This window comes from Edaphosphingomonas laterariae (genome assembly GCF_900188165.1).
In the GTDB taxonomy this organism is placed as follows: domain Bacteria; phylum Pseudomonadota; class Alphaproteobacteria; order Sphingomonadales; family Sphingomonadaceae; genus Sphingomonas_E; species Sphingomonas_E laterariae.
Map to the genome: position 1 here is coordinate 110,491 of NZ_FZOS01000007.1, position 55,191 is coordinate 165,681.

At 65.9% G+C, this 55,191-nt stretch carries 60 protein-coding genes (2 of these 60 cut by a window edge); 25 read left to right on the forward strand and 35 right to left on the reverse strand.

Annotation, left to right across the window (positions count from 1 at the left end; all coding sequences use genetic code 11):
* On the forward strand, nt 1-928 hold the 3' portion of the coding sequence (locus CHB74_RS08655; RefSeq protein ID WP_144033751.1) for a site-specific integrase. It extends 866 nt beyond the left edge of the window; only the last 928 of its 1,794 coding nucleotides appear in the window; the start codon falls outside the window, past its left edge; the stop codon is at nt 926-928.
* Nucleotides 929-1,069: 141 nt separating this feature from the next.
* Here CHB74_RS08655 and CHB74_RS08660 read toward each other — a convergent pair whose 3' ends face one another.
* The 9 genes from CHB74_RS08660 to kdpF all read right to left on the reverse strand — a co-directional run bounded on the left by CHB74_RS08660 (nt 1,070) and on the right by kdpF (nt 9,600).
* Nucleotides 1,070-1,810, reverse strand: a complete 741-nt coding sequence (locus CHB74_RS08660; RefSeq protein WP_179220770.1) for a ParB N-terminal domain-containing protein — start codon at nt 1,808-1,810, stop codon at nt 1,070-1,072.
* Nucleotides 1,811-2,109: 299 nt separating this feature from the next.
* Nucleotides 2,110-2,688 (reverse strand): recombinase family protein, encoded by a 579-nt coding sequence (locus tag CHB74_RS08665; RefSeq protein ID WP_089219228.1) that lies wholly within the window; start codon nt 2,686-2,688, stop codon nt 2,110-2,112.
* Between the two features lie 655 nt (nt 2,689-3,343).
* The gene (locus CHB74_RS08670; RefSeq protein ID WP_144033752.1) at nt 3,344-3,760 is read right to left on the reverse strand and encodes a hypothetical protein; all 417 of its coding nucleotides are present in this window, start codon (nt 3,758-3,760) and stop codon (nt 3,344-3,346) included.
* 295 nt (nt 3,761-4,055) lie between these two features.
* Nucleotides 4,056-4,223: a hypothetical protein gene (locus CHB74_RS21955; RefSeq protein ID WP_179220771.1), complete on the reverse strand. Its 168-nt coding sequence runs from the start codon at nt 4,221-4,223 to the stop codon at nt 4,056-4,058.
* 211 nt (nt 4,224-4,434) lie between these two features.
* Nucleotides 4,435-5,142: a response regulator gene (locus CHB74_RS08675; protein ID WP_089219230.1), complete on the reverse strand. Its 708-nt coding sequence runs from the start codon at nt 5,140-5,142 to the stop codon at nt 4,435-4,437.
* Between the two features lie 9 nt (nt 5,143-5,151).
* Nucleotides 5,152-5,739, reverse strand: a complete 588-nt coding sequence (gene kdpC / locus CHB74_RS08680) for a potassium-transporting ATPase subunit KdpC (RefSeq protein ID WP_089219231.1) — start codon at nt 5,737-5,739, stop codon at nt 5,152-5,154.
* Between the two features lie 10 nt (nt 5,740-5,749).
* Complete coding sequence (gene kdpB / locus CHB74_RS08685; RefSeq protein ID WP_089219232.1) at nt 5,750-7,780, reverse strand: potassium-transporting ATPase subunit KdpB; 2,031 nt, start codon at nt 7,778-7,780, stop codon at nt 5,750-5,752.
* A gap of 11 nt (nt 7,781-7,791) precedes the next feature.
* Nucleotides 7,792-9,495: a potassium-transporting ATPase subunit KdpA gene (gene kdpA, locus CHB74_RS08690; protein WP_089219233.1), complete on the reverse strand. Its 1,704-nt coding sequence runs from the start codon at nt 9,493-9,495 to the stop codon at nt 7,792-7,794.
* Between the two features lie 15 nt (nt 9,496-9,510).
* On the reverse strand, nt 9,511-9,600 hold the full coding sequence (gene kdpF / locus CHB74_RS08695) for a K(+)-transporting ATPase subunit F (protein WP_144033753.1): 90 nt from the start codon (nt 9,598-9,600) through the stop codon (nt 9,511-9,513).
* A 255-nt stretch (nt 9,601-9,855) separates the two neighbouring features.
* Here kdpF and CHB74_RS08700 point away from each other — a divergent pair, with 255 nt between their 5' ends.
* A complete protein-coding gene (locus tag CHB74_RS08700) occupies nt 9,856-12,531 on the forward strand; it encodes a sensor histidine kinase (RefSeq protein ID WP_089219235.1) in 2,676 nt (891 codons plus the stop codon).
* Nucleotides 12,532-12,596: 65 nt separating this feature from the next.
* Here CHB74_RS08700 and CHB74_RS08705 read toward each other — a convergent pair whose 3' ends face one another.
* The 6 genes from CHB74_RS08705 to CHB74_RS08730 form a co-directional block, all read right to left on the reverse strand.
* Complete coding sequence (locus CHB74_RS08705; protein ID WP_089219236.1) at nt 12,597-14,003, reverse strand: cytochrome P450; 1,407 nt, start codon at nt 14,001-14,003, stop codon at nt 12,597-12,599.
* Nucleotides 14,004-14,029: 26 nt separating this feature from the next.
* Nucleotides 14,030-15,439, reverse strand: a complete 1,410-nt coding sequence (locus CHB74_RS08710; RefSeq protein WP_089219237.1) for a cytochrome P450 — start codon at nt 15,437-15,439, stop codon at nt 14,030-14,032.
* Nucleotides 15,440-15,506: 67 nt separating this feature from the next.
* Complete coding sequence (locus tag CHB74_RS08715; protein WP_089219238.1) at nt 15,507-16,931, reverse strand: aldehyde dehydrogenase family protein; 1,425 nt, start codon at nt 16,929-16,931, stop codon at nt 15,507-15,509.
* Nucleotides 16,932-16,944: 13 nt separating this feature from the next.
* Nucleotides 16,945-17,823 (reverse strand): SDR family NAD(P)-dependent oxidoreductase, encoded by an 879-nt coding sequence (locus CHB74_RS08720; protein WP_089219239.1) that lies wholly within the window; start codon nt 17,821-17,823, stop codon nt 16,945-16,947.
* A gap of 58 nt (nt 17,824-17,881) precedes the next feature.
* On the reverse strand, nt 17,882-18,562 hold the full coding sequence (locus tag CHB74_RS08725; protein ID WP_245842761.1) for a TetR/AcrR family transcriptional regulator: 681 nt from the start codon (nt 18,560-18,562) through the stop codon (nt 17,882-17,884).
* A 141-nt stretch (nt 18,563-18,703) separates the two neighbouring features.
* On the reverse strand, nt 18,704-19,915 hold the full coding sequence (locus CHB74_RS08730) for an NADP-dependent isocitrate dehydrogenase (protein ID WP_089219241.1): 1,212 nt from the start codon (nt 19,913-19,915) through the stop codon (nt 18,704-18,706).
* A 418-nt stretch (nt 19,916-20,333) separates the two neighbouring features.
* Between CHB74_RS08730 and CHB74_RS08735 the strand changes: the two genes are divergently transcribed.
* Complete coding sequence (locus CHB74_RS08735; RefSeq protein WP_089219242.1) at nt 20,334-21,143, forward strand: TorF family putative porin; 810 nt, start codon at nt 20,334-20,336, stop codon at nt 21,141-21,143.
* A gap of 60 nt (nt 21,144-21,203) precedes the next feature.
* Here CHB74_RS08735 and CHB74_RS08740 read toward each other — a convergent pair whose 3' ends face one another.
* Nucleotides 21,204-21,611, reverse strand: coding sequence for a hypothetical protein (locus tag CHB74_RS08740; protein ID WP_144033754.1), 408 nt, complete (start codon nt 21,609-21,611; stop codon nt 21,204-21,206).
* 21 nt (nt 21,612-21,632) lie between these two features.
* Between CHB74_RS08740 and CHB74_RS08745 the strand changes: the two genes are divergently transcribed.
* Both CHB74_RS08745 and CHB74_RS08750 read left to right on the forward strand, forming a co-directional pair.
* Nucleotides 21,633-22,367, forward strand: a complete 735-nt coding sequence (locus tag CHB74_RS08745) for a phosphatidylserine decarboxylase (protein WP_089219244.1) — start codon at nt 21,633-21,635, stop codon at nt 22,365-22,367.
* Nucleotides 22,364-23,170: a CDP-alcohol phosphatidyltransferase family protein gene (locus CHB74_RS08750; protein ID WP_089219245.1), complete on the forward strand. Its 807-nt coding sequence runs from the start codon at nt 22,364-22,366 to the stop codon at nt 23,168-23,170. The genes CHB74_RS08745 and CHB74_RS08750 overlap by 4 nt, the downstream gene beginning before the upstream one ends.
* Here the strand turns inward: CHB74_RS08750 and CHB74_RS08755 are convergent.
* Entirely contained in the window at nt 23,112-23,327 is a 216-nt protein-coding gene (locus CHB74_RS08755) for a hypothetical protein (RefSeq protein ID WP_144033755.1), read from the reverse strand. The two genes, CHB74_RS08750 and CHB74_RS08755, sit on opposite strands and share 59 nt — an antisense overlap.
* Before the next feature lie 244 nt (nt 23,328-23,571).
* Here CHB74_RS08755 and rpsB point away from each other — a divergent pair, with 244 nt between their 5' ends.
* The 11 genes from rpsB (at nt 23,572) to fabZ (ending at nt 34,653) form a co-directional block, all read left to right on the forward strand.
* The gene (rpsB, locus tag CHB74_RS08760; RefSeq protein WP_089219247.1) at nt 23,572-24,327 is read left to right on the forward strand and encodes a 30S ribosomal protein S2; all 756 of its coding nucleotides are present in this window, start codon (nt 23,572-23,574) and stop codon (nt 24,325-24,327) included.
* A gap of 101 nt (nt 24,328-24,428) precedes the next feature.
* Nucleotides 24,429-25,352 (forward strand): translation elongation factor Ts, encoded by a 924-nt coding sequence (gene tsf, locus CHB74_RS08765; RefSeq protein WP_089219248.1) that lies wholly within the window; start codon nt 24,429-24,431, stop codon nt 25,350-25,352.
* 249 nt (nt 25,353-25,601) lie between these two features.
* Nucleotides 25,602-26,324 (forward strand): UMP kinase, encoded by a 723-nt coding sequence (gene pyrH, locus CHB74_RS08770; protein WP_089219249.1) that lies wholly within the window; start codon nt 25,602-25,604, stop codon nt 26,322-26,324.
* Between the two features lie 3 nt (nt 26,325-26,327).
* Complete coding sequence (gene frr / locus CHB74_RS08775) at nt 26,328-26,885, forward strand: ribosome recycling factor (protein ID WP_089219250.1); 558 nt, start codon at nt 26,328-26,330, stop codon at nt 26,883-26,885.
* The gene (locus tag CHB74_RS08780; protein WP_089219251.1) at nt 26,882-27,625 is read left to right on the forward strand and encodes an isoprenyl transferase; all 744 of its coding nucleotides are present in this window, start codon (nt 26,882-26,884) and stop codon (nt 27,623-27,625) included. Before frr ends, CHB74_RS08780 begins: the two co-directional genes overlap by 4 nt.
* Nucleotides 27,622-28,458, forward strand: a complete 837-nt coding sequence (locus tag CHB74_RS08785; protein WP_089219252.1) for a phosphatidate cytidylyltransferase — start codon at nt 27,622-27,624, stop codon at nt 28,456-28,458. The genes CHB74_RS08780 and CHB74_RS08785 overlap by 4 nt, the downstream gene beginning before the upstream one ends.
* Nucleotides 28,455-29,615, forward strand: coding sequence for a 1-deoxy-D-xylulose-5-phosphate reductoisomerase (locus tag CHB74_RS08790; protein WP_089219253.1), 1,161 nt, complete (start codon nt 28,455-28,457; stop codon nt 29,613-29,615). The genes CHB74_RS08785 and CHB74_RS08790 overlap by 4 nt, the downstream gene beginning before the upstream one ends.
* Entirely contained in the window at nt 29,612-30,751 is a 1,140-nt protein-coding gene (locus CHB74_RS08795; protein ID WP_089219254.1) for a M50 family metallopeptidase, read from the forward strand. The genes CHB74_RS08790 and CHB74_RS08795 overlap by 4 nt, the downstream gene beginning before the upstream one ends.
* A 158-nt stretch (nt 30,752-30,909) precedes the next feature.
* Nucleotides 30,910-33,582, forward strand: coding sequence for an outer membrane protein assembly factor BamA (bamA, locus tag CHB74_RS08800; protein WP_089219255.1), 2,673 nt, complete (start codon nt 30,910-30,912; stop codon nt 33,580-33,582).
* A complete protein-coding gene (locus tag CHB74_RS08805; protein ID WP_089219256.1) occupies nt 33,582-34,154 on the forward strand; it encodes an OmpH family outer membrane protein in 573 nt (190 codons plus the stop codon). The genes bamA and CHB74_RS08805 overlap by 1 nt, the downstream gene beginning before the upstream one ends.
* A 4-nt stretch (nt 34,155-34,158) precedes the next feature.
* Entirely contained in the window at nt 34,159-34,653 is a 495-nt protein-coding gene (gene fabZ, locus CHB74_RS08810) for a 3-hydroxyacyl-ACP dehydratase FabZ (RefSeq protein ID WP_089219257.1), read from the forward strand.
* Here the strand turns inward: fabZ and mobA are convergent.
* Entirely contained in the window at nt 34,619-35,176 is a 558-nt protein-coding gene (mobA, locus tag CHB74_RS08815) for a molybdenum cofactor guanylyltransferase (protein ID WP_179220772.1), read from the reverse strand. The genes fabZ and mobA overlap by 35 nt on opposite strands.
* A 114-nt stretch (nt 35,177-35,290) precedes the next feature.
* Here mobA and rpmE point away from each other — a divergent pair, with 114 nt between their 5' ends.
* The 3 genes from rpmE to CHB74_RS08830 all read left to right on the forward strand — a co-directional run bounded on the left by rpmE (nt 35,291) and on the right by CHB74_RS08830 (nt 36,371).
* Nucleotides 35,291-35,521, forward strand: coding sequence for a 50S ribosomal protein L31 (rpmE, locus tag CHB74_RS08820; protein ID WP_089219259.1), 231 nt, complete (start codon nt 35,291-35,293; stop codon nt 35,519-35,521).
* A 175-nt stretch (nt 35,522-35,696) separates the two neighbouring features.
* Nucleotides 35,697-36,056, forward strand: coding sequence for a VanZ family protein (locus CHB74_RS08825; RefSeq protein ID WP_245842763.1), 360 nt, complete (start codon nt 35,697-35,699; stop codon nt 36,054-36,056).
* Nucleotides 36,057-36,179: 123 nt separating this feature from the next.
* Entirely contained in the window at nt 36,180-36,371 is a 192-nt protein-coding gene (locus CHB74_RS08830; protein WP_144033756.1) for a hypothetical protein, read from the forward strand.
* A 122-nt stretch (nt 36,372-36,493) separates the two neighbouring features.
* On the opposite strand, the gene CHB74_RS08835 is transcribed toward CHB74_RS08830, so the two are convergent.
* The 10 genes from CHB74_RS08835 to CHB74_RS08880 all read right to left on the reverse strand — a co-directional run bounded on the left by CHB74_RS08835 (nt 36,494) and on the right by CHB74_RS08880 (nt 43,945).
* The gene (locus CHB74_RS08835) at nt 36,494-36,919 is read right to left on the reverse strand and encodes a hypothetical protein (protein ID WP_089219261.1); all 426 of its coding nucleotides are present in this window, start codon (nt 36,917-36,919) and stop codon (nt 36,494-36,496) included.
* A gap of 65 nt (nt 36,920-36,984) precedes the next feature.
* Nucleotides 36,985-37,368: a hypothetical protein gene (locus tag CHB74_RS08840; RefSeq protein ID WP_089219262.1), complete on the reverse strand. Its 384-nt coding sequence runs from the start codon at nt 37,366-37,368 to the stop codon at nt 36,985-36,987.
* Nucleotides 37,369-37,430: 62 nt separating this feature from the next.
* Nucleotides 37,431-37,973 carry a demethoxyubiquinone hydroxylase family protein gene (locus CHB74_RS08845; RefSeq protein ID WP_089219263.1) on the reverse strand — a complete coding sequence of 181 codons (543 nt, stop codon included), beginning with the start codon at nt 37,971-37,973 and terminating at the stop codon, nt 37,431-37,433.
* Entirely contained in the window at nt 37,952-38,413 is a 462-nt protein-coding gene (locus CHB74_RS08850; RefSeq protein WP_089219264.1) for a disulfide bond formation protein B, read from the reverse strand. The genes CHB74_RS08845 and CHB74_RS08850 overlap by 22 nt, the downstream gene beginning before the upstream one ends.
* Nucleotides 38,414-38,486: 73 nt before the next feature.
* Complete coding sequence (locus CHB74_RS08855) at nt 38,487-39,830, reverse strand: S41 family peptidase (protein WP_089219305.1); 1,344 nt, start codon at nt 39,828-39,830, stop codon at nt 38,487-38,489.
* Between the two features lie 142 nt (nt 39,831-39,972).
* Entirely contained in the window at nt 39,973-41,160 is a 1,188-nt protein-coding gene (locus tag CHB74_RS08860; protein ID WP_089219265.1) for a murein hydrolase activator EnvC family protein, read from the reverse strand.
* A gap of 3 nt (nt 41,161-41,163) precedes the next feature.
* Nucleotides 41,164-41,586, reverse strand: coding sequence for a 23S rRNA (pseudouridine(1915)-N(3))-methyltransferase RlmH (locus CHB74_RS08865; protein WP_089219266.1), 423 nt, complete (start codon nt 41,584-41,586; stop codon nt 41,164-41,166).
* A 3-nt stretch (nt 41,587-41,589) separates the two neighbouring features.
* The gene (gene rsfS / locus CHB74_RS08870) at nt 41,590-42,009 is read right to left on the reverse strand and encodes a ribosome silencing factor (protein WP_089219267.1); all 420 of its coding nucleotides are present in this window, start codon (nt 42,007-42,009) and stop codon (nt 41,590-41,592) included.
* A gap of 8 nt (nt 42,010-42,017) precedes the next feature.
* Nucleotides 42,018-42,695, reverse strand: coding sequence for a nicotinate-nucleotide adenylyltransferase (locus tag CHB74_RS08875; protein ID WP_089219268.1), 678 nt, complete (start codon nt 42,693-42,695; stop codon nt 42,018-42,020).
* Nucleotides 42,659-43,945, reverse strand: a complete 1,287-nt coding sequence (locus CHB74_RS08880; protein WP_089219269.1) for a glutamate-5-semialdehyde dehydrogenase — start codon at nt 43,943-43,945, stop codon at nt 42,659-42,661. The genes CHB74_RS08875 and CHB74_RS08880 overlap by 37 nt, the downstream gene beginning before the upstream one ends.
* A 62-nt stretch (nt 43,946-44,007) precedes the next feature.
* On the opposite strand from CHB74_RS08880, the gene CHB74_RS08885 reads away from it, so the two are divergent.
* On the forward strand, nt 44,008-45,123 hold the full coding sequence (locus CHB74_RS08885; RefSeq protein WP_089219270.1) for a DUF3667 domain-containing protein: 1,116 nt from the start codon (nt 44,008-44,010) through the stop codon (nt 45,121-45,123).
* A gap of 73 nt (nt 45,124-45,196) precedes the next feature.
* Nucleotides 45,197-45,499 (forward strand): DUF1330 domain-containing protein, encoded by a 303-nt coding sequence (locus CHB74_RS08890; protein WP_089219271.1) that lies wholly within the window; start codon nt 45,197-45,199, stop codon nt 45,497-45,499.
* Between the two features lie 48 nt (nt 45,500-45,547).
* Here CHB74_RS08890 and zapE read toward each other — a convergent pair whose 3' ends face one another.
* The 7 genes from zapE to sdhC all read right to left on the reverse strand — a co-directional run bounded on the left by zapE (nt 45,548) and on the right by sdhC (nt 51,007).
* On the reverse strand, nt 45,548-46,660 hold the full coding sequence (zapE, locus tag CHB74_RS08895; protein ID WP_089219272.1) for a cell division protein ZapE: 1,113 nt from the start codon (nt 46,658-46,660) through the stop codon (nt 45,548-45,550).
* Nucleotides 46,657-47,103 (reverse strand): PaaI family thioesterase, encoded by a 447-nt coding sequence (locus CHB74_RS08900; protein ID WP_089219273.1) that lies wholly within the window; start codon nt 47,101-47,103, stop codon nt 46,657-46,659. Before CHB74_RS08900 ends, zapE begins: the two co-directional genes overlap by 4 nt.
* A gap of 151 nt (nt 47,104-47,254) precedes the next feature.
* A complete protein-coding gene (locus CHB74_RS08905) occupies nt 47,255-48,040 on the reverse strand; it encodes a succinate dehydrogenase iron-sulfur subunit (RefSeq protein WP_089219274.1) in 786 nt (261 codons plus the stop codon).
* Between the two features lie 4 nt (nt 48,041-48,044).
* Nucleotides 48,045-48,368, reverse strand: a complete 324-nt coding sequence (locus CHB74_RS21595) for a hypothetical protein (protein ID WP_144033757.1) — start codon at nt 48,366-48,368, stop codon at nt 48,045-48,047.
* Nucleotides 48,369-48,384: 16 nt separating this feature from the next.
* A complete protein-coding gene (gene sdhA / locus CHB74_RS08915) occupies nt 48,385-50,187 on the reverse strand; it encodes a succinate dehydrogenase flavoprotein subunit (protein WP_089219276.1) in 1,803 nt (600 codons plus the stop codon).
* Entirely contained in the window at nt 50,187-50,576 is a 390-nt protein-coding gene (gene sdhD, locus CHB74_RS08920; RefSeq protein ID WP_089219277.1) for a succinate dehydrogenase, hydrophobic membrane anchor protein, read from the reverse strand. Before sdhD ends, sdhA begins: the two co-directional genes overlap by 1 nt.
* Complete coding sequence (gene sdhC / locus CHB74_RS08925) at nt 50,576-51,007, reverse strand: succinate dehydrogenase, cytochrome b556 subunit (RefSeq protein WP_089219278.1); 432 nt, start codon at nt 51,005-51,007, stop codon at nt 50,576-50,578. Before sdhC ends, sdhD begins: the two co-directional genes overlap by 1 nt.
* 151 nt (nt 51,008-51,158) lie before the next feature.
* On the opposite strand from sdhC, the gene CHB74_RS08930 reads away from it, so the two are divergent.
* The 4 genes from CHB74_RS08930 to CHB74_RS08945 form a co-directional block, all read left to right on the forward strand.
* Nucleotides 51,159-52,496, forward strand: coding sequence for a methyl-accepting chemotaxis protein (locus CHB74_RS08930; RefSeq protein WP_089219279.1), 1,338 nt, complete (start codon nt 51,159-51,161; stop codon nt 52,494-52,496).
* An 11-nt stretch (nt 52,497-52,507) separates the two neighbouring features.
* Nucleotides 52,508-53,878: a methyl-accepting chemotaxis protein gene (locus CHB74_RS22625; protein WP_089219280.1), complete on the forward strand. Its 1,371-nt coding sequence runs from the start codon at nt 52,508-52,510 to the stop codon at nt 53,876-53,878.
* 69 nt (nt 53,879-53,947) lie between these two features.
* Complete coding sequence (locus CHB74_RS08940; protein ID WP_089219281.1) at nt 53,948-54,661, forward strand: SDR family NAD(P)-dependent oxidoreductase; 714 nt, start codon at nt 53,948-53,950, stop codon at nt 54,659-54,661.
* A protein-coding gene (locus CHB74_RS08945; RefSeq protein WP_089219282.1) for a 50S ribosomal protein L11 methyltransferase crosses the window boundary here: on the forward strand, nt 54,651-55,191 show its 5' portion. 467 nt of this gene lie beyond the right edge of the window; the window shows 541 of its 1,008 coding nt (coding positions 1-541); the start codon lies at nt 54,651-54,653; its stop codon lies off the right edge, out of view. The genes CHB74_RS08940 and CHB74_RS08945 overlap by 11 nt, the downstream gene beginning before the upstream one ends.

Genomic DNA, 55,191 nt, shown 5'->3' on the forward strand with positions numbered 1-55,191 from the left:
CAAGCTCGACAAGTCCGAAATGGCCTTGCCGCTGTCCGAGGTGGTCGCCCGCTATGAGGGCCGGAAGGACATAAAGCGCCTGTCATCGACCACGCTGGAAAAATATCTCCGCGCCCTCAACGCCCGCTGGGCCCAAGCCCAGGATGAGGAAGGGTTGATAGCGGACGGTTTGCCCAACCCGTTCAGCCGCAAACGCGTAACGGCCGCTCCGCACCGCAAGCCCGTCGCCGGCCTTGGCAGGGAGACCCTAGACGCAATCTTTGCCTTGCCGATCTTTACGGCTGGCGAGCGGCCGACACAGGGCAAGGGCGAAGCGTGCTACTGGCTCCCGCTGTTGATGCTGTGGACCGGGTGCCGCCCGGAGGAAGCCGCCCAGCTCATTGTGGATGACATTTCCGTCGATCCCGTGACCGGGCACCCCACGCTGGCGATAACGGGCGATGGTGAGCATCCCGAGAAAGGCCCGCGCCGCTTAAAGACGGCCAAGCGCTCCTCGGGGGAACGGACAATTCACATTCCCCGGCCGTTGCTGGACCTCAATTTCCTGGCCTATGTGGCAGCCGTTCGGGCAGCGGGACACGCCGCGCTGTTCCCCAAGCTCCGCACGAAGGGCAAACGCGGCCTCCTGTTCTCGGGCTTCTCCGGTTGGTGGTCGGCCTATCTCCGCGACCATGGGGTGCTGCCGAAAGGCGACGGCCCTCGGCCTTCCCGCGAATTCCGCCACGTCTGGACCACAGCCGCACGGGAAGCTGGCATACCGAGGGAGGCGCGGGAGTACATTCAGGGGCATGTGCCGGACAAACGGGCCACCAATGACACCTACGGCGACAGGGAAGCCCTGGGACGGGCGGCGCGAGATATCGCCTTCCCCAAAATCAACCTCTCGAAGGTCCGCCCGTGGCGCAAGGAGGACATGGCGGCCGATTGACGCTGTTGTTCCCGCTGTGTCAAACTTGACAGGGTAAAGCCCCGAAAGCCGCTGAAAGAGCCGGTTTCACGCTCCTTGGTCGAGAACGCTTTCCCGGCCTCCTTAACGACGTTCTGCGGCGAAAAGCCCCGATCGCCGCGCCTAAATATCCAACAAGGCCGCAGCCTCAGTGTGGTGCATCGGTGTCGGCGGTTCCTCTTCGCGCTCCAGCCGGTCCGCAAGCTCCTGAACGGCCGCCAAGATGGACGCCCGGCCATCCTCCTCCAGCGTGAAATATGTCCGCCAAAGCGCATCCACGAGGTCCTCGGCTTCTTCGTGCCGCTCACGGGCCAACGCCGCCTCGTCCTCCTCCGCATTGCGCGGCTTATAGCCGTCCGGAAACTCGGTGTCCTGATCCAGTGCCTCGCCCCGCGCCTTGAGTTTCTGACGAAGAGCCTCGTGGCTAAGGACCCCGCCTAGCTCAGCAGATATTACGCGGCTCGGCTTGGTAAGGCCCCGCTCGTCGATATGCCCCCTGCGCTCAAGGTAGAGGTCAAGCATCCGGTCCTTGTCGGCCCTTGTCAGTCGCTTCCCGTGCTTGGTGTTCGCCGTGAGCGCTACCGCTTGCGCATCGGCCAGCGACATCTTCGCGACCTCCGCCTTGATCGCACCGAATCCCGCCTGCCTATGGGCCGCGAGGCGATGGAAGCCGTCCACGAGGTAAAGCGCCTCCCCAACCTTCGCGACCTTCACGGGCGGCATTTCCTGCCCTTGCGTCAGGACGCGCTCATACTGCCTCACGGTGCTGGGATCGGTGCCGTTCGCCCGGTTCTGGAGGTCCTTCCGCTCCCGCACGGCGCTAACGGCCAGCGTTTCCTCTTTCCAATTATGCTTCGCCTTCACGCACTCACGTCCTTCTCGATCGTCGCAATCATCATCATTGTAGCCGTCCCCTGCGGGTCTCGCGGCCAGTGTCCAGCCTTTTCGGGTCCCAGCCCGTCCATCGCCGCCGCTCGCCTGGAAGTACCTCGTATCGGACTCCCTAGGGCCGTGTGGTGAGCCCTAAGCCCCGCTGTGGCGCGGACAACAGCCCGACACCGCCACCCGAATATCATCCGGGTTAAATGCTCCCCGATCCAGCCCCGCGAGGCCCAACGCCCCCGTTCGGCAGCTCCGCGCCGCGCCAAGCCGCCCCAGGGTCCTCACGCCGCGCAATGACGCTTTACGGTGGTCGGGGAGATGTCGAAATGGTCCGCAGTCGCCTTGATGCTCGCCCCGTTCGCCTTGCGCCACGCGACCACCTCGGCCCTGTCCGCCTTGCTTGGCCGCCCCAGGCTCGCCTTGCCGCGATGGGTGAGCCCCGTGACCACTAAGTGTGCCCGAGCTACCGTGCGGCCCGCCTCGCACCGTTCCCTGATCCGGTTGCGCTCGATCTCCGCCATCTGGGCGAGGACGGCGACGATGATCTTGCCCGCGTCCCCGGCGATCGGCCCAAGGCCACTCACGTCCACGGTTACGCCCCGATCCAGAAGCGCCTTCACGGTCGCCTGAACGTCCAGCGCATCGCGGCCCAGCCGGTCGATCGCATAGACGTGGACGCTATCGCCCTTCCGGACGTGCTTGAGCAACGCGGCGAAGTCTGGCCGGTCCGCTGCCGGTGTCGTCCCGCTGATCCCCTCATCGGTGAATTCCTCATCGAAATTCCCGCCCAGGGCTTCCCGCTGCGCCTCCACGGATTGGTCCAGGGTCGAGACTCGGTAGTAGGCAACACGATGGGACACGGGGCAGCTCCGAATGGTCCGAAAGATACGTGGCCCATATCGGTCTAGTCCATAATCATGTCGACATATCTTGTGGGCCGATCTGCCATGCCCGCTATGGGCTGGACCAGAACCTAGAAGTTATGGACCAGAAAGGGGAATCCACGTCAGTCGCCCACCCCGCCCACTGTTGCCAGATAGACCATCCTCGGCGTGGGCAAATGTCCCCAACGGCCCCGGAGCGCGGCCCTAATGTCCCGCACCCCACGGCTGGCTGCACCCCGAGCCCCGGGCCGTCCTCATCGCCCCCAGCGTCTTCCCGCCATCCTCGCGCTCCTCTCAGCCCGGACGCCAGCGGGGCAGCGAATGCCCAGGGTGTCGCGGGTCCCTCCCGCCGCCCTCGGTGGTCCCAAGCGATTTCCGCCAATCAGGATTCGAGACTGGCGGCTTCGCTAGAGAAAAATTCCGGCCGGTCGGACCCTAGCTCCATCCTCGCGCCGCTGGAGAATTCCCGAGGGCACACAGCGCGGGTCCCCTTTCGGTGCTTCCGGTTCCATCGGCCGAGGTCGGTGGCGCGGCTGGGAAGCGTGGGGTTACATTTTGGCTGTGAGGTCGGCCTAGGGGCTGTTCGGGGCAGAAGAGCAAGGGCTGGATTGCGGACGGAAACGGTCCGATATTACCCCCACGGACCGCCCGATAGCGATTTGCTTGTCGCGAGGCGGGCCAAAGCCCGATCGACATTGCCCTTTATTGCTTCCTTATCACCAAAGAAAATCGAGGCTACTTCATCAAAGCCGAACTGAGCATCTATCTGAAAGTCAGACAAAGGTGCTGGCACGTCCCATTCATCATTGCTCTGCCGGATTGGCGACAGCGCACCGCAGATTTGCATTCGGAACTGCCCAAGAATCCGATCAGCCTCGAATGTTAGCCGGAGCCTTGAAACGGCATGCGTCCGCAAACCACCATATTCATAAGCCTCCAGCCCGTGGCACTCGCTCATCTCGCCAAGGTAGGGGCCTTCGAAGCTAAACACGGAAGTCTCACGCTCAAGACAATGCGTTAGAACGGCGCTCGGCACATAGATCGCCAAGTGGGCACCTCTCGTCGAAACGCGATCGGTGTCTGGGTCTAATCTATGCACGCTGATGCCCAAGGTCAGAAAACTGAGCGAGCAATGCGTGTAGCTCAGGTCGGGCCGACCAGCCACGACTACGCTGACATTTCCAATCTTTGCCATCGGATAGACGTGTAGCCTCAAAGCGACATGCCATGCCAGCTTCGAAACCGCTCCCGGTCATAGCGCTCCAGCGAAGTCCCAGCCGCCAACGAGGAACGCCCGAGGACCACATGATCCCCGAGCCTCATCCGCGCCTCGTCTAGCCGCCTTACGCCGCCAAAAGCCGCTCAAGGTCCACTCGGGTCATCACCACGTCACTCACAGCCCCGAGATGATCCCGCTGGATCACCACGAAAACGCCATCGTCCATCCGCTCGGCATGGCCGTCCGTAAGCTCGATCGTGTTCGCGGGGGCTGACGTGGCGATGATGGTCATAGCGTCCGGTTGTCCTTCAAGTTTCCGCTCGTCGCTGATCGGTGAGCTGTGGGCGGCGCTCCCTATTGAAGGCGATACAGAATGGCAATACGAATGGGCGCAAGGAATCGGCATGAAAAGTGGCTTATTTCCTTGGCTTCGTTGACTTGCAGCGCTCCTCCCGTAGGGGTCACCATTCCCGCCCACGCGGCGCAGCAAGCACCTCAGCCCTTCAAGTTCCCTCCGCGCCGGGCCGCGCCAGCAGGCGGTAGCCGACGGCCAGTTCGTTGACGATCAGCCTGGGGCGGCTGGTGTCCTGTTCCAGTTTTTGCCGCAGACCGCGGACGGCGATGCGGAGATAATCGACCCGGTCTTCATGCGCCGGGCCCCATACGGCCTTCAGCAATTGCGCGTGGCTGATCACGCGATCGGGCCGGCGGGCGAGTTCGGCCAGGATGCCATATTCCTTGGGGGTCAGGTGCACTTCGTCGCCATCGCGGGTGACGCGGCGGTGGGCGAGGTCGATGCGGATATTGCCCGCGTCGATACGATCCTGCTCGCCATTGCCGGACAATCGGTGGCGCAGCGCCGTGCGCACGCGGGCGAGCACCTCCTCGGTATCGAACGGCTTGGTGACATAATCGTCGGCGCTGAGATCGAGCGCGGCCACCTTTTCGGCCGTATCATCGCGCGCGGAGACAACCAGAACGGTCGCGCCCGAGCGCTGCTTGATCGGCTGGATCAGTTCCAGCCCGTCGCGATCGGGCAGCCCGAGATCGAGCAGGACGACCTCGGGCTTTTCGATGTCGGCCAGCGACAGGCCTTCGCGGGCGGAGCCGGCTTCCGTCACCTCATGCCCGGCGCGCTGGAGGGCGGCGCGGAGGAGGCGACGGATATGGGCGTCATCCTCTATCACCAATATCCGGGCGGTCTGCGGCATGGCGGCAGATTAGCGGCCGGCCGCCATGCGGTCGAGCGCGCGATTGAGCGCCAGCACGTTGACGCGCGGTTCGCCCAATATGCCGATCAGGGGCTTTTCCCGATGGGCCTCCACCAGTTCGCGCAGCGGTGCGACGGGCAGGCCGCGCGCACGCGCCACGCGATCGACCTGATAGAGCGCGGCGGCCGGGCTGATATGCGGATCGAGGCCCGAGCCCGATGTCGTCACGAGATCGATCGGCACGGCCTTGCCGGGGGCGGTGGCCGCAAGCGCCTTCACATCGGCACCGGCGCGATCGGCCAACGCCTGGCTGGCCGGGCCGAGATTGGAGCCGCTGGAGGCCGACGCATCATAGCCATCGGCGCCGGCAGCCGACGGCCGGCCATGGAAATAGGCGTCGCTCGCGAAACGCTGGCCGATCAGTTCGGACCCGACGACCTGGCCGCCATCGCGGATCAGGCTGCCATTGGCCTGTTTCGGGAACAGTGCCTGGCCGATGCCGGTCAGCGCGAGCGGATAGACAATGCCGAGCAGCAGCGCGAAGGCGATCAGCAGCATGAACGCGGGGCGCAGGGCGGTTTTAAGATCGGTGAGCATCTGAAGATCCTCAGGCAAAGTGAAGGCCGGTCACGGCCAGATCGATCAGCTTGATCCCCGCGAACGGGGCGACGAGCCCGCCGAGGCCGTAGATCGCGAGATTGCGGGCGAGCAGGGGGCCTGCCGCCATCGGGCGATACCGGACGCCTTTGAGCGCCAGCGGCACGAGCAGCGGGATGATGATCGCGTTGAAGATGATGGCGGAAAGCACCGCGCTTTCAGGCGTCTTGAGGCCCATGACGTTGAGCACGCCCAGCGCCGGGTAAAGCGCCACGAAGATCGCGGGAATGATCGCGAAATATTTGGCGACATCGTTGGCGACGGAGAAGGTGGTCAGCGCGCCGCGCGTCATCAGCAATTGCTTGCCGAGGCCGACGATCTCGATCAGCTTGGTCGGATCGCTGTCGAGATCGACCATGTTGCCGGCCTCGCGCGCGGCCTGCGTGCCGGTGTTCATCGCCACGCCAACGTCGGCCTGGGCGAGGGCGGGCGCGTCGTTGGTGCCGTCACCGCACATCGCGACCAGCCGGCCCTGCGCCTGTTCGTTGCGGATGAAGGCCAGCTTGTCCTCCGGCGTCGCCTGGGCGAGGAAATCATCGACCCCGGCCTCGGCAGCGATGGCAGCCGCCGTCAGCGGATTGTCGCCGGTGATCATCACCGTGCGGATGCCCATCTTGCGCAGTTCGCCGAAGCGTTCGCGGACACCGGCCTTCACCACATCCTTGAGGTGGATCGCGCCCAGCAGCCGCCCGTCGCGGATCACGGCGAGCGGGGTGCCGCCCGAACGCGCGATTTCATCGGTGATGCGGCGCAATTCCTCGATGGCCGGGCCGTCGGCGCCGCCGCCTTCCGCCTTCAGCACCGAATCCACCGCGCCCTTCTGGATCAGCACGCCGGCCACGCGGACGCCGGAAAGCCGGGTTTGCGCGGAAAAGGGAATGATGTCGGAACCGGCCGGCAAGGCCGCGACCCGCAGGGCATGGCGTTCGCGGGCCAGCGCGACGATCGAACGGCCTTCGGGCGTTTCGTCGGCAAGGCTGGACAGCAGGGCCGCTTCGGCAAGCGCGTTGCTGTCGATACCGGCCAGCGGGCGGAGTTCGGTGGCCTGGCGATCGCCCACGGTGATCGTGCCGGTCTTGTCGAGCAGCAGCACGTCGACATCGCCTGCCGCCTCGACCGCGCGGCCGGATTTGGCGAGGACGTTGAAGCGCACCAGCCGGTCCATGCCGGCAATGCCGATCGCGGACAGCAGCGCCGCGATCGTCGTCGGGATCAGCGTGATGAGGAGTGCTGCGAGCAGCACGACGGGCACCGCGCCGCCGGCATAAGCGGCAAAGCCGGGGATGGTGGCGACCGCGATCAGGAAGATGATGGTGAGCCCGACGAGCAGGATCGTCAGCGCCACCTCGTTCGGCGTCTTGCGGCGTTCCGCGCCTTCGACCAGCGCGATCATGCGATCGAGGAAGCCATGACCCGCCTCGGCGGTGACGCGCACCTTGATCCGATCGGAAATGACGCGCGTGCCGGCGGTGACGGCGGAACGGTCGCCGCCGGCCTCGCGGATCACGGGCGCGCTTTCGCCGTTGATGGCCGCTTCGTTGACCGATGCGACGCCTTCGATGACCTCGCCGTCGGCGGGGATCAGATCGCCGGTTTCGACAAGGACGATGGCATCCTTGTCCAGCCGGCTGGCCGGCACGATTTCATAAGTGTCGCCGACGCCGAGCATCAGCTTGGCCTTCAATTCGGCCTTGGTTGCGCGGAGCGAGGCGGCCTGCGCGCGCCCGCGCCCTTCCGCCAGCGCCTCGGCGAAGGTGCCGAACAGCACGGTCAGCCACAGCCAGATCACCAACTGGATCTGGAAGCCGACCGACAGGCCGGGGTCGCCGATAACAAGCAGCAGCGTCAGTAGGGCTGCCACACAGGCGGTTACGAACAGCACCGGATTACGGATCAGCTGGCGCGGGGAGAGCTTGCGGAGCGCATCGCGACAGGCGGGCATGATCAGCGCGGCGCTGAACATCGATGATGGAGCAGTCATGGTCTGGTCCCTCAGAAGAGCTGGCCGCCGGCCATCGCCAGGTGATCGGCGATCGGCCCGAGGGCGAGGCTGGGGAGGAAGGTGAGGCCACCGAGGATGAGGATGATGCCGACGAGCAGGCCGATCCACAGACCGCCGGTGGTGGGGAAGGAGCCGCTGGTGGCGGGCGTGTAGCGCTTGGCGGCAAGGTTGCCGGCGATGGCGAGCACGGGCACCATCACGAAGAAGCGGCCCATCCACATCGCGATGCCGATCAGCCCGTTATAGAAGGGCGTGCCCGCGGTCAGGCCGGCGAAGGCCGAACCGTTATTGCCGGCGCCGGAGGTGAAGGCATAGAGAATCTCGGAGAAGCCGTGCGGCCCCTTGTTGAGCGGCCCGGCAAGGCCGGCGGGCAGCACGCTGGCGATAGCCGTCAGCCCCAGGATGACGAGCGGCAGCACCGCGATCGCCAACACCGCGAGCTTCACGTCCCGCGCCTCGATCTTCTTGCCCACATATTCCGGCGTGCGGCCGACCATCAGGCCTGCGACGAACACGGCCAGGATCGCGAACAGCAGGAAGCCGTAGATGCCCGCGCCGACGCCGCCGACGATCACTTCGCCAAGCTGCATGTTGAACAGCGGCACCAGCCCGCCCAGCGGCATGAAGCTGTCGTGCATCGCGTTCACCGCGCCGCAGGACGCGGCGGTCGTGACGACGGTGAAAAGGGCGGAGGCGGCGGTGCCGAAGCGCACTTCCTTGCCTTCCATATTGCCGCCGGAAACACCGAGGCCATGGAAGACGGGGTTGCCCGCCGCCTCCTGCCAGTAAGTGACGGCCGTGCCCAGGAGGAACAAAAACAGCATGGCCGCCAGAATCGTCCAACCCTGCCGCGTGTCGCCCACCGCCTTGCCGAAGCACCAGGTGAGGCCGACGCCGATCGCGAAGATCGAGAGCATCTGGATAAGGTTGGTCAGCGCGGTCGGGTTCTCGAACGGATGCGCGCTGTTGGCGTTGAAGAAGCCGCCGCCATTGGTGCCCAGCATCTTGATCGCTTCCTGGCTGGCCACTGGCCCCAGCGCGATCGTCTGGCGGGCGCCTTCCAGCGTGGTGGCGTCGATGGAGGCCGCAAGGGTCTGCGGCACGCCGCTGGCGATCAGGAAGGTCGCATAAGCGATGCAGATCGGCAGCAGCAGATAGAGCGTCGCCCGCGTCATATCGGCCCAGAAATTGCCGACGCTCTTCGCTTCGCGGCGTGCGAAGCCCCGGAACAGCGCGAAGGCGACGGCGATGCCGCTCGCCGCGGAAAGGAAGTTCTGGATGCCAAGCCCCAGCATCTGGCTGAGGTTGGAAAGCGTTGCTTCGCCCGAATACCATTGCCAGTTGGTGTTGGTGGTGAAGCTGACGGCGGTGTTGAATGCGCCGTCCGCGCCCATGCCGGCATAGCCGCGCGGGTTGAGCGGCAGCACATCCTGCAGGCGAAGGACCAGATAGGTCAGCAACAGCACCGCCACGTTGAACAGCAGCATATGGACGGCATAGCGCCGCCATCCCTGTTCCTCGTCCGGGTCGATGCCCGCCAGGCGGTAAAAGCCGCGCTCCACCGGGCCCAACACATGGTGCAACGGGGTGCGGCGCCCTTCGTAAAGCGCGAACAGCCAGAGCCCCATGGGCTTGGCCAGCGCGACGATGAGGGCGATGAACAACAGGATCAGCGCCCAGCCTTCATAGGTCATCGGTGATGCCTCCGATCAGAAGCGCTCGGGCCGAAGCAGCACGACCACGAGATAGACGAGAAGGCCGGCCGCGACGGAGCCGGCGATGAGCAGCGACGAGGGCATGGTGTCACGCCTCCTCGCACAGGCGGACATAAGCGAATGTCAGCCCAACGAGGCCTGCGGTGAGGCCGAGCCAGAGGAGATCGGACATGGGATATATCCTTGGACAGGCGCGGTCCGAGGATGGGACCGTCCCGCCGCAGATAGGCGTGGCCTGCATTAAGTTTCGCGGGCGAAAGCAGCCGTCCGCATTAAATCGGCATTAAGTCGGGCCGGGGGGATTTGGCGTGGGATCGGATGCGGGGCTAAGCATCGGGGATGACCGATCGCGCGATCATCGAAAAACGACCGTCCCCCGACGCGCTGCTGCGCCAGGCCCGCCGCGAAGGGCGCGGCCAGCTCAAGATCTTCCTCGGCGCCGCACCGGGCGTTGGCAAGACCTTCGCGATGCTTGCCGAAGGCGCGGCGCTGCTCAGGGAAGGCGAGGATGTCGTCGTTGCGGTGGTCGAAACCCACGGCCGCGCGGAAACCGAGGCGCTGGTCGAACCTTTTGAGATCATCCCCCGCCGGCAGGTGGAATATCATGGCCGCACGCTCACCGAGATGGATCTCGATGAGGTGCTGGCCCGCAAGCCGGCGCTGGCACTGGTCGACGAATATGCCCACACCAATGTCGACGGCGGGCGCCATCCCAAACGCTGGCAGGATGTCGACGAACTGCTCGACGCCGGGATCGACGTCTTCACCACGCTCAACATCCAGCATGTCGAAAGCCTGACCGATGTGGTGGCGAGCTTCACGCGGGTGCGGGTGCGCGAAACCGTGCCCGACAGCGTGTTCGAAGATGCCGAGATCAAGGTCGTCGATCTGCCGCCCGATGAACTGATCGAGCGGTTGAAGGAGGGCAAGGTCTATGTGCCGCAGGAAGCATCGCGCGCGCTGGGCCATTTCTTCTCCAAGCCCAACCTGTCCGCCTTGCGCGAAATGGCGTTGCGCCGCGCGGCGCTCAGCATCGATCGGCAGATGCTGCAGGAACTTGACGCAACGGCGCTGCCCGGAACCTTCGGCGCGGGCGAACGCATCCTTGTCGCGGTTAGCGAACAGCCGGGCGCGGATGCACTGATCAGGGCGGCGAAGCGCCTGGCCGATGGCCTGCGCGCGCCATGGATGGCCGTCCATATCGAAACCCCGCGCAGCGCGGCGTTCGACGAGGAAGCGCGTCGCCGGATCGCGGCCGCGCTGGCGCTGGCCGCAACGCTGGGCGCCACCATCGCCACCGTTCCGGCCGAAAATGTCGTCACCGGGCTCCGCAACCAGATCGAAGGGATGCGCGCGACCCAGATCGTCATCGGCCGGTCGCAGCGCAGCTGGTGGTTCGAACTGCGCCACGGTTCGGTGGTCGAAGCGATCGTCAAGCATCTGCAGGGCGTGGCGGTCCACGTCATCCCGTCGCCTTCGGCCGCGCTTGATAGCCCGCAACGGCTGAAGCGGCTGGCCGGCGGCTGGGGGCATCCGCGTGCCTACGCCACCATCGCCCTGCTGCTGGCCGTCACCACCGCCGTCGCCGCGCTGGCCCAGCCGTGGATCGGCGCCGGCGCGGTCGACCTGCTCTATCTCGTTCCCGTCATCGTGGCGGCGAGCCTTTACGGCCTGCGGCCGGGGCTGATCGCCAGCATCGCGGCGGCGCTCGCCTTCAACTTCTTCTTCCTCGCGCCGACCCTCACCTTCACGATCGCCGATCCGCAAAGCGTGTTGACGATGCTGATCCTCACCGCGGTTGCGGCCTTCACCAGCAACCTTGCCGGGCGGCTGCGCAACCGGGCCAAGATCGGCGTGCGTGGCGCGCAGGAAAGCGCGGCGCTCGCGGCATTTTCGCAAACGCTGGCCCGCGCGTCCGATCGCGAGACGACGGCACGGTCGGTTTGCGACGAAGTGGCCCGCTTGCTCGAAGTGCGCACGATCCTCTTGGCCGACAGGGATGGCCATCTCGATATTGTCGCGTCGCAGCCCGAAGCGGCGGGGCTCGATCCGATCGACCGTGCCGCCGCCGACTGGGCATGGGCGCGGGGCGAGCTTGCCGGCTGCGGCAGCGCCACGCTGCCCGCCGCCAACTGGCAGTTCCATCCGCTCAAGACCGGCCTTGGCGTGCTGGCGGTGCTTGGTGTCGCGCGCGATGATGGGCGCGATCCGGTGCCGGCCGATCGCGCGGTGCTGCTGTCCACGCTCGTCGGGCAGGCGGCGCTCGCCCATGAACGCCTGCATCTCGAAGATGAGATGCGGTCGATGTCGATCCTCAAGGAACGCGATCGTCTGCGGGCCGCGCTGCTATCTTCCATCGGGCATGATCTGCGGACGCCGCTGACCGGCGTCACCAGCGCGATCGAGGCCATTCGCGCCGAACATCCCGATGCCGCCACCATTCCCCTCGCGCGGGCCGAACTGGCGCGGTTGCGTCGCTTTCTGGACAATCTGGTGGATATGGTCCGGCTCGATGCCGGCGCGCTGAAACTGGCGCTGGAGCCGATCGATCTGACCGATGCGGCGGCCGGCGCGGTGCATGATCTGAAGGAAACGCTGCGCGGCCATCATATCGATTTTCAGGTGCCGCCCAATCTGCCGCTGGTGCGGGCCGACGCGCGCCTGCTGCATCACATGCTGATCAACCTGTTGGCCAATGCCGTGCAGCATGGCGCGGGGCAGGGGCCGATCACGCTGGCTGCCGATCGCACGGCGGATGCCGTGCGGCTGATGGTACGCGATCGCGGGCCGGGGCTGGAGCCGGGGGCCGAAAGCCGAATCTTCGAAACCTTCGCGCAGGGCACGGGCGGCGATCGCCACGGCGGCAGCGGGCTCGGGCTTGCGATCGTCAAGGGCTTTGCCGAAGCGATGGGGATTGCGGTGATCGCCGCCAACCATCCCGATGGCGGTGCCGAATTCACGCTCGTCTTCGGGCCGGCGAACATCGTGTCGCCGGCGGAAGACGAGGGCGAGTGAACGAACGGAGCCGGCCGCCACCGCACCCGAAGGCGCGATGGCGTCCGGCCCGTTTCACCTTCCGGTCAGACCGCGCTTGGCCGGCGTTCGCCCAGCACCTTCACGGCGAAGTCCATGGCCGGGCCGGGCGTCGGCGCGGTCTTGGTCTTCAGCGTGTAATTGGGGTGGGGCAGGGCAAGGTCGAGCCGATGGAAGATGCGCGCGATGCTCATCGCCATCAGCACTTCGGCAAGGCCCTGGCCAAGGCAGCTATGCGGCCCGCGCCCGAAGGGGGAGTAAGCGCCCTTCTGCAGATGTTCGGCCCGCGGCCGCTGGTAACGGTCGACGTCGAACTTGGTCACGTCCGGGAAGAATTCTTCCATGAAGTGCGGCACGCTGGTGCCGATATACAGCATCTCGTCCTTGGGGATGGTGAAGCCCGCATATTCGAAGTCGAAATTGGCGATCCGCATCTGGGCCACCGCGATCGGCCATAGCCGCATCGCTTCCATGCAGGCGCCGTTGATCACCGGCAGGCGGCGGATGTCATCCTCGGTCAGCGTTTCCTTGGCGAACAGCTCGTCGGCCTCCGCCTGGACGCGGGCCAGGATTTCCGGGTCCTTGAGGATGCCGTAGATGCACGCGGCCATCGTGTTCGCCGCCGTGTCGAGGCCCGCGACATAGGGGCCCGTCACCGTCAGCGACAGGTTCTGATCGGGCATGATATCCTTGTCTTCGATATTCGCCGTCACGATGTCGTTGATCAGGTTCTTGGGCGCCGTGCCGTCGGCGATCTGGCGCTTGAAATCGGTGATCATCATCTGGCCGAGCTCGTCCACCCGGCGCCGCGCCTTCTTGTAGCGCGGATCATACATCATGATCCGGGGGCGCTGGCGCGTCACCAGCACGTTCAGGATCGTCAGGATCGCGAAGCGGATATCCTTCACATAATCCAGCGGCGCCTGCCCGGTCATGATCGTGCCGAGCTGTTCGACGACCATATATTGCATGGCTTCGACCACGGGGACGCGCGAGCCGACGTCCCAGCGGCGGCCGATCGCGCGATCGGTGATGTCGCGCAGGTCGTCATACTGGCCCTGCACCGCCTCGCGCGAGAAGCCTTCGCGCATCAGCGTGCGCAGCTTGATATGGCGTTCGCCATCGACCGACGTGATCGTCTCGGTCGCGCCATATTCGTTGACCAGGCCTTCCCAGAATTCCTTGGAACGCAGCGCGTCGCGGCCTTCGCGGGTCGTCATGAAGGTCGCGGATTCCGGGCCGGCGATGACCAGCGATTCACGGCCGAACACCTTGATGCGGAACACCGGGCCATAATCGCGATAGCAGCGGACGAAGAATGCGGCAGGGTCCTTCGCCATCTCCAGCGTATTGCCCAGGAAGGGCAAGCCCGGAACGGTCGGGATGTCGCTGGCGGGCCGGGCCTTGGTTGCAGGCGCCTCACCCTCGGCGGGCTTGTCCAGAACGGTAGCCATTTGCTTCTCCTTGATACGATACGCTCTCAGACAAGCCCCGCATGGCGTTCGCGAACGATGCGAACGGCGAAGCTCATTGCCGGTCCGGGCGTGGGTGTTGTTTTTGTTTTCAGAACATAATCCGGCGTTGGCAGCGCCAGATCAAAGCGATGGAAGATGCGCGCAACGCACATCGCCATCAGCACCTCCGCAAGACCTTGGCCCAAACAGGAATGGGGGCCGCGGCCGAATGGGGAATAAGCCCCCTTTTGTAGATGTTCGGCACGCGGTCGCTGATAGCGATCGATGTCGAACTTCATTGGTTCTGGAAAGAACTCCGGCATGAAATGCGGCACGCTGGTGCCGACATAGAGCAGCGCATCCTTGGGGATGACATAGCCGCCAAATTCAAAATCATAATTGGTGGCGCGCATCTGGGCGACGGCGATCGGCCACAGCCGCATCGCTTCCATCACCGCGCCGTTGATCACCGGCAGCTTGCGGAAATCCTCCTCCGTCAGCGTGTCCTTGGCGAACAGCTCGTCGGCTTCCGCCTGCACGCGGGCCGCCACGCCGGGTTCCTTGAGGATGCCGTAGATGCAGGCGGCGATCGTGTTGGCCGCCGTGTCGAGCCCGGCGACATAAGGCCCCGTCACCGTCAGGATCAGGTTCCGGTCCGGCATAAGATCCTTGTCGTCGCGGTTGGCGCGGATGATGTCGGTGATCAGGTTGTCGGGCGCGGTGCCGGCTTCCAGCCGCTGCCGGAAATCGGTGATCATATGTTGGCCAAGCTGGTCGACGCGCTGGCGCGCCCGCTTGTAGCGCGGATCGCGCAGCATGATCTGCGGGCGCTGGCGCGTCACCAGCACGTTCAGGATCGTCAGGATCGCGAAGCGGATATCCTCGACATAATCGAGCGGGGCCTGCCCGGTCATGATCATGCCCAGTTGCTCGACGATCAGATACTGGATCGCTTCCACCACCGGCAGCCGCGCGCCCGCGCTCCATTTGCGGGCCAGCGCACGATCGGTGATCTCCACCATCGCGTCATATTGGCCGTGCACCGCCTCGCGCGAGAAACCTTCGCGCATCAGCGTGCGCAGGCGGATGTGGCGCGGGCCGTCGACGCCGTTGATCACCTCGGTCGCGCCATATTCGTCGGCGACGCCCTGGTTGAATTCCTTCGATCGCAAGGCATCGCGGCCTTCGCGCGTCGTCATGAACAAGGCGGCCTCGGGGCCGGCGATGACGATGGATTCGCGGCCGAACACCTTCACTTTGAAGACGGGGCCATAATCATGATAGCAGCGGACGAAGAAAGCCGCCGGATCCTTCGCCATTTCCAGCGTGTTGCCCAGGAAGGGCAGGCCGGATGCCAGCGGGATTTCGCTGGCGGGGCGAGCGGCAGCGGCGTGCGCCGTCTTTTCGGGCTGCGGCATTTCGAGAACAGTGGCCAAGATATCCTCCTGTCCAGACCGGTCATCGGCCCGCCCACATCGTCAGGCGGGCCGATGCGCGCGGGGCTCAGTTCGGAATCAGCAAGAAGTCCACATAAGCCGCGGCTTCCGCAGGGAAGGGCGGGTAGAACATCGGCGCGCCCTGGGCCGGATCCAGCGCGTCCTCGACCACGGCGCGGCCGTTCGAGAATTCCTGGAAGCCCGCCTTGCCGCCCAGCCGGCCGATGCCGCTATGGTTGGAACCGCCAAAGGGCAGCGTGGCGACATTGGCCTGGATGGCGGCGTTGTTCACCGCGGCCGAGCCCGAACGGGTATGATCGATATACCAGTCGGCGGTCTCGCGATCCTGCGTGAAGATATAGAGGCCGAGCGGCTTGGGCCGCTTGGCGATCTCCCGCACGGCGTCTTCGCGGGTGGCGAAGGCGTGGATGGTCAGCACCGGGCCGAACACCTCCTCCTGGAAGATCTCCATATCCTCGGTCACATTGTCGAGGATGGTGGGGGCGACATATTTGGCCGCCGGGTCCACCTCGCCACCCATCAGGATGCGCGCGCCCTTGCCGACGGCATCGTCGATCAGCGCCTTGATGCGCAGCGTGTGCCGTTCGTTCACGATCCGCGGCAGATCGGCAGATGCCTGAAAGCCTTCGCCATTGGGGTTGTAGAAGGCGGTGATCTTTTCGATCAGCTTGGCAACATAGGCATCCTTGATGCTTTCGTGGACCAGCAGATAATCCGGGCACAGGCAGACCTGGCCGGCGATCAGGTGGCGCACGAAGGCGATCTTGCCCGCCGCATCGTCCAGATCGGCATCGCGTTCGATGACGGCGGGGTTCTTGCCGCCCATTTCCAGCGTGACGCCGGCGAAATGCTGCGCGGCCGCTTCCATCACCAGCCGGCCGACGCGGTTGTTGCCGACATAGCAGATATGGTTGAACGGCAGCTTGAGCAGCGCCTGCGCGACATCCGGGCCGCCGGTGATGACGGCCACGTCATCGGCAAGGCCGGCCTTCTCGATCACCTGGCGCACCATTTCGGCCGAAAGCGGCGCCACTTCGGACGGCTTCAGCGCGACGGCATTGCCCGACGCGATCATGCTGATCAGCGGCGAAAGGCTGATCAGCACCGGGGAGTTCCAGGTCGAAAGGTGCAGCACCACGCCCTTGGGTTCCCAGTGGATATAGGCCTTGCGACCCATCAGCGCCGGAACATCCTCGACCGCTTCATTGCCCATCCAGCCTTCAAGGCGTTCGCAGAAGAAGTCGATCTCGCCCTTCAGCGGGATCAGGTGCATCTTGCCGTCCATGCCCAGCTCGTCATGGCCGGCCTGGCCGATTTCGGCGCGCAGTTCGTAGACGGCCTGGTAGAGCGCACGCAGCTTGGCGATGCGTTCGGCGGCGGTGGTGCGGGCCAGCGCCGGGGCGCGGGCCTGCAGGCGATCGAAGATATCCTGATAGGGATTGGCTTCGACGACGGGGCTATACTGGTTCATCGTCGCAATCTCCTTACATCATGTCCGGAATGGCGGGCTGGCGACGCTCGATCATGTCGTCGTAACGCTTGCGGATCGCGTCCTTGGTCTTGTCGGTCAGCGGCAGGATGTAGAAATCGTCGCGCAGGATCGACTGATAGACCTCTTCGGCGAAATCCTCGGGCTGCGTCAGCGGCACTTCGTGGCCGATCAGCATCTTCATCGCCGCCTGGAATTCGTCGACATTGTTGATGCCCGCGCCCGAAGCGATGGCGGGATCGTCATATTCCTTCTGCAGGTTGCGGTGCGAGCTGAAGAGGTTGGTGTCGACGACGTGCGGCCCCGGGAACAGGATCGCGGCGCGCACCTTGGTGCCCGAAAACTGGAGCTGATAGGCCAGCACTTCCATCAGCGCGATCAGCGCCGCCTTCGAAGCGGAATAGGCCGCGCCCGACGGCGGGAAGACGATGCCCGCGCCCGACGAAGTGGACGCCATCAGCGCATCTTCGCCCTGCGCGATCAGCGTCGGCATGAACGAAAGGATGCCGTTCAGCGGGCCGAAGAAGTTCACGTCCATCGCCCAGCGATAAGCCTTTTCGGGTGTGTCCCAGATCGTCGGGCCACCGCCGCCGCCCACGCCGGCATTGTTGATGACGATGTTCACCTTGCCATATTCGGCGAGCGCGCGATCACGCAGCGCATCGACCGCCTCGCGCTTGGACACGTCGGTGACATGGCCGATGGCGGTGCCGCCGGCGGCCTTCACGTCGCTGACCGCGGCTTCAAGGGCATTGGGTTCGATATCGGCCAGCACCACCTTGGCGCCGGCGCGCGCCAGACGCAGCGCGACCTGCTTGCCGACGCCGCTGGCGGCGCCGGTGATGACGGCTACCTTGTCCGTGAAATCCTGCATGTGCCTTCCTCTCTCCTAATTTGTTCTGGTGTAGCGGGCGGCAGGGGGCGGGGACGGCTCAGTCGCCCGGCAATTCCTCCCCCCGTTGGCGTGCAATGCGCTCGATCACCGGCGCGATCAGCCGGTCGAGGATCATCTCCGCGTCGGCCAGATAGTTTTCCACCTGCTCGCGGATCAGCGGCAGCTCGTCGGCGCCATAATGGGCGAGCGAAGCCTGGATGCGCGATGCCGACGAACGGCCGCGCGCCCGGCTGGCGCGTTCGCGGCAGATGGCGACCGCGCCGGCGATTGCCAGCGCGCCGACATGGCTCTGGATGTCCAGCGCCTCCTTGGCGTCGAAGCCGCGGCTGACCATGCCGTGCAGGAAGCGTTCGGCCACTTCCAGCTCCACCTCCGGCCCCAGGCCGGCGTCGATGAACTGGACGATGATTTGCGGATGCTCAACCAGCTGGGCCTGGATCGCGCGGGCGAAGGCGACGATATATTTGGACCAGTGGAGGTCGTCGGTGCCCGCCATTTCCAGGCTGGAAACCTGGCGCGCGGCGGCCAGCCGCAGCAGTTCGTCGCGGCTGCCGACATATTGGTACAATGTCGCCGTGCCGACGCCGAGATGTTCGGCCAACCGCTTCATGCTGATCGCGGTCATGCCGATCTCGATCGCGGCGTCGAGCACCATCTCCCGCGTCAGCAGGCGTGGGCGGCCGATCGTGCGGCGCGGAGAGGATATTTCTCGAATCACATTCGGATACTCGTTCGGAAAGTTTGGCACGTCAATCCCGTCGCACGGCATGTTCGCGGGATTTCATCGCAAAAACAAAACGCCGCCCCGGCAGTGGGCCGGGGCGGCGCTTCAACGCGTAGTCGCTGGGCCGGAGGCCGATCAGGCCATCGCGGCTTCGAGGTTGACGCGGATCGCTTCGAAGAACTGCTCGGTCGTCATCCAGGGCTGATCCGGGCCGATCAGGATCGCGAGATCCTTGGTCATCTGGCCCTTTTCGACCGTCTCGATGCAGACGCGCTCGAGCGTTTCGGCGAACTTGGTTACTTCCGGCGTGCCGTCGAACTTGCCGCGGAAGGCAAGGCCCTGCGTCCAGGCGAAGATCGACGCGATCGGGTTGGTCGACGTCGCCTTGCCCTGCTCGTGCATGCGATAGTGGCGGGTGACGGTGCCGTGGGCAGCTTCCGCCTCGATCGTCTTGCCGTCCGGCGACATGAGGACCGAGGTCATCAGGCCGAGCGAGCCGAAGCCCTGCGCCACGGTGTCGGACTGCACGTCGCCATCATAGTTCTTGCAGGCCCAGACGAACTTGCCCGACCACTTGAGCGCCGAGGCGACCATGTCGTCGATCAGGCGATGTTCGTAAACGATGCCCTTTTCCTTGAAGGCGGCGGCGAATTCGGCGTCGAACACTTCCTGGAACAGATCCTTGAAGCGGCCGTCATAGGCCTTGAGGATGGTGTTCTTGGTCGACAGGTACAGCGGCCAGCTGCGGCCGGCGGCATAGTTCATGCTGGCGCGGGCGAAATCACGGATCGACTCGTCCAGGTTGTACATGCCCATGGCCACGCCCGACGACGGGAACTGGAACACTTCCTCGTCGATCGTGTCGCCATTGTCGCCTTCCCAGACGAGGCGCAGCTTGCCCGGGCCCGGCACCTTGAAATCGGTCGCGCGATACTGGTCGCCAAAGGCGTGACGGCCGACGACGATCGGATCGGTCCAGCCCGGAACCAGCCGGGGAACGTTCTTGATGACGATCGGTTCGCGGAACACGACGCCGCCCAGGATGTTGCGGATCGTGCCGTTCGGCGACTTCCACATCTTCTTGAGGTTGAATTCCTCGACGCGGGCTTCGTCCGGGGTGATCGTGGCGCACTTCACGCCGACGCCATACTTCTGGATCGCCTTCGCGGAGTCGATGGTGATCTGGTCGGCCGTCTCGTCACGCTTCTGGACCGAGAGGTCGTAATATTCGAGCTTGATGTCCAGATAGGGCAGGATCAGCCGCTCGCGGATCCACTGCCAGATGATCCGGGTCATTTCATCGCCGTCGAGCTCGACGACGGGGGTCTTCACGGTGATCTTGGCCATGGAGGTTCCGCTTTCTCTGGGTGATAGAATCGCGGGTCCGCATAGGCAATGCGCGGGCCGCGATCAACCTTGCGGCGGTGCGGCGGGGTGCATTGCGCGATGGATGACCCTCGGGGTGAACGGTGCGGCGGAAGGCGGGCGCCGCGATCGGGTCCGTCCGTCCGCTGCAACGCAACGAAAAGATCGGCGCTGCGCGTGATGCAGTGGCGGGGGTATGCGCTAAACTCGCAGGCCGATGGCCATCTCGCTGCGCATTATCAGCCATAGTTCCTTACAAATCAGCAAAACGCGGCGCATGTCCGGCATTTAAGCTGATCACGTCCCACGAGACGGGAACCCCGGCCGGCCACGGCTGAGAGGTTCGCGGTCGCGGGATGCAGGAGGAACATTCCAGCCCATAACAAAAGGGGAATGTTCCATGATCTATCGTCTCGCTGCCGCGGCCGCGGTGCTTTTGGCGACGACTCCGGCGATCGCGCAGGACGCGCCGGCTGATGCGATCACCGTTTCGGGCAGCGCCGCGCTGGTTTCCGATTATCGCTTCCGTGGCGTGTCGCAGTCCGACAAGGAGATGGCGATCCAGGGCGGCTTTACCGTTTCGCACGAAAGCGGCCTTTATGCCGGCACCTGGGGATCGAGCCTGTCGGGCTGGGGCACCTTTGGCGGCGGCAACATGGAACTCGATCTTTACGCCGGCTACAAGCTGCCGGTCGGCGGCGCCACCGTCGATGTCGGCCTGACCTGGTACATGTATCCGGGCGGCGCGGATAACACCGATTTCGCCGAGCCTTATGTGAAGGTCAGCGGATCCGCCGGGCCGGTCAGCCTGCTCGCCGGCATCGCCTATGCGCCCAAGCAGCAGGCGCTCGGCAATTATGCCGCCACCCCGCAGAGCCGTGGCCAGAAGCAGGATAATCTCTATCTCTGGGGCGATGCCAGCGGCGCCATTCCGGGAACGCCGGTCACGCTGAAGGCGCATATCGGCTATTCGGACGGCAATCCCGGCCTCGGCCCCAACGGCACCAGCATCGCGCCCACCGGCAAGTATCTCGATTGGCTGCTCGGTGCCGATCTCGCGCTCGGGCCCGTCGTGCTCGGCGTCAGCTATGTCGATACCGATATCAGCAAGGCGGAATCAGCCTATCTGCTGCCCAATTTCTCGTCGACCAAGGATGGTTCGACGATCGCCGGCAGCCAGGTCGTGTTCTCGGCAACCGTCGCCTTCTGATCGGGTAACGGGTGGAAGGGGGTCAGCGCGATCGATCCGGTCGCGCTGCCCGGTTTTTTTTCAGGCGCCGGTCCGCATCGTGCAGCACAGGCAGGCGACATGGCGTTCGCGCGACCATGGTTCGCAGATGACGATCGCGTCGTCGCCGGCGCCTTCGCAAAAAGGCCGGGTGGCCGCGCGCTTGCGATGGTCGGCCAGCTTGGCCGCGACCTCGCCATGGAAGGAGCCGGCGGATTTGCCGGTTTTCGTCGGCCCGTCGCCCTCACGACGCGGGCGAGACGGTAAACGGATACTATTTGTACGCAGACCAGCCACTTCGATCCTCAATTGCAACCTAGTTGCTCCATAGAGGGGCGAACGGCCGTGGCGCTTCCGTATCACTACGTAGTGGGCTGAAAGCCGGTCGATTTTGACTGATGGTGACAGCCGAAACGATCCTGCCGCCACTGCGCCGTTGTCAGGCGCCATGGCGGATCGTAAGAACGCACAATGACTTCCCAGGAAAAGCCGGACGCGGGCACCGCGGCCGTTCGTTGGCGCTGGCCGTCGGTCCACCCCGAAGGCCGCAAGTTCGCGCTGATTGGCGCGGGCATCACGCTCATCTTCGCGCTGATGGCGTGGGAGACGCTCGCCTGGCCGATGGCCGGCGTGACGGTCTGGATCCTCGCCTTCTTCCGCGATCCGGTCCGCACCTTCCCCCGGGGGGAGGGATTCATCGTCGCGCCGGCCGACGGGTTGGTGACGATGATCGCGGCGGTGCCGCCGCCGCGCGAGATGGCTGGGCCCGACGGATTGGGCGATCAGCCGATGACGCGCGTTTCGATTTTCATGAGCGTGTTCGACGTCCACATCAACCGATCGCCGATCGCCGGCACTATCCGCCGCGTCGTCTATATCTCGGGCAAATTCCTCAACGCCGATCTCGACAAGGCGAGCGAGGAGAATGAGCGCCAGCACATTCTGGTCGAGGGCAGTGACGGGACGCGGATCGGCTTCACCCAGATCGCCGGCCTCGTCGCGCGGCGCATCGTGCCGTTCGTCAAGCCGGGCGATATCGTCGCTGGCGGCCAGCGCGTCGGCCTGATCCGCTTCGGCAGCCGCGTCGACGTCTATCTGCCGGCCGGCACCGCGCCGCGCGTCGCGCTCGGCCAGCGGACGATCGCCGGCGAAACCGTGCTCGCCAAAATCGGCGATGGCGAACGGGTCCACGGAACCGCGCTGTGACGACGCCGCGCCCCGATCGGCCTGATCGCCCGCGTCGCGGCATCCCGTTGCGCGCGCTGGCGCCCAATGCGGTGACGGCGCTGGCGCTCTGCTTCGGGCTGACCGGCGTGCGCTTCGCCATTGCCGGCGAATGGGAAAAGGCCGTCGCCTCGATCATCGTCGCCGGCGTGCTCGATGGGCTCGATGGCCGCATCGCGCGGCTGCTCAAGGGCGAAAGCCGCTTCGGCGCCGAGCTGGATTCGCTGTCCGACGTGATCGCCTTTGGTGTGTCGCCGGCGATCATCATCTATCTCTGGTCGTTGCAGACGCTGCCGCGCTTCGGCTGGCTGTTCGCGCTGGCCCATGCGGTATGCTGCGCGCTGCGCCTCGCGCGGTTCAACGCGCAGATCGATTCGCACGAACAGCCGCACAAATCGGCCGGCTTCCTCACCGGCGTGCCCGCGCCGGCGGGCGCCGGGTTGATGCTGCTGCCCGTCTATGCCTGGCTGGTGACGGGGGAGGCCGTGCTGCGCGAGCCCTGGATCGTCGCGCCCTGGGCCGGCTTCGTCGCCTTCCTGATGGTATCCAACGTCGCTACGTTCAGTTGGTCGTCGCTGAAGCTTCGCCAGGGCGTCCGCCTTGCCGCGCTCGTCGGCGTGGCACTGGTCGGCGGCGCGCTGATCAGCGCGCCCTGGCATACGCTGACCGTCGTCTCGATCCTCTATGTGCTGGCCATCCCGTTCGGGATGCGCAGCTATGCGCGGGTCAGGCGGCAGCGCGCAGCGGCGCGCTCCGCACCATCACCGGACGCGCCTGCGGCCTGACGCGCGGCGCGCGCAGCGGGGGAAGGGTGCTGGCCGGCTGGCGCATGCCGAGGGCCGCCGCGATCCGATCCGCATATTCGCCGACCATGCCAGCGATGATGCCGAGCGCGATGCCGCCGGCGGCGAGGAAGAACAGGATCGTCATCAGGTGGGCCATGATCGTCTCCATTCCGTTCCGGCTTTCCTCCCGGATCCTCCGCCGAATCGCGGGATCGGGCCGATAGCCTGTGCTTGATGTCATATGTTCCTGTTTTGTTCTTATCGTCAAGGGTTGATTTCCATCGCCTGAATCGCTAGGTGCGCCGCCATTCCACATCCGGGGCCCATAAACCGGTGCTGCTGCGGACAGGCGTTCGTGCGGTCACTGCCCCGGAGAGGTACAACCGGAAGGAGACTATCCCATGGCGGTTCCCACCGTCTCGATGCAGGCGCTTCTCGACGCCGGCGCCCACTTCGGCCACCAGACCCACCGCTGGAACCCGAAGATGAAGCCTTACATCTTTGGTGATCGCAACGGCGTTCACATCATCGACCTGTCGCAGACCGTGCCGCTGATGGCGCGCGCGCTCGACTTCGTGTCGCAGACCGTCGCCCATGGCGGCAAGGTGCTGTTCGTCGGCACCAAGCGCCAGGCGCAGGAGCCGATCGCCGAGGCCGCCCGTCGTTCGGGCCAGCATTATGTCAACCACCGCTGGCTGGGCGGCATGCTCACCAACTGGAAGACGATCTCGGGCTCGATCAAGCGCTTCAAGGCGCTCGAAGAGCAGCTTTCGGGCGACACGCACGGCCTGACCAAGAAGGAAGTGCTGCAGCTCACCCGCGAGCGCGACAAGTTCGAGCTGTCGCTCGGCGGCATCCGCGACATGGGCGGCATCCCGGACGTGATGTTCGTGATCGACGCCAACAAGGAAGAACTGGCGATCAAGGAAGCCAACACGCTCGGCATTCCGGTCGTCGCGATCCTCGATTCGAACGTTAGCCCCGACGGCATCGCCTTCCCGATCCCGGCCAATGACGACGCGGCCCGCGCGATCCGTCTCTACTGCGAAGCGGTGGCGACGGCGGCGACCCGTGGCGATCAGGGCGGCCGCGCTGCCCGCGGCGAAGATCTCGGCGCGATGGCCGAGCCGCCGGCGGAAGAGGCGCTGGGCGCCTGAACGCGCCCGCCGCGCCCATGAAGTGGCGCGTGCGTCATCAGAAGATCACGGGGCGGGCCTATCGGCTCGCCCCGACCCGTTCATAAAGAAAGGACAAGGACATGGCGGAAGTCACTGCCAAGACCGTCAAGGAACTGCGCGACCGCACCGGCGCCGGCATGATGGATTGCAAGAAGGCGCTGGCCGAAACCAATGGCGACATGGAAGCCGCGGTTGACTGGCTGCGCACCAAGGGCCTCGCCGCCGCCGCCAAGAAGGCCGGCCGCCAGGCGGCCGAAGGCCTTGTCGGCGTTGTCGTCAAGGGCACCAAGGGTGCGGCCGTCGAAGTCAATTCGGAAACCGACTTCGTTGCCAAGAACGATCAGTTCCAGAGCTTCGTGAAGACCGTGACCGAGCTCGCGCTCGACACCGGCGATTCGATCGAGGCGCTCGCCGCCGCGACCTATCCGGGCGAAGGCACCGTCGCCGAGAAGCTGACGAGCAACATCGCCACCATCGGCGAGCAGCAGGCGCTGCGTCGCGCGCGCACCATCGCGGTCGATCAGGGCGCGGTCGTGTCCTACACGCACAATGCGGTCGTCCCGGGCCTCGGCAAGATCGGCGTGCTCGTCGCGCTTGAGAGCGCCGCGCCGGCCGACAAGCTGGAAGCGCTGGGCAAGCAGCTGGCGATGCACATCGCCGCCGCCAACCCGCTGGCGCTGACCGCCGAGGGCCTCGACGCCGACACGATCGAGCGTGAGCGCGCCATCGCCGCCGAAAAGGCCGCGGAATCGGGCAAGCCCGCCAACATCGTCGAAAAGATGGTGGAAGGCGCGATCGCCAAGTACCGCAAGGAAAACGCGCTCGTCAGCCAGCTGTTCGTGATGGACGGCAAGACCCCGGTGGCCGACGTCGTCGCCGCCGCCGGCAAGGAAGCCGGCGCGCCGATCGTGCTGAAGGACTATGTCCGCTTCCAGCTCGGCGAAGGCATTGAGAAGAAGGAAAGCGACTTCGCCGCCGAAGTCGCCGCCGCTGCCGGCGCCTGATCTTCTTGCGGCGTCCTCTCCCGTTCACGCGGGGGAGGGCGCCGACATGCCTTTGGCTTCGGCGCGTATCCTCGCGGGATATTGATCCGATTCGGGCTGAGACAGCCCTTATTCGATGAATCGATATGCCGTATTTGGTGAGGGCCCGTTCGCTTATCGACGATGATTGCGCATGGCGCTTCCATCTCGAACGATCAGGCACTAGGGTGCGCGCCGTTTCCCTTCCCGAGTAGAGAGATTTTCACGGCGATGACCCGGCCGCGCTTCAACCGCATCCTCCTGAAGCTGTCCGGCGAAGTGCTGATGGGGCAGAACCAGTTCGGCATCGATCCCGAAACGGTGGCCCGCGTCGCGCAGGAAATCGCCGATGTCGCCAAGGATCACGAGCTTTGCTTGGTGGTCGGCGGGGGCAATATCTTCCGTGGCCTCGCCGCTGCCGCCCGCGGCTTCGAACGCACCAGCGCCGATTATATGGGCATGCTGGCGACGGTGATGAACGCGCTCGCCGTGCAGAACGCGCTGGAGCAGATCGGCGTCGATACGCGCGTGCAATCCGCCATCCCGATGGACACGGTGTGCGAACCCTTCATCCGCCGCCGCGCCGAGCGCCACATGGAAAAGGGCCGGATCGTCATTTTCGCGGCCGGCACCGGCAATCCCTATTTCACAACGGACAGCGCCGCCGCGTTGCGCGCCGCCGAAATGAACTGCGACGCGCTGTTCAAGGGCACCTCGGTCGATGGCGTCTACGATGCCGATCCCAAGAAGGTGCCGACCGCCAAGCGTTATGACACCGTTACCTTCAACAAGGTCCTGTCGGACGATCTGAAGGTGATGGATGCCAGTGCCGTCGCGCTGTGCCGCGACAACAATATCCCGATCGTCGTGTTCAACATCCGCGAACGGGGCAATCTGGCCCGCGTGCTGGCGGGTGAGGGGACCGCGACGGTCGTCCAGAACGAGGGAGTGTGACCGATGCCCGCCTATAACAAGGCCGATCTCGAACGCCGCATGCATGGCGCCGTGGAATCGCTGAAGGGCGATCTTGGCGGCCTGCGCACCGGCCGCGCCAACACCTCGCTGCTCGATCCGGTGACGGTCGAAGTCTATGGTTCGCACATGCCGCTGAACCAGCTCGCCACCGTCACGGTGCCCGAACCGCGCCTGATTTCGGTGCAGGTGTGGGACAAGTCGAACGTGACCCCGGTGGACAAGGCGATCCGCTCGGCTGGCCTTGGCCTCAACCCGATCGTCGACGGCCAGACGCTGCGCCTGCCGATCCCGGATCTGACCGAGGAGCGCCGCAAGGAACTGGCCAAGCTGGCCGGGCAATATGCCGAAAAGGCGAAGATCGCGGTCCGCAACGTCCGCCGCGACGGCAATGATGCGCTCAAGGCCGACGAAAAGAAGGGCGAGATCAGCGAGGACGAGCGCAAGCGTTTCGAAACCGAGGTGCAGAAGCTGACCGACGGCACGATCGCCGATATCGACGCGGCGGCTGCGGCCAAGGAAAAGGAAATTCTCGGCAAGTGAACGCCGCCACCGCCTCGACGCTGTCGGCCAGCGGCGGTGGGGCGGGCGTGCCCCGCCATGTTGCCATCATCATGGATGGCAATGGCCGCTGGGCGAAGGCGCGCCACCTGCCGCGCGTGGCGGGCCACCGCAAGGGGGCCGAAGCCGTGCGCGCAACGATCCGCGCCGCCGGCGAACTCGGCATCGAGGTGCTGACGCTCTACGCCTTCTCGTCGGAAAACTGGCGCCGCCCCGAAGAGGAGGTGTCCGACCTCAAGGGCCTGTTGCGGCATTATCTGCTGGCCGAGCTGGACGAACTGGCCAGCAACGGCATCCGGCTGAAGGTGATCGGGGATTACACCCGCTTCGGGCCGGAGCTGACCCGGATGCTGGACGATGCGATCGCCCGCACGGCGGACAACCGCTCGACCACGCTGGTGATCGCGCTCAATTACGGTTCGCAGGATGAACTGGTGCGCGCCGCCCGCGCGCTGGCCGAAGATGCCCGTGCCGGCCGGATCGCGCCCGATGCGATCGACGTCGCGGCGATCGAGGCGCGGCTCGACACGGCGGATCTGCCGCCGCCGGATCTGGTGATCCGCACGTCGGGCGAACATCGCCTGTCCAATTTCCTGCTGTGGCAGGCGGCCTATGCCGAGCTGCTGTTCGTCGATACGCTGTGGCCCGATTTCGGTCGTGACGATCTGTTCGCGGCCGTTGCGGATTATGGGCGCCGCAACCGGCGCTTCGGAGGGCTATGAACGATCCGGCCGCCGTGCCTCCGACATCTTCGCCCGCGCGCTCCAGTGAACTCAAGACGCGGATCCTGAGCGGCGCGGTGATGATGGCGGTTGCGCTGGCCTGTCTGGGGGCGGGCGGCTGGCCGTTCCGTATCCTCGCCACGGCCGCCGCTGTCGCGATGATGGCCGAATGGGCGGCCCTGATGAAGGCCGCGCGCTGGAAGGTCGTGATCGCGTCGCTGGCCGCCTTCGCGCTGGTGCTGGGGCTGGGCGAGATCGCGGTGACGCCGGAATATTGGCTGGGCCATTCGGCGAGCGCGTTGCGACCGATCCTGGCGATCACCGGCCTGGCGGCGGTGCTGCTGGCGCTCGTCACGTTCAGCGCGCGTATCGGCATCGGCCTCGTCTATGTCGCGCTGCCGGCGCTGGCCTTGATCTATCTGCGCGCGCAGGAAGGGCTGGTCGTCACGATCTGGGCGATGGCGCTGGTCTGGGCGACGGACATCGGCGCCTATTTCTCCGGCCGCAAGTTCGGCGGGCCGAAGCTCGCGCCCCGGATCAGCCCGAACAAGACGTGGGCGGGCCTGATCGGTGGCGTCATCGCCGCCGAACTGCTCAGCCTAGCCTTTTCCTTCGGCCTCGGCCTGTCCTGGGTCGCGGCCTATTTCGCGACCTTCCTCGCGGTCTGCGCGCAGATCGGCGATCTGTTCGAAAGCTGGCTGAAGCGCCGGGCCGGGGCGAAGGATTCGAGCCGCCTGTTGCCGGGCCATGGCGGCGTGCTCGATCGGCTGGATGGCCTCGTGCCGGTCGCGGTGATCGTCGCCGGCCTGTCGATCCTCGGGTGGCTGCTGTGACGCGCACCGTCAGCATTCTCGGCGCGACCGGATCGGTCGGCACCTCGACGCTCGACCTTATCGAACGCAATCGCGATGCCTTCTCGGTCGTCGCGCTCACCGCGAACAGCGATGTCGCCGGACTGGCGGCAGCCGCGAAACGCACCGGCGCGCGCTTCGCCGCGATCGGCGATACCCGGCTGGGCGGTGCGCTGGCCGATGCGCTGGCCGGCACCGGCATCGAAACGGCGGCGGGCGAAGCCGCGCTGGCCGAAGCGGCGGCGCGCGATGCCGATTGGACGATGGCGGCGATCGTCGGCTGCGCGGGGCTGAAGCCGGTGATGGCGGCGCTGCGGCGCGGCGCCACGGTCGCGCTCGCCAACAAGGAATCGCTGGTGTCGGCCGGCGATGTGATGATGCAGGCGGCGCAGGCGCACGGCGCGACGCTGCTACCCGTCGATTCCGAACATAACGCCATTTTTCAGTGCCTCGATCACGCCAATCTGGCGGCGGTCGGCCGGATCATCCTGACGGCGAGCGGCGGGCCGTTCCGTACATGGAGCCTCACCGAAATGGCGGCGGTGACGCCGGAACGCGCGGTGCAGCATCCCAACTGGTCGATGGGCGCCAAGATCTCGATCGATTCGGCGACGATGATGAACAAGGGCCTCGAACTGATCGAGGCGCACCATCTGTTCCCGGTCGGCCATGATCGCATCGAAATCCTCGTTCACCCGCAGTCGGTGATCCATTCGATGGTCGAATATGTCGACGGATCGACGCTGGCCCAGCTCGGCACGCCGGACATGCGCACGCCGATCGCGCACGCGCTCGCCTGGCCGGAACGGATGGCGGCGCCGGCGGAACGGCTGGATCTGGCGCGGATCGGATCGCTCAGCTTCGAGGCGCCGGATGCGGTGCGCTTCCCCGCGCTCGCCCTTGCGCGCGGCGCGGTCGAGGCAGGTGGCGCCCGCCCGGCCATTCTGAACGCCGCGAACGAGCAAGCGGTCGCCGCATTTCTCGCGCGACGTATCGGTTTTCTCGATATTGCGGCAATCGTAGCGAAAGTATTGGATCGCTATGATCCATCGTCGCCCACCAGCCTCGACGAGGTGCTTGCGGTCGATGCCGAAGCGCGCCGGCTGGCGATGGAGATGATGGAGGTGAAGGCCGCGTGATCGAATCCCCCGGTATCCTGCTCACCGTGGTCGCGTTCCTGCTCGTCATCGGGCCGCTGATCTTCATCCACGAACTCGGCCATTATTATGCCGGGCGCCTGTTCGGCGTGAAGGCGGAAGCCTTTTCGATCGGCTTCGGGCGCGAACTGATCGGCTGGACGGACAAGCGTGGCACGCGCTGGCGCATCGCGGCGCTGCCGCTTGGCGGCTATGTCCGCTTCGCTGGCGACATGAACCCGGCGAGCGCGCATGTGCCGACGCCCGAATGGCTGGCGCTGCCGCCCGAGGAACGCAACAAGACCTTCCAGTCCAAGCCCTTGTGGCAGCGTTTCATCATCGTCGCGGCCGGCCCGCTGACCAATTTCCTGTTCGCGATCCTCGTGTTCATGGCGGTGTTCGCCGTCAACGGGCAGGCGCGGACGCCGGCGGTGCTGGCGTCGGTCGAACCGGGCACGGCCGCCGCTGCGGCGGGCCTGATGCCGGGCGATCGCGTCACCGCGATTTCGGGCCAGACGATCGACCGGTTCGAGGATATTCCGCGCATCGTCTCGATCCGCCCGGACGAGGTGGTGCAGCTCGATATCGTCCGCGATGGCGAGCCCCGCAGCCTGAGCGCGCGGATCGGCGCGGAGGTGGAGGGCGATCGCTTCGGCAACGAATTCCGCGTCGGCCGGCTCGGCGTGCGGCCGGGTCAGCCGGTGTGGGTGGACGTGCCCTTCTGGCAATTGCCCGGCGCGGCGATCGGCCAGACGGCGGACGTCGTGCGGATGATGGTCGATACGCTCGGCCAGATCATCACCGGCCGGCGTTCGGTGAAGGAACTTGGCGGTCCGTTGAAGATCGCCCAGATTTCGGGTCAGCAGGCGACGCTCGGCTGGTTCGATTTCGTGCTGTTCATGACGATGATCTCGATTAATCTGGGATTCATCAATCTATTGCCAATTCCTTTGCTGGATGGCGGCCATCTGCTCTTCTACACCGTCGAAGGCGTGGTGCGCCGGCCGCTCAATCCGGCGGTTCAGGAGTGGGCGTTCCGGACGGGCCTTGCAATCCTGCTGGCCTTCATGGTGTTCGTGACCGCCAACGATCTGGCGTCTTTCGGAGTATGGCAGCGGCTTGCCGGGTTGATCGGCTGACGGGGATCAGGCAGGGCTTGCGGTGGGAGAGGCGCCGTCCGTTCGGATGGCGCCATATTTTAGGACAAGGGCGGGAACGCGTGACGGCAATTAGCGGACGTACCATCGGGGGCGAACAACAGGCCGTGGGATCGTTCCGGCGTATCGCGCCGCTATTGATGGTGGGCACCGTGCTGGGCGGGCTGCCCGCTGCGGCGCTGGCGCAGGTGGCGCCTGCTGCCCCGGCCGCCCCGGCGCAGTCGGCGGCGCCCCTGGGTCTGCCGGGCAGCGGCGTGATCCGGTCGATCAACGTGGCCGGTTCGCAGCGTCTGGAGCCGGATACAGTGCGCTCCTACGTCAAGCTGCGGGCGGGCGATCCATACACGCGCGAGGCGCTGGATCAGGCGCTCAAGGATCTCTACGCGACCGAATTGTTCGCCGACGTCCAGATCCGCGACGACAAGGGCGCGCTCACCATCCAGGTGCGCGAAAACCCGGTGATCAACCGCATCGTGCTGGAAGGCAATAAGCGCCTGAAGGACGAGAAGATTCGTCCCGAAATCCGGCTTGCCCCGCGCCAGATCTTCACGCGTTCCAAGGCGCGCGCGGACGTTGCGCGGATCATCGAACTCTATCGTCGTCAGGGCCGCTTCGCCGCCACGGTCGAGCCGAAGATGGTCCAGCTCGATCAGAACCGCGTCGATATCGTCTTCGAAATCAACGAAGGTGCGAAGTCCAAGGTTCGCCAGATCAACATCATCGGCAACCAGAATTATTCCGCCGGCGATCTGCGCAGCGAGATGGCGACCAAGGAATCGCGCTGGTTCCGCCTGTTCTCGTCGGGCGACAGCTACGATCCCGACAAGATGGCGTATGACCAGCAGAAGCTGCGCCAATATTATCTGACGCAGGGCTATGCCGATTTCCGCGTCATCTCGGCCGTGGCCGAACTCACGCCCGACAAGCGCGATTTCATCATCACCTATGTGATCGAGGAAGGGCAGCGCTACAAATTCGGCGCGGTCGACGTGGAAAGCGAAATCCGCGACATCCGGCCGGAAACGCTGAAGGCGCTGGTCCGCATCCGCCAGGGCGACTGGTATAATGCGAAGCTCGTCGAAGATACGGTCGACAGCATCACCGAGACGACCGGCCTGCTCGGCTTCACCCCCGATGTCCGCCCGGATTTCGTGCGCGACAAGGATGCGCTCACCATGTCCGTCACCTTCAAGGTGGCGGATGCCCCGCGCGTCTATGTCGAAGCGATCAACATCAACGGCAACACGCACACCAAGGACAAGGTGATCCGTCGCGAATTCCGCCTGTCGGAAGGCGATGCGTTCAACAGCTTCCGGGTCAAGCGGTCGCGCGATCGCATCCAGTCGCTCGGCTATTTCCAGGAAAAGCTGGAGATCGAGCAGAAGCCCGGCTCGGCGCCCGATCGCGTCGTGCTCGAAGCCAATGTCGAAGAAAAGTCGACCGGCGAACTGCAGGTCTCGGCCGGCTTCTCGAGCCTTGAAAAGTTCATCATCGATCTTTCGATCCGTGAACGCAATTTCATGGGCAAGGGCCAGGAAGTCCGCGCCGGCGTCAATTATTCCAGCTATTCGAAGTCGATCGAGCTGGGCTTCACTGAGCCCTATTTCATGGACAAGAACATCGCTGTCGGCGGCGACATCTTCCGTCGCGACTACAACTCGTTCCGTTACAACGGCAACGATCGCGACACGACCTATGAACAGACGACGACGGGTTTCCAGATCCGCGCCGGCCTGCCGCTGACCGAATATACCAGCCTCGCGCTGCGTTACGGCCTCACCTATGACGACGTGTCGCTCGACAAGAACACCTTCTATACGGTGGGTGAGAATGGCGAGTTGTTCTGCGATCCGCTGCTCGCCGGTCGTTATCTCTGCGATGCGGTGGGCAAGCGCTGGACGTCGTCGGTCGGCTACAGCCTGGTGTTCGACACGCTGAACAATCGCCTGCGGCCGAGCCGTGGCCAGCGCGTCATCATCAGCCAGGATTTCGCCGGGCTGGGCGGCGACGTGAAATATATCCGCACCCGCTTCGACGCCGACAAATATTGGAATCTGGGCAGCGGCTTCATCTTCTCGGTCGGTGCCGAAGGTGGCGCCATCGTCCCGCTGCAGAACAGCCCGGGGCCGGGCCAGGATGCGGTGCGGCTGACCGACCGCTTCTTCCTAGGCGAACCGCAGATGCGCGGTTTCGACATTCGCGGCATCGGCCCGCGCGTGCTGCGCATCCCTTATGATGCTAACGGCAACTTGGCGACTGATCGGAACCAGATTTCCGACGATGCCCTTGGTGGCCGCTACTATTATCTTACGCGTGCCGAACTTGAGATTCCGCTTGGTTCGGGCGCTCGTGAGCTCGGCTTGCGTCCGTCGCTGTTTGTCGATGTCGGTTCGGTTTGGGGCGTCAAGCAGCCGGAACCCACCGCCGTATTCGTGGACAAGAATAACGACGGTAAGCTCGATACGATCAACGATCCTATCTACCGGGATATACGTGATATAAACGGCAATCAGCTGTACACGTACGTGGACAGCACGACTAACCAGACCGCCTATACGACTTGTGTGGCAGGCACGCCGGACAGCAGTGGCGCGTGCGTCGGGAGCAACCCGAACCCCAAGGCTCAGCAGGCATATGGCCCATGGGAGGAGCGCTTCCTGGGCGACACCTGGAAGCCGCGCGTTTCGGTCGGCTTCGGGGTCAACTGGAACTCGCCGTTCGGGCCGTTCCGCATCGATATCGCCAAGGCGCTGGTCAAGCGCGAAGGGGATGATACCAAGCTCTTCACGTTCAACGTAGGGACACAATTCTGATGAAGACCATTCTGAAGGCGGTCGCCACGGCCGCGGTGATCGCGGCTGTTCCGGGCGTTGCCTCGGCGCAGAAGGCCCCGGGTGCGGTGATTGTCACCATCGACACCCAGAAGGTCTATGCGGACTGCAACGCCTGCAAGGCGGCGCAGACCCAGCTGCAGACCCAGGCTCAGCAGATCCAGCAGCTCGCCCAGAGCCTCGGCCAGCCGATCCAGACCGAAGCCGAAGCCATCCAGAAGGCCGCTGGCGGCAAGGCGCCCGACGCCGCGCTGCAGGCCCGCATCCAGGCGCTCGAAACCAAGCAGACGGCCGCCAACCAGCAGCTTCAGCAGCGCCAGCAGCAGTTCCAGCGCAACCGCGCTTATGTTGCGCAGCAGATCGGCCAGAAGCTGAACCCGATCATCAGCCAGGTGATGACGGCGCGTGGCGCCAACCTCGCCGTCGATACGGGTGCGACGCTCGCCGCGTCCTCGTCGCTCGATGTCACCAACGATGTGCTCGCGCAGCTCAACACGCAGCTGCCCAGCGTCAGCACCACCGCTCCGGCCGCTCCGGCCCCGGCGAGCCGCTGATCCGGTGAGCGACGCAAGCGATACGGCAGGCGCCAGCGCCGTCGAAAACCGGGGCCCGCTGGATATCCGGCGGGTGCTGGCGGCGTTGCCGCACCGTTATCCGATGCTGCTGGTCGATCGTGTCGAGGAACTGATCCCCGACCGGTCGATCGCCGCGATCAAGGCGGTGACGATCAACGAACAATTCTTCCAGGGGCATTTCCCCGGCCGGCCGATCATGCCGGGCGTTCTGATTGTCGAGGCGCTGGCGCAGGCCGCCGGCGTGCTCGCGGTTGAATCGCTCGGCCTCGCCGGCTCCGGCAAGCTCGTCTATTTCATGGCGATCGACGAGGCGAAGTTCCGCACGCCGGTCGAACCAGGCGTGCTGCTGCGGCTGGAGGTCGAATTCGTTCAGAAGCGGGCGAGCGTGTGCAAGTTCGCCGGTCGCGCGCTGATCGACGGCAAGGTGGCCGCGCAGGCCAACTTCACCGCGATGATCGCGGATCCGCCGGCGGCGTGATCCCGGCGCGATAACGCGCCAGATCCTCACGGGTGTTGATATTCGCCGGGTCGGCCGCCAGCGCCACCCGGCGAACCTGTTTATGGGCGATCCACGATCGCATCGCCCGATCGCCATCTCCGGCCAGCCACGCGATCAGATCGTCCGCCATGGCGGCGGGCCACAGGCCGAGCAATGGCTGGCCCTGCACCACGGCCGGGGCAGGGGCGAGGCGTTCGGCCAGATCGTCGGGCAGGTCGGGCAGGTCGCAGCCGCTGGTCAGCACCAGATCATGGCCCGCCGCCTGGGCGTGGCGGAGCGCGCCCGCCAATGCACCCAGCGGGCCAAGGCCCGGGGCAGGGGCGTCGGCCACCTGGTCACGGCCCGGCCAGGCGCGGCCGACGATCACGACGGCGTTGCACTGGCCGGCAAGGCGATCGGCGACATGGTCGATCATCGCGCGTCCGTCGATCGGCGCGGCATGCTTGTCACCACCGAAGCGGCGGGCCGCGCCGCCCGCGAAGATCGCGCCCAGGATCGTCATGAGGGCGGGCATCCCCCGCCGGCGCGGCCTTGTCAATCACGGCCATGGCGGCTATGGCCGCGCCTTCGATTTGCCCCGGCTGGTCGGAAACCAGCCATATAAGGAGCCCGAGTGATGAAGAAGGACATTCACCCCGACTACCACATGATCAAGGTCCAGATGACGGACGGCACCGTCTTCGAGACCCGTTCGGTCTGGGGCAAGGAAGGCGACACGCTGCAGCTCGACATCGACCCGACCGTCCACCCGGCGTGGACCGGCGGCAAGTCGCAGCTCCTCGACGCCGGTGGCCAGGTTGCGCGCTTCAACAAGCGCTTCGGCGGCCTCACGCTCGGCAAGAAGTAAGTGGTTCGGGCGCCGGCGGCCACGCCCCGGCGCCCTTATCCCCGCGCGCACCGATAACGGCAGCGCGCGTCGCCCGAGGCATCGGCCCGGCGACACGGCCGGTCGCGATTATCGGCCGGTTCGGAAATCCTTCCGATTTTGACCCTCGACGACACGGCGCACAGGCCATAGAGGCATGGCGATGCTTTTGTTCGATCGGCTCTTCAAGACGCTGTTCTGGGTCGCCCTGATCCTCGTTTACACGGCGGCGATTCTTCCGCCGGCCGAAGCCCCACGGATCACTTCGTGGGACAAGGCCGAACATATGATCGCCTTCTTCACCCTCGCAGCACTCGGCGGCCTCGCCTGGCGACGCGTGCCATTGTGGCGAATCGCGGTGATTCTGGCCGGCATCGGCGCGGCGATCGAGTTCACCCAGGCCATTCCGGGGCTGAATCGCGATCCCAGCAGCGCGGATTTCGTGGCGGATTGCGTCGCGATCGTGGTCGGGCTGGCGCTTGCCGCGCTGCTCCGCGCCCGCCTGTTGCGGGCCTGAAGCGACCCTCGCGATTATTCGCTTGTTCGCAAAACATTAACCATGCCAGATTAACCCCGGTTAACGAGCAGCCGTCTCGCCGGGGCGTGGGGACGCATCGGCGGGCGGCCAAGAGGGGTCGTCATGTCTTTATTGTGCCGGCTGGGGCATCATCGCAGCGAAGCGCCCGGCGTGTGGAATGATGGATTATATTTCGGGCGCTGTGGCCGTTGCGGCGAACAATTGATCCGCCGGCCCGATCAGGCCTGGACCCGCGTTCCGCAGGATTATGTGGTCGTGTGGGCCGATCGCCGCCCGCAACCGACGGCGCGCTAAACCTTCCACCCGGAATCGCTACTTAGGGCACTCGGCCCGACTGTGTCGGCGCGAACGCTCTAAGCTTTGGGTCTACAGCGTTTTTCGAGTCAGCAGGTGATCCTACCTGCCTGGAAAGCACCCTAAGGTATGCCTGCGGCCTCGCGGCGGGCCTGTTCGCGTTCCTCGCGCGCCTGGCGCATCAACTGCTGCATGCAGCCGGTGGCGCCGCCCGATCCCACCGGCGAACAGCTGTTGGGGGTGCCGATCCGGCTGACATATTCCAGCTGGCGCACGGTGTTCGACCATGCCTGCTGGGCGGGCTCGGCCTTCTTGCCGCGAAAGCGCTTGGGCACGCGATAGCGCTCGCTCTCCGGCTCGCGGCCGCAGACGACGATCTCGTCGGTGGAGCTGCGCGGGCAGGGATCATCGCCATAGACGACCAGCGCGGACACCTTTTCCGGCGGTGTCGCGGCGGGAGTCGCGGCGGCATCGTCGGGCGTCTGTGCGTGGGCTGTGCCGGCAAGCAGCCCGGCACATAATAAAGCGCTCGCGAATCTGCGCAGCATCAATTCATCCCCGGATCGTCGGAATGGCATTCAGACCATGCCGCGCCTGACGCTGGCCTGAACGGTCAGAATTCGATGCCGGCCTTGTCGCCGCGCGCCTCGCGTTCCTCGCGCGCCTTGCGCGCCAGTTCGCGATAGCAGCCCGATGCGCCGCCCGATCCCACCGGCGAACAGCTCATCGCGCCCGATGCGCCGACATATTCCAGGCTCTTGGCGCGATCGCCCCAGCGCGCGGCCGCCGCCTCGCCCGATTCGCCGCGCAGTTCCTCGGGAATGCGATAGCGTTCATTTTCCGGGGCGCGGATGCAGATCGTGTCGCGCGGGCAGGGATCGCTGCCGAAGACCGTCTTGGTCGGAATGCTCGACTGGGCGGCGGCGGGCAGCGACGGCAGCGCCGTCGTGACGACAAGGCCAAGAAGGCCGGCGCCGAATGCGGACAACATCTTCATATGCCGTGGCCTCCTGCCTTCATTGCGGGACAACGCCCCTGTCGTCCCTGCGTAACCCGGTTTCACAACTTCTTCGACAGCGCGATCGCCGCACGGCATCCCAGCCGGATGGCGCCCGAAAGCAGAGGATAAGCGGGTGCTTCCTCCGCTCCATGCGCGATCGCAATGTCGCGATGTTCGGCCTCCTCGGCGCGGAACTCCGCAATCGCCTCGGCGAGCTCGGGGTCGCTGTCACCCAGCTCGTCCAGCTGCTCGCCATAATGGCGGTCGATCTCGGTCTCGATTGCGGCGGTGCATGCCATCGCCGCCTTGGGCCCGATCAGCGCGGTGGCCGCGCCCAGCGCGAAGCCGGCGACATTCCACAGCGGTTGCAGCGCCGTCGGCCGCACGCCGCGTTCGGCGATCATCGCGTCGAAACGCTGGCGGTGTCGCTCCTCCTGCTGCGCCATGCGGGCGATCAGCCGGTTGCCGGGCGCATGATCGCCCATCACCGCAAGCTGGCCCGCATAGATGCGGGTTGCGCCATATTCACCGGCCTGATCGACGCGGAGCATCGCGGCACGGGCTTTTTCGGCGGGCGGGATCATTTGGCGCGCTTCAGGCATAGCGCCAATATAGTCGCTCCGCCGGCAAGGGAAATGATCGCGTTCCATCCGGCGAGCGAAATGCCGAACAGCTGCCACTGCACCTCGTCGCAACGGACCAGCGGCGCGGACATGATATCCGCCAGCACGTCGCCCGATCCGCCGATCGAGCTGCACTGGGTCAACCCTTCCCACCAGCCATATTCGACACCGGCATGGAAGGCGCCGATCGCGCCGCTGGCTATGATCGCGATGCCGGCAAGGATGGTGAGCGGGCGTGCGGCCGAAGCCACGGCGAAGGCCAGCAGGGCCAGCACGATGGCGGCATAATGGGGCCAGCGCTGCCAGTGGCACATTTCGCAAGGGTAAAGCCCGCCAATATATTGCGAGCCGAGCGCGCCAGCCATCAGGGCGGTTGGCAGAAGAAGCGCGAACAGGCGCGCGGTGGCAAGTCGGGTCATAAAGGGTGGATAGCCCCGAAACGATCACCCGTCACCCCGGCAGCGGGCCGGGATGACGGGAAAGGAAATGCGCTTATCGCTTGCCGCCCTTCGCGCCGCCGGCGGCGGCCGTCACCACGGCGGGCTTGCCCAGCCGCGCGATCGCCTTGACCGCATAATCGAGCTGGAAGTCCTCGACCCCCGCTTTCTCAAGCTGGGTCGCGGTCTGGATGAAGCGCGGATCGGCCTTGGTGTCGTCCTCAAGCACGCTGTCGTCCACCTTGGCCTCGTTGATCAGGTGGCGGCGCAGATCGGCTTCGCGCAGGCGCGGGCGATCCTTGAAGTCGGGGTCGGAAAGCTGGGGCACCTTGATGTCGGGCTGGATGCCGCCTTCCTGCACCGAGCGGCCCGAAGGGGTGAAATAGCGCGCCGTCGTCAGCCGCAGCGCCGATTCCTCGGTCAGCGGCAACAGCGTCTGCACCGATCCCTTGCCGAAGCTGCGTTCGCCCATCACCAGCCCGCGCCGGTGATCCTGCAACGCGCCGGCGACGATTTCGGCGGCCGAGGCCGAACCGGCGTCGATCAGCACCACGACTGGCAGGCCATGGGCGAAATCGCCGGGGCGGGCATACCAGCGTTCGATGTCCGATTTCTCGCGGCCGCGCTGCGATACGATCTCGCCACGGTCGAGGAAGGCGTCCGACACCTCGATCGCCTGATCGAGCAGGCCGCCGGGGTTGGAACGGAGGTCGACGACATAGCCGAGCGGCTGGCCGCCCACGGCCTTGTCGATCGAAACCAGCGCCGCGCGCACCGCTTCGCCGGTCTGCTTGTTGAAGGTGTTGATGTTGATCACGCCGACGCGATCCTTCACCTCCCACTTGACCGGCTTCAGCGTGATGATCTCACGCGTCAGCGTCACGTCGAACGGCTTGTCGCGGCCGGGACGGACGATCGTCAGCTTGACGGTGGTGCCCGGCTTGCCACGCATCTGGTCCACCGCCTCGTCCAGCGTGCCGCCATAGATCAGCTTGCCGTCGAGGTGGGTGATATAGTCGCCCGCCTTCAGGCCGGCCTTGAACGCCGGCGTATCCTCGGTCGGCGTGATGATCTTGACCGCGCCGTCCTCCATCGAAACGGTCAGGCCAAGGCCGCCATAAGCGCCGTCGGTCTGCGTCCGCAGATTCTGATAGTCGCGCGAATCGAGATAGGAGCTGTGCGGATCGAGGCTGGCGAGCATCCCGTCGATCGCGCCCTTGATCAGCGTCTTGTCGTCCACCTTGTCGACATATTCGGATCGCACGCGATCGAACACGCTCATGAACTGGTCCATCTCGCGGAAGGTTTCCGCCTCGGTCGCGCCGATCGCGGATGTCATCGCCGGAACCAGCGCAACGGCGCTGACAAGCAGAGCGGAACGCAACAATAATCTGGCCATCGACAAGGTGCCTTCGCTGAATTTGGCCGTCACGTTACAGCTTTTCCGGTGGCCGCAATAGGGGCGCTGGTCGAAAAGCCCGGGACGATCCAGGGTCGGTGATTCGGGATGAAGTGGGGATGAACAACGGCCGCCATGCGCCTCAGGTCCGGCCGAGCAGGGGCACGATGTCGACGGGTTCGCCGTTGCGCCGCAGTTCGATGGTGACGCCGGCGGGGCCGCCATGGGCGCGGCCCAGCGGGCTGCCCTGATCCACCGCCTCGCCCACATTGGCGCTCAGCGTGGTCATGCCGGTGACAAGGCTGGTCCAGCCGCCGCCATGTTCGACGATGACGATATTGTCATAGCCACGGAACGGCCCGGCATAGGCCACGCGGCCCTGCGCCGGGGCGACGACGAGCGCGTCGGTTTCCGCGCCGATCGTCAGGCCGCGCGCCCGCACGCCCGCTTCGGAAATCTCGCCCAGCCCCTGCACGAGCTTGCCGTTGACTGGCAGGCGATAGGCCAGCTGCGTCGCGGCGCGGTTCGCTTCGTCCTCGGGCGGCAGTGACGCCTGGCCCGGCACAAGCGGGCGGAGCACCGGGCCGGGCAGGGCGGCGAGCCGTTCGCCGACGCTGGCCCGATTGTCGACGCGGCTCATCAGGTCGTTCAGGCTGCGCGCCTCCTCGCCCAGGGCCAGTGCGCGGTCGGATTGGTTCATCGACGCATCGGTCAGCGCCTGGGCGCGCACCTGCTGCTGGATTTCGAGCGTGGCGAGCGCGGCGCGTTCCTGCCGCAGCCGGTTGCGGCCGTCGCGCAGATTGGCGGCTGCGGCGTCGGCCTGCCGCTGCAGCCGCACGCCCTGATCGACTTCGCGGCGCAAATCCGCCGTGCGCTCGTGAATCGCGGGGAGCTGGGTGGCCAGAAGCGCGCGCACATGGACGAGATCGTCGAGCGATCCGGGCTGGACGAGCGCCAGCACCGGCGGGCGCTGCGCCATCGTCTGCAGTGCCGCGGTCAGGCGGATGATCGGTTGCTGCTGCGCCGCCAGCCGCGCGCGCTGCCCCGAACGCAGGGCGGCGACGCGTTTCACCTCGGTCTCCGCGCTGCTGATCTCGGCCTCGGCGGCCACCACGCGGGTCGCCACGGCGGCCTTGGCCGCGCGGGCGCGGGCTGCTTCGTCCAGCGCCTGCGTGGCCTGGCTCTCCAGTTGCACGGCGCGGCGCTCGGCCGCCTCGGCTTCGCGCTGAACCTCGCCCAGCCGGTCGTCGCCGGCGGGGCCCTGCGCGATCGCCAGCCCCGTGCTCGCGCCCAGCGCGAGGATCGACAGGGTCAGGAACGCGCGGGCCACCGATCAGCCTTCGCGATGATAAGGGTGGCCGGCGAGGATGCTGGTCGCCCGCCACAATTGTTCGGCCAGCATGGCGCGGGCCAGCATGTGTGGCCAGGTGGCGGCGCCGAAGGCGAGCAGCAGGTCCGCGCGTTCGCGCTCGGCTGCTTCATGGCCGTCGGCGGCGCCGATCAGGAAACGGACCTCGCGGCGCCCGTCGTCGCGCCAGCGGCCCAGCTTCTCCGCGAAGGCCAGCGACCCCATTTGCTGGCCTTTTTCGTCGAGGGCGACGAGGATCGCGTCCGTCGCCAGCTCCGGCGCGCGGCCGCCCTTGTCGGGCAGCTCGGTCACGCGCGTCGGCCAGCTGATCCGCTTCAGATAACGGTCGACCAGTTCAGCCTCGGGGCTGCGGCCGATCTTGCCTCGTGCAACGATGTGCAGCAGCAAGGATCAGGCTTCACCGGCCGGGGGGGATTCCGCTGCATCCACGACCGGACGGCGCTCTTCTTCAAAGCCCCACATCCGTTCGAGATTGTAGAAGCTGCGCACTTCGGGGCGGAACAGGTGGACGATCACGTCCCCGGCGTCGATCAGCACCCAGTCGGCGGTCGGCAGCCCTTCAAGCCGGGCGATGCGGCCGGTTTCCTGCTTGATGCGATCGGCCAGCTTCTGCGCCATCGAAGCCACCTGGCGCGACGAACGGCCGCTCGCGATCACCATGTGATCGGCGATGCTGCTCTTGCCGGCTAGCGGGATCGAGACGGTTTCGACGGCTTGGTCGTCGTCGAGCGAGCGGAGCACCAGCTGATGCAGCACGGCGGACGGCTCGGGTTCGTTGGTGCCCGGAAGGGCGGCGGTACTGGCGGGCAAAGTGCCTCCTAGTCGATGCACCGGCGCGTCACGGGGTCGCGCAGGGCGTGTTGTTGAAATGCGTGAAACCAACCCGGGTTCGTTGCCCGCAAGCGCGTGGCGGATCCGGGGTCGGGGCGAAAGCGCAGCAGCACGAGCGCCGGCGGTCTCCACGTCGTCCAGTTTCGCGCCTGGCTTGCGGGCCGGACGAAATGCCGCAGCCAGCCCATCGCCCTCGTAGCGTGGGCCTGTCCATCATAGCCGGGACGGGCGATGACGGCAATCGGAACCGTCCGCGCGATCTTCCGCCAGTCGCGCCAGCGGTGGAACTGGACGAGATTGTCCGATCCCATCAGCCAGATGAAGCGGCGATGCGGGTATAGCCGGACGAGCCGGGCAAGCGTTTCGGCGGTGTAGCGGGTGCCCAGCCGGCGTTCGATCGCGGTGGCGCGAATCGGTGCGCGGCGGGCCATGGCACGGGCGCTGGCGAAGCGGGCGGCTAGCGGCGCCATATCGTGCGCGCCGTCCTTCAGCGGATTGCCGGGCGATACCAGCCACCAGGCCTCGTCGAGCGCCAGCGCGTCGATGGCGGCAAGCGTCACCCGCCGATGGGCGCGGTGCGCCGGATTGAACGAGCCGCCGAGCAGGCCGGTGGCGATCCGGCTTTTGCTCAAGGCCGCGTCTGTCCTGTGCCGCGGACCACCCATTTATAGGTCGTCAGCCCTTCCAGCGCGACCGGGCCGCGGGCGTGGAGACGCCCCGTGGAGATGCCGATTTCCGCCCCCAGCCCGAATTCCCCGCCATCGGCGAACTGGGTGGAGGCGTTCCACATCACGATCGCCGAATCGACTTCGGCGAGGAAGCGTTCGGCCACCTCGGCGTCCTCGGTGACGATCGCGTCGGTGTGGTGGGAGGCGTGGTCGGCGATGTGGCTGATCGCCTCGCCGACGCCGTCGACGAACTTGATCGAGCAGATGCCGTCGAGATACTCCGTGTCCCAATCCTCCTCCCCGGCGGGCAGGATACGCGGGTCGAGCGACTGGATTTCGGACGTGCCGCGCAGCTCGCAGCCGGCATCGAGCAGGTTGGCGAGGATCGGGCGGGGATCGGCGAAAGCACGGTCGACTAGCAGGGTTTCGGTCGCGCCGCAGACGCCGGTGCGGCGCATCTTGGCATTGACCGCGAGCGCCGCCGCCTTGGCCGGATCGGCCGCGCCGTCGATATAGGTGTGGTTGATCCCGTCGAGATGGGCGAGCACCGGCACGCGGGCTTCGGACTGGACGCGCGCCACCAGCGATTTACCGCCGCGCGGCACGATGATGTCGATCAGCCCGGTGGCCTTGAGCATGGCGCCCACCGCCGCGCGATCGGTGACGGGCACGAGCTGGATCGCATCTTCGGGCAGGCCGGCGGCGCGCAGCCCTTCGAGCAGGGCGGCGTGGATCGCGCGGCTGCTTTCGATCGCTTCGGATCCGCCGCGCAGGATCGCGGCATTGCCGGCCATCAGCGAGAGCGCGCCGGCATCGGCCGTCACATTGGGCCGGCTTTCGTAGATGATGCCGATCACGCCGAGCGGCACGCGCACCCGGCTGAGTTCGAGCCCGTTGGGCCGGGTGGCGACATCCATCACCTTGCCGACCGGATCGTCGAGCCCGGCCACTGCTTCCAGCCCGGCGGCGATGCCGGCCAGCCGTGCGGGATCGAGCTTGAGCCGATCGAGCATCGCCGGCGACAGGCCGTTCGCCTGCCCGCGCGCCATATCGGCGGCATTGGCGGCAAGGATCGCGGCTTCGCCCGTCCGCAGCGCGGCGGCTGCGGCGCGGAGCGCATCGGCCTTCACCCCGGTCGGCGTGCGCGCCAGCACGGCGGCGGCGGCGCGCGCACGGCGCCCCATGTCGAAGATCAGCGCGTCGGCATCGACGGCGGGAACGGACGGGGCGGGGGCGGCACTGGTCATGATCCGCCGCCCCTATCACGTCCCCCCTCGCTTCGCCACGCCCACGCGGTTATCCTCTGGGTATGACCGGGGAATTCGAAGCAGCCGCCAATGTCGCCACCGGGGCCTGGGTGGCGGGCGCCGTTGATGGCGAGGGGCGCCGCACGGGCGGCCATGGCCATGCGCATGGCGATGACGGGCACACGCATGAAAGCGCCTGCCTGAATTGCGGCACGCCGCTCGCCGGCCATTATTGCCATGAATGCGGGCAGGGCGCGCATCTGCACCGTTCGGCGATGGCGCTAATCCACGACATCGCCCATGGCGTGTTCCATTTCGAAGGCAAGATGTGGGGCACCCTGCCGCTGCTCGCCTGGAAGCCGGGCGAGCTGACCCGCCGCTATATCGCGGGTGAACGCGCGAAGTTCGTGTCGCCGCTGGCGCTGTTCCTGTTCTCGGTATTCCTGATGGTGGCGGTGTTCTCGTGGGTCGGCCTGCCGATCCGCGGCGCCGACCCCGCCACGCTGGAGGACGTGACCGTCGATCTGACCGAGGCCCGCAAGGAAATCGGCGCGGAGAACGACCAGACCGCCGCCAAGATCGCGGCGCTGGAAAAGGAGCGCGACGCGCTGATCAAGGCGGGCGATAATGCCAAGGCGATCAACCAGAATATCGCCGATCTGAAACGCGAAATGGCGATCACCAATATGATGACCGGCCGTGTCGCCGAACAGGCCGGGCGCTCCGACTGGAAGGCATCGACCGGCTGGCCGACGCTGGACAAGGGTATCGAGAAGGCGACCAAGAACCCGGAGCTTCTGCTCTACAAGGTGCAATCCTCCGCCTATAAATTCTCGTGGATGCTGATCCCGATCTCGCTGCCGTTCATCTGGCTGATGTTCGCGTGGCGCTGGCGCTTCGGCCTTTACGACCATGCGATCTTCGCCATCTATTCGCTGGCGGCGATGACATTGCTGGCGGTGATGATGAGCTTTGCCGCGCTGGTGCTGCCGGCGGCCGCGATCATCACGATCATCACCTTCTTTCCGCCGGTCCACATGTACCGGCAGCTGAAAGGGGCCTATTCGCTCGGCTGGTTCAGCGCGCTGTGGCGCACCTGCTTCCTCATGTTTTCGGCCACCTTCGCGGCGACGATCTTCGTGCTGCTGCTGGTGGCGATGGGCGTGACCGGGCATTGACCCGGCATCCGGCGACCCGGCATCCGGCCGTATTTTCGCAGCTTCACGCAACAGGCTCACGCAAGGATAGCCGATGACCGCTTATGTCGTGCTGATCAAGGAACGGACGAAGGATGCCGACGCGCTGGCGCGTTACGCCGAAAAGGCGGTCGCCGCGCGCGACGGCCATGCCATCACCCCGCTGGCGCTCTATGGCGCGTTCGCGCAACTGGAAGGCGACCCGGCCGAAGGCGCGGTGATCATTTCCTTCCCCACCATGGCCGATGCGCGCTCCTGGTATGACAGCCCGGCCTATCAGGAAGCGCTCACCCACCGGAAGGCGGGCGGCGAATATCGGGTGTTCATGGTCGAAGGCGTCGACGCGACGGCCGGGTAGGGCGGCTGTCCGGCGCGCGCGGGGCGCGACGGCCATTGCCAGACGCTATTATTCCGCGCCGTGGCCTTGGGCCAGATAATCGCGCGACTGCATTTCCATCAGGCGGCTGACGGTGCGTTCGAATTCGAAGGCGCCGTCGCCGCTGGGATAGAGGCTGGCCGGTTCGGCATCGGCCGTGGCGATCAGCTTGACCTTATGTTCGTAGAGCGCGTCGATCAGCGTCTTGAAGCGGGCGGCTTCGTTGCGCTTGTCGGGGCCGAGCACGGGGATGCCGACGATGATGACCGTGTGATAATTGCGCGCGATCGCCAGATAATCGGGGGCGCCGCGCGCTTCGGCGCAGAGCCGCTTGAACGAGAATACGGCGACGCCCTTCAGGCTTTTCGGCACGTGCATCGAACGGCCGCCATGAATGGCAAGCTCGGCGCTCGGCACATGGACCGAATCCTCGGGCGGGAAATCGGTCATGCGGAAGAAGGCGGCGCGGACGGCCTCGGTCGCCTCCGGCCCGTTGGGCACATACCAGGTGGGCGCGCCACCCAGGCGGGCCAGCCGGTAATCGGTCGGGCCGTCCAGCGTCAGCACGTCCATCCGCGCCTCGATCAGCGCGATGAAGGGCAGGAAATGTTCGCGGTTCAGGCCGTCCTTGTAGAGATCTTTCGGCGGACGGTTGGAGGTGGTGACGACGACGACGCCCGCATCGATCAGGCCGGTGAACAGGCGGCTCATGATCATCGCGTCGGCGGTGTTGTTGATCACCATCTCGTCAAAGGCGAGGAGCTTCGCTTCCTCCGCCAGCGCGGCGACCACGGGGGCGATCGGATCGCCCTTTTCCTTGGCGCGCTCGACGCGCAGGCGATCATGCACCTCGATCATGAATTCGTGGAAATGGACCCGGCGCTTGTGCGTCATCCGCACGCAATCGAAGAACAGGTCCATCAGCATGGACTTGCCCCGGCCGACGCTGCCCCAGATGTAGAGGCCGCGCGGGGGCGGGGGCGCCTTGCGCAGCATCCGCCACAGCACGCTGCCCTTTTCGGGCTGGACCGAAAGCTGTTCGGCCAGATCGTGCAGCCTTTCGATCGTGCGGGCCTGATCGGGATCGGGGCGCAACTGGCCGCTGGCAAGCAGGTCGGCGTAGCGATCCTTGACGGTGCTCATCGCTTGCCCGCCTTGCGCAGCGTGGCCGAAAAGGCGGCGACGGTGCCGTGCGACTGTTCGACAAGGCCGCGCACGAAGATCAGCCGCCCGGTTTCGCGCAGCACCTCGACCACGGCGTCGAGCGGTTCGGCGAGCGAGCCGGGGCTGAGGAACTGGGCGTTGCAATCGAGCGTGACGCCGTTGCCGGCGGCCTTGGCGCCGCAGGCTTCGGCCCCGGCGAACAGCGCGATATCGACAAAGCCGAGCAGCGCGCCGCCGTGGACGGCATCGAGCATGTTGGAATGGCGGCGTTCGGGAAACATCCGCACCCGCGCCTTTCCGTCCGCTTCGGGCCGCACCAGCACGCGGCCCAGCGTATCGAGGAAACGATCGCTATCGTGCAGTTCCCAGCGGTTCCAGCCCGGAAAATCCGGGTCTGGAGTGCTGGAAAAGACGGGTTCCATGGTCGCCGGCGCCTAGATCAATTCGTTTGTCCCGAGCGAAGTCGCGGGACGTGCCCGAGCGTAGACGAGGGCTTCTCGGCTTCGTTCGAAGGGTGTCTCGACTTCGCTCGACACAAACGGAGTGGGGTGAATCAACCTAGATCACCTCACTTTAGATCTGGCGCTCGACTTCCATCTTCTTGATCTCCGCGATCGCGCGCGCCGGGGACAGGCCCTTGGGGCACACGTTCGAGCAGTTCATGATGGTGTGGCAGCGATAGAGACGGAACGGATCCTCAAGTTCGTCCAGCCGTTCGCCGGTGAACTCGTCGCGGCTGTCGGCCAGCCAGCGATAGGCCTGCAGCAGGATCGCCGGGCCGAGGAACTTGTCGCTGTTCCACCAGTAGCTCGGGCACGAGGTGGAGCAGCAGGCGCACAGGATGCATTCGTAGAGGCCGTCGAGCTTGGCGCGGTCTTCCGGCGACTGCAGGCGCTCCTTGCCCGAGGGCGCCGGAGTGACGGTCTTCAGCCAGGGCTGGATCGACGCATACTGCGCGTAGAAGTGCGTGAAGTCCGGCACCAGATCCTTGATGACGTCCATGTGCGGCAGCGGGGTGATGCGCACCTCGCCCTTGCAGTCCTCGATCGCGGTGGTGCAGGCGAGGCCGTTCTTGCCGTTCATGTTCATCGAGCACGAACCGCAAATGCCTTCGCGGCACGACCGGCGGAAGGTGAGCGACGCGTCCTGCTCGTTCTTCATCTTGATCAGGGCGTCGAGCACCATCGGGCCGCAATTGTCGAGATCGATCTCGAACTTGTCGTAACGCGGATTTTCGCCCGAATCCGGATCGTAGCGATAGACCTTGAACGTCTTGACGTTGGTCGCGTCGGACGGGGCCTTGTGGACCTTGCCGCCGGACCGGATCTTGCTGTTCTTGGGAAGCGAGAATTCAGCCATCTATTTAGCTCCGCACCAATACGGTGACCAAAAGGGCGATCTGCAACGCGCCTATAGCCAGCACGAGTAATCTCGTTTGATTCGTACTTTCCACGAATTTTGCCGTCAAAGCATCAACACGTTCGTTCATCTTGTTTTCAAGCGCACCGAACGCGCGGGCGGTTTCTTCATCAGTTGGAAGGTTGCCCAACATATCTGCCAAACTCGAATTGGAAATGTCCTCCGAAGATGGCTTTTTTGACGATGCAAAGATGCGTTTCCAAACGTCTGACACGGCTTTTTGCCCCGCCTCGCTGGCAAGTACGTCAGCCGCTTTGGTGAGCACCACTGTTGGCCAAGCCATCTCAGTAAACCCGCGCCTTGGGCTTGATGTACTCAGCCTCGTCGGTGAGCGTGTAATCGTGCACCGGACGATAATCGAGCGTCACCTTGCCGCCCGAGCCGCCCCAGCCTTCGAACCACGAGATGGTGTGCTTCATCCAGTTCGCGTCGTCGCGATCGGGGAAGTCCTCGTGCGCGTGGGCGCCGCGCGATTCCTTGCGGTTGTTCGCGCTTTCCATGGTGCAGACGGCCTGCGCCATCAGGTTGTCGAGCTCCAGCGTCTCGATCAGATCGGTGTTCCAGATCAGCGAGCGATCGGTGAGGCCGACGTCCTGGAGGCGCTTGTTGACCTTCTGCATCTGTTCGACGCCTTCGGCCAGGAGTGCGCTGTCGCGGAACACCGCGGCGTGCTTCTGCATGGTGTGCTGCATGTCGAGGCGCACCTCGGCCGTGGGCGAGCCGCCCTTGGCGTTGCGATACTTGTCGACGCGGCCCAGCGCGAAATCGGCCGAATCCTTCGGCAGATCCTTGTGCGGCGAATTGGGCTTGATCGTTTCCTTCAGGTGCAGGCCGGTTGCGCGGCCGAACACGACGAGATCGATCAGCGAGTTGGAGCCGAGGCGGTTGGCGCCGTGGACCGACACGCAGGCCGCTTCACCCACCGCATAGAGGCCGGGCACGATCACTTCGGGATCGTCGCCAACCTTGGTCACCACCTGGCCATGATAGTTACAGGGGATGCCGCCCATATTGTAGTGGACGGTGGGGGTGACGGGCAGCGGCTGGCGGGTGAGATCGACGCCTGCGAAGATCTTGCCGCTTTCGGTGATGCCGGGCAGGCGTTCCGCCAGCACCGCCGGATCGATATGATCGAGGTGCAGGTAGATATGGTCGCCCTTGGGGCCGACGCCGCGACCTTCGCGCATCTCCATCGCCATCGACCGCGACACGACGTCGCGCGAGGCGAGGTCCTTCGCCGACGGGGCATAGCGTTCCATGAAACGCTCACCCTGCGAGTTGGTGAGGTAGCCGCCTTCGCCGCGCGCGCCTTCGGTGATGAGCACGCCAGCACCATAGATGCCGGTCGGGTGGAACTGCACGAATTCCAGATCCTGCAGCGGCAGGCCGGCGCGCAGCACCATGCCGCCGCCATCGCCCGTGCAGCTGTGCGCCGACGTTGCCGAGAAATAGGCGCGGCCATAGCCGCCCGTCGCGAGCACGACCGAATGGCTGCGGAAGCGGTGGATGCTGCCGTCTTCCATGCAGATCGCGATCACGCCGCGGCATTCGCCGTCGACCATGATCAGATCGATGGCGAAATATTCGATGAAGAAGTCCGCGTCATATTTCAGGCTCTGCTGATAGAGCGCGTGAAGCATGGCGTGGCCGGTGCGGTCGGCCGCGGCGCAGGTGCGCTGCACGGGCGGGCCGGCACCCATATTCTGCATGTGGCCGCCGAACGGACGCTGGTAGATCGTCCCGTTCTGGTTGCGGCTGAACGGCACGCCGGCATGTTCCAGCTCGTAAACCGCCGCCGGCGCTTCGCGCACCATATATTCGATGGCGTCCTGGTCGCCCAGCCAGTCCGACCCCTTGACGGTGTCGTACATGTGCCAGGTCCAGTGATCCGGGCTGTTGTTGCCCAGGCTGGCGGCGATGCCGCCCTGCGCCGCGACCGTGTGGCTGCGCGTCGGGAACACCTTGGTGATGCACGCCGTCTTCAGGCCGGCTTCGGCCGAACCCATGGTGGCGCGCAGGCCCGAGCCGCCAGCACCCACGACGACCGTGTCGTAGATGTGGTCGATGATCTTATAGGCTTCGGTCATCAGCCTTGAACTCCACCGAACGCGATCTTCAGGATCGAGAAGATCGCGAGCGCGGCCGCACCGACCGCATAGAAATTGAGGGCGAGGAGCGCCGCGACGCGCAGGCCGTCGTCATGCACATAATCCTCGATGAACACCTGCAGGCCGATGCGCAGATGCCAGAACACCGAAATGGTGAGCAGCACCAGCGCCACCGCCACGAAGGGCGACGACAGCCAGGTCGTGACCGTCACATAATCGAGCACCGGCAGCCGGAAGATCGACACGACGAACCAGAGGACGAGGATAAGGTTGCCCGCGGCCGTCAGCCGCTGATGCCACCAGTGAAGCGACCCGTGCTTTGCGGATCCATAGCCGCGGACGCGGCCGATGCCGGTTCCCGTTCCCATCAGCCCCTCGCGAAACAGATATAGGCCCAGATCAGGGCGGTGACGGCGACGGACCCGACGATCGTCAGGATCGCGCCGATGCGGTTGGACTTCAGCTCATAACCCGCGCCCGTATCGAGCACGAAATGGCGAAGCCCGGAGAAAAGATGCTGGAAGAAGCTCCAGGTGAGGCCGATCGCGACGATCTTGGCCAGCACGTTGACGGCGAAACCCAGCGTGTCGCCTTCGGCGGCTTCCACTGCATAATAGCGGAAGGATTCATAATAATCCGGGCCGCTGGCCGCAGCAGCCAGCCACCAGGTGAAGAGAACGCCCCCGCCGATGGCGAGCGCGGTGCCCGTCGCACGATGCAGGATCGAAACCAGCATGTGCGGGCCCCACCGCCATATCGTGAGATGCGGGGAAAGCGGGCGTGCGGCGTTACGAGACATGGAAGTCCCCCTAATCGATAGTCGCGGTCCCTTTAGCCGAACCTCGCCGTCTTGCAACCTTGTGGGGCCGATGCCGCGCTAATAACCCCCCATTTACCAACGGCCGGCTAAGCTCCTGCGTGAAATCCGCGCGTTGCGTGCAGGGGAGAGAATGGTGAGCGGCTATTTTACGCAGCAGACACCCGCCGAGGTCCATATTCCGATGCCGGAAGAAGATGTTGCGCAACGGCTGGCGCTTTATAATCGCGATGGCCGGCTGGAAGCCGATCTGCGCTTCCTGTGGGAACATGCCGCGCCGCTGATCCGCCAGGCGAGTACGCAATATTGGGAAGCCACCGATTTCGGTGGCAGCGACGGTACCGATCGCTTCATCGATTTCATCGAACAGAAATATACGATGCCGTTGGATGCCGCCTGGGTGCGCCATGCCGCCCAGCCGGCGCGCGAAATCTATCACCTGCACATTCCGCTGCCGACGGTGGTGGAAGGGCTGATCACCTTTGCGGAGATCGCCAGCGAGATCTTCCGCACGGAGATCGAGGATGCCGAGGTGCGCCGCCGCGCGATCTACATCATGCACCGCATGTCGTGCATCGAGGCGGAGATCATCGTCGCGCAGATCACCCATCTCGAACGGCATGCCGCGCTGATCCAGCGCGCGGATGCCAGCAGCCGCTTCCAGGGCACGGTTGTCACCATCCTTGAAGATACCGTCGCCAATGCGCGCGACCTGAAGAGCAAGACGGTCGAAACCTCGGTCGCGGCGCGCGGCATGCTGGGCAAGGCATCCGAAGTGGCGGCGGCGGCCGAACAGTCGGCGACCGCGATGCGCGAGGCGGCGCATACGGCGGCGGGGCTGATCCGCGCGATCGAGGAAGCGCGCGGGGAGGTCGAATCGGCGGCCGCCGTGGCGACCCGCGCGGCCGCGCAGTCGGCCGAGGCGGTGATGGTGACGGAGGCGCTGTCCGATCATGCCAAGGCGATCGAATCGATCCTCGGCCTGATCCGTGACATTGCCGGCCAGACCAACCTGCTGGCGCTCAACGCGACGATCGAGGCGGCGCGCGCGGGTGACGCCGGGCGCGGCTTCGCCGTGGTGGCGCAGGAGGTGAAGAGCCTCGCCAGTCAGACCGCGCGGGCGACCGACGATATCGCCGCGAAGATCGCCGCGATCCAGGCCGCGACCGACCAGACATTGCAGGCCAATGGCTCGATCCGCGACACGGTGGGCGAGGTGCAGACATCGGCCCGGCGGATCCAGCAGGCGATGGAGGTGCAGGCGCAGACCGTCACCTCGATCACCGCCGCCGTCGATGAAACCGCGCTCGCCGCCGATTCGATGTCGGGCACGATCGCGGCGATCCGTTCGGACACCGTGGCCGTGGCGGGCGAGATCGATCGCCTTGAAACCGGGTTCCAGGCGGTTGATTCCCGGCTTACCGATCTCGAGGTCGCGACCAGCGAGTTCGTTTCCCGTATCGCTGCCTGAGCCGACCATCGATGAACGCTGTTTCGAACCCGCGCCGCGACTGGGCGGCGCCCGCGCGCGAATATCGCATCCTGCTCGCCGAACGCCTGCCCGATTTTGATCGGGACGGCACCCTCGGCCGCGACGCCCGCGAGGTGTGGTCGCTGCTCGAAGGGCATGAGCGCGAGATTTCCGACACTTTCTGGGAACATTATCGTCTTTCGGCCGACGTGGCCGTGCGCTGGGCGCCCGATCAGGTGAAGCGGGCGATGGCCCGCAGCGTCGATTATGTGCGCCGGAAATATTCGGCGGCCACCGACCAGCAATGGGTCGATATGGCGCGCGACCACGCCTGGTCCGCCCATGCCGGGGGGATTCCGCTGACGACGGTGCTGGCCGCGCTGTCGGCGGCGCACCGCCGGACAAGCCAGCTATTGTTCGCCGCCTTGGGCGACGACCTGCCGCGTTATGCGCGGCTGTGCGACGTGGTGATGCGCCTCGCCGTGCTGGAGGCGGAGGTGATGACCGCGCTGGTCAACGCGATTCGCGAGCGCGAGCAGGCGGACGGCCGCAATGCCGGCGCCACCTTGTTTCGTGAACAGATCGGTTCGGAGGTGGACACCGCGTCGACCGAGGGCGAGCGCCTTCGCGTCAGCGCGTCTGAAGCAACGCACACCGTGCGCGGCATGCTGGGCAAGGCGGCGGAAGTGGTTTCCGCGTCCGAGCAATCGGCGATGGCGATGCGCGAGGCGGCGCATACGGCAGCGGGGCTGATCCGCGCGATCGAGGAAGCGCGTGGCGAGGTCGAATCGGCGGCCGCCGTGGCGACCCGCGCGGCCGCGCAGTCGGCCGAGGCGGTGATGGTAACGGAGGCGCTGTCCGATCATGCCAAGGCGATCGAATCGATCCTTGGCCTGATCCGCGACATTGCCGGGCAGACCAACCTGCTGGCGCTCAACGCGACGATCGAGGCGGCGCGCGCGGGTGACGCCGGGCGCGGCTTCGCCGTGGTGGCGCAGGAGGTGAAGAGCCTCGCCAGCCAGACCGCGCGGGCGACCGACGATATCGCTGCGAAGATCGCCGCGATCCAGGCGGCGACCGACCAGACATTGCAGGCCAATGGCTCGATCCGCGACACGGTGGGCGAGGTGCAGACATCGGCCCGGCGGATCCAGCAGGCGATGGAGGTGCAGGCGCAGACCGTCACCTCGATCACCGCCGCCGTCGACGAAACCGCGCTCGCCGCCGAAAGCTCGGCCCGGACGATGGCGTTGATCCATGGCGACACCGAAGCCGTGGCGCAGCAGATCGAACGGCTGGAAAACGGGCTGAAGGCTGCGGACAGCCGTCTGTCCGGCCTTGCCCGCGCGGCGGGCGAGTTCGTGACGCGGATCCACGCCTGAGCCCCGCGCAACGGCATTCCCGCCGCTAAACGCTTTTCACATGGCCCGCCGCCGCCTATCGGCGGGTCCATGTCGCTTCACCTTCTTCTGACCGGCGCGAGCCGGGGCATCGGCCGCGCCATCGGCGCGCGGCTCGAGCGTGAGGCAGGCGTGCGCCTTGTCGGGCAGGCGACGGCCGCCAGCGGCGATCTGATCGCGGCGGACTTTGCCAGCCCCGGCGCTGCCCCCGCGCTCTGGGCCGAGGCGCTCGACCGCCTGGACGGACGGATCGACATAGTGATCAACAATGCCGGTGTGTTCGAAGCCGCGCCGATCGACCTGGCGGACGGTGACTGGGCGGCGGCCTGGGCACGCACGCTGCAGATCAATCTCGTCGCGGCGGCTGAACTGTGCCGTCTGGCGGTCCGCCACTGGCAGGATCGCGGCAGCGGCGGACGGATCATCAACGTCGCCAGCCGGGCCGCGCATCGCGGCGACAGCGCCGATCACTGGCATTATGCCGCCTCCAAGGCGGGATTGCTCGGGATGACGAAGTCGATCGCCCGCGCTTATGCCGCCGATGGCATATGGGCCTTTGCCGTGTGCCCCGGTTTCACGATGACCGATGCCGTCGGCGATACGCTCTCCGGCCCCGGCGGGCAGCGCCTGCTCGCCGATATTCCGCTCGGCCGTGCCGCCTTGCCCGATGAGGTGGCGGAAGCGGTCCGTTTTCTCGCGCTCGATGCGCCGCCTTCGATGACGGGCGCCGTCATCGACATCAATGGAGCCAGTTATGTCCGCTAGGGCCCCCCGCAGCCGCACGACCAAGGAGCCCAAGGGCGATGGCGTCACCGGCTTCCCCTTCGATGCTCCGCGCGAAGGCAGCTGGAAACTGACCTTGCCGTGCACCAAGATCGAGGGCGAGCAGCTGGCTGAAGACGTGCCGGCGCTCCTGTCGTTCGATCCGCCGCCGACGCTGATGACCAGCGAGCCCGATCCCGACCGGCCGGACGACTGGCAACTCGACGCCTATTTCGAAACCCGGCCCGACGATGCCGCGATCGCGCTGATCCGGGGCCTGGTGCCCAGCGCGGCGAATGTCGAACCGCTGCTCGAGCATATCGACGAGCAGGATTGGGTGACGCTGTCGCAGGCGGGGCTGGAACCGATCCGCGCGGGCCGCTTCTATGTCCGCACGCCCGCCTCCGCCGAAACCCCGCCCGCCGGGATGACGGTGTTCACCATCGAGGCGGGGCGCGCCTTTGGCACCGGCCACCACGAAACCACCACTGGCTGCCTGGAGATGATCGACCGGCTGAAGCGCAACGGCCGTC

What these genes read in the sequence shown, in the direction of transcription:
- CHB74_RS21955 (WP_179220771.1), bottom strand. Translation starts at nt 4,223, where the DNA reads ATGACCATCATCGCCACGTCAGCCCCCGCGAACACGATCGAGCTTACG.
- CHB74_RS08675 (WP_089219230.1), bottom strand. Translation starts at nt 5,142, where the DNA reads ATGCCGCAGACCGCCCGGATATTGGTGATAGAGGATGACGCCCATATC.
- kdpC (WP_089219231.1), bottom strand. Translation starts at nt 5,739, where the DNA reads ATGCTCACCGATCTTAAAACCGCCCTGCGCCCCGCGTTCATGCTGCTG.
- kdpB (WP_089219232.1), bottom strand. Translation starts at nt 7,780, where the DNA reads ATGACTGCTCCATCATCGATGTTCAGCGCCGCGCTGATCATGCCCGCC.
- kdpA (WP_089219233.1), bottom strand. Translation starts at nt 9,495, where the DNA reads ATGACCTATGAAGGCTGGGCGCTGATCCTGTTGTTCATCGCCCTCATC.
- kdpF (WP_144033753.1), bottom strand. Translation starts at nt 9,600, where the DNA reads ATGCCCTCGTCGCTGCTCATCGCCGGCTCCGTCGCGGCCGGCCTTCTC.
- CHB74_RS08700 (WP_089219235.1), top strand. Translation starts at nt 9,856, where the DNA reads ATGACCGATCGCGCGATCATCGAAAAACGACCGTCCCCCGACGCGCTG.
- CHB74_RS08705 (WP_089219236.1), bottom strand. Translation starts at nt 14,003, where the DNA reads ATGGCTACCGTTCTGGACAAGCCCGCCGAGGGTGAGGCGCCTGCAACC.
- CHB74_RS08715 (WP_089219238.1), bottom strand. Translation starts at nt 16,931, where the DNA reads ATGAACCAGTATAGCCCCGTCGTCGAAGCCAATCCCTATCAGGATATC.
- CHB74_RS08720 (WP_089219239.1), bottom strand. Translation starts at nt 17,823, where the DNA reads ATGCAGGATTTCACGGACAAGGTAGCCGTCATCACCGGCGCCGCCAGC.
- CHB74_RS08730 (WP_089219241.1), bottom strand. Translation starts at nt 19,915, where the DNA reads ATGGCCAAGATCACCGTGAAGACCCCCGTCGTCGAGCTCGACGGCGAT.
- CHB74_RS08735 (WP_089219242.1), top strand. Translation starts at nt 20,334, where the DNA reads ATGATCTATCGTCTCGCTGCCGCGGCCGCGGTGCTTTTGGCGACGACT.
- CHB74_RS08740 (WP_144033754.1), bottom strand. Translation starts at nt 21,611, where the DNA reads ATGGCGCCTGACAACGGCGCAGTGGCGGCAGGATCGTTTCGGCTGTCA.
- CHB74_RS08745 (WP_089219244.1), top strand. Translation starts at nt 21,633, where the DNA reads ATGACTTCCCAGGAAAAGCCGGACGCGGGCACCGCGGCCGTTCGTTGG.
- CHB74_RS08755 (WP_144033755.1), bottom strand. Translation starts at nt 23,327, where the DNA reads ATGGCCCACCTGATGACGATCCTGTTCTTCCTCGCCGCCGGCGGCATC.
- rpsB (WP_089219247.1), top strand. Translation starts at nt 23,572, where the DNA reads ATGGCGGTTCCCACCGTCTCGATGCAGGCGCTTCTCGACGCCGGCGCC.
- tsf (WP_089219248.1), top strand. Translation starts at nt 24,429, where the DNA reads ATGGCGGAAGTCACTGCCAAGACCGTCAAGGAACTGCGCGACCGCACC.
- pyrH (WP_089219249.1), top strand. Translation starts at nt 25,602, where the DNA reads ATGACCCGGCCGCGCTTCAACCGCATCCTCCTGAAGCTGTCCGGCGAA.
- frr (WP_089219250.1), top strand. Translation starts at nt 26,328, where the DNA reads ATGCCCGCCTATAACAAGGCCGATCTCGAACGCCGCATGCATGGCGCC.
- CHB74_RS08785 (WP_089219252.1), top strand. Translation starts at nt 27,622, where the DNA reads ATGAACGATCCGGCCGCCGTGCCTCCGACATCTTCGCCCGCGCGCTCC.
- bamA (WP_089219255.1), top strand. Translation starts at nt 30,910, where the DNA reads ATGGTGGGCACCGTGCTGGGCGGGCTGCCCGCTGCGGCGCTGGCGCAG.
- CHB74_RS08805 (WP_089219256.1), top strand. Translation starts at nt 33,582, where the DNA reads ATGAAGACCATTCTGAAGGCGGTCGCCACGGCCGCGGTGATCGCGGCT.
- mobA (WP_179220772.1), bottom strand. Translation starts at nt 35,176, where the DNA reads ATGACGATCCTGGGCGCGATCTTCGCGGGCGGCGCGGCCCGCCGCTTC.
- rpmE (WP_089219259.1), top strand. Translation starts at nt 35,291, where the DNA reads ATGAAGAAGGACATTCACCCCGACTACCACATGATCAAGGTCCAGATG.
- CHB74_RS08825 (WP_245842763.1), top strand. Translation starts at nt 35,697, where the DNA reads ATGGCGATGCTTTTGTTCGATCGGCTCTTCAAGACGCTGTTCTGGGTC.
- CHB74_RS08830 (WP_144033756.1), top strand. Translation starts at nt 36,180, where the DNA reads ATGTCTTTATTGTGCCGGCTGGGGCATCATCGCAGCGAAGCGCCCGGC.
- CHB74_RS08835 (WP_089219261.1), bottom strand. Translation starts at nt 36,919, where the DNA reads ATGCTGCGCAGATTCGCGAGCGCTTTATTATGTGCCGGGCTGCTTGCC.
- CHB74_RS08840 (WP_089219262.1), bottom strand. Translation starts at nt 37,368, where the DNA reads ATGAAGATGTTGTCCGCATTCGGCGCCGGCCTTCTTGGCCTTGTCGTC.
- CHB74_RS08845 (WP_089219263.1), bottom strand. Translation starts at nt 37,973, where the DNA reads ATGCCTGAAGCGCGCCAAATGATCCCGCCCGCCGAAAAAGCCCGTGCC.
- CHB74_RS08850 (WP_089219264.1), bottom strand. Translation starts at nt 38,413, where the DNA reads ATGACCCGACTTGCCACCGCGCGCCTGTTCGCGCTTCTTCTGCCAACC.
- CHB74_RS08855 (WP_089219305.1), bottom strand. Translation starts at nt 39,830, where the DNA reads ATGGCCAGATTATTGTTGCGTTCCGCTCTGCTTGTCAGCGCCGTTGCG.
- CHB74_RS08875 (WP_089219268.1), bottom strand. Translation starts at nt 42,695, where the DNA reads ATGGGTGGTCCGCGGCACAGGACAGACGCGGCCTTGAGCAAAAGCCGG.
- CHB74_RS08880 (WP_089219269.1), bottom strand. Translation starts at nt 43,945, where the DNA reads ATGACCAGTGCCGCCCCCGCCCCGTCCGTTCCCGCCGTCGATGCCGAC.
- CHB74_RS08885 (WP_089219270.1), top strand. Translation starts at nt 44,008, where the DNA reads ATGACCGGGGAATTCGAAGCAGCCGCCAATGTCGCCACCGGGGCCTGG.
- CHB74_RS08890 (WP_089219271.1), top strand. Translation starts at nt 45,197, where the DNA reads ATGACCGCTTATGTCGTGCTGATCAAGGAACGGACGAAGGATGCCGAC.
- zapE (WP_089219272.1), bottom strand. Translation starts at nt 46,660, where the DNA reads ATGAGCACCGTCAAGGATCGCTACGCCGACCTGCTTGCCAGCGGCCAG.
- CHB74_RS08900 (WP_089219273.1), bottom strand. Translation starts at nt 47,103, where the DNA reads ATGGAACCCGTCTTTTCCAGCACTCCAGACCCGGATTTTCCGGGCTGG.
- CHB74_RS08905 (WP_089219274.1), bottom strand. Translation starts at nt 48,040, where the DNA reads ATGGCTGAATTCTCGCTTCCCAAGAACAGCAAGATCCGGTCCGGCGGC.
- sdhA (WP_089219276.1), bottom strand. Translation starts at nt 50,187, where the DNA reads ATGACCGAAGCCTATAAGATCATCGACCACATCTACGACACGGTCGTC.
- sdhD (WP_089219277.1), bottom strand. Translation starts at nt 50,576, where the DNA reads ATGGGAACGGGAACCGGCATCGGCCGCGTCCGCGGCTATGGATCCGCA.
- sdhC (WP_089219278.1), bottom strand. Translation starts at nt 51,007, where the DNA reads ATGTCTCGTAACGCCGCACGCCCGCTTTCCCCGCATCTCACGATATGG.
- CHB74_RS08930 (WP_089219279.1), top strand. Translation starts at nt 51,159, where the DNA reads ATGGTGAGCGGCTATTTTACGCAGCAGACACCCGCCGAGGTCCATATT.
- CHB74_RS22625 (WP_089219280.1), top strand. Translation starts at nt 52,508, where the DNA reads ATGAACGCTGTTTCGAACCCGCGCCGCGACTGGGCGGCGCCCGCGCGC.
- CHB74_RS08940 (WP_089219281.1), top strand. Translation starts at nt 53,948, where the DNA reads ATGTCGCTTCACCTTCTTCTGACCGGCGCGAGCCGGGGCATCGGCCGC.